The organism is Nannocystis exedens, from assembly GCF_002343915.1.
GTDB classification, from domain to species: Bacteria; Myxococcota_A; Polyangia; order Nannocystales; family Nannocystaceae; genus Nannocystis; species Nannocystis exedens.
In genome coordinates this window covers 7,747,378-7,803,108 of sequence record NZ_NETK01000001.1, presented here as the reverse complement: position 1 = coordinate 7,803,108, position 55,731 = coordinate 7,747,378, and the positions used below count along the sequence as shown (strand labels likewise).

57 protein-coding genes and 2 tRNA genes (1 of these 59 only partly in view) are annotated in these 55,731 nt (G+C 70.9%); 28 read left to right on the top strand and 31 right to left on the bottom strand.

The window, feature by feature from the left end:
- Positions 1-235: 235 nt before the first annotated feature.
- Positions 236-937 carry a Coq4 family protein gene (locus tag NAEX_RS30730; RefSeq protein WP_096333782.1) on the bottom strand — a complete coding sequence of 234 codons (702 nt, stop codon included), beginning with the start codon at positions 935-937 and terminating at the stop codon, positions 236-238.
- 61 nt (positions 938-998) lie between these two features.
- Here NAEX_RS30730 and NAEX_RS30725 point away from each other — a divergent pair, with 61 nt between their 5' ends.
- Positions 999-1,577 carry a TetR/AcrR family transcriptional regulator gene (locus tag NAEX_RS30725; RefSeq protein WP_170136125.1) on the top strand — a complete coding sequence of 193 codons (579 nt, stop codon included), beginning with the start codon at positions 999-1,001 and terminating at the stop codon, positions 1,575-1,577.
- A 205-nt stretch (positions 1,578-1,782) separates the two neighbouring features.
- On the opposite strand, the gene NAEX_RS30720 is transcribed toward NAEX_RS30725, so the two are convergent.
- The 4 genes from NAEX_RS30720 to NAEX_RS30705 all read right to left on the bottom strand — a co-directional run bounded on the left by NAEX_RS30720 (position 1,783) and on the right by NAEX_RS30705 (position 8,800).
- Positions 1,783-3,624 carry a hypothetical protein gene (locus tag NAEX_RS30720; protein ID WP_096331042.1) on the bottom strand — a complete coding sequence of 614 codons (1,842 nt, stop codon included), beginning with the start codon at positions 3,622-3,624 and terminating at the stop codon, positions 1,783-1,785.
- A 7-nt stretch (positions 3,625-3,631) separates the two neighbouring features.
- A complete protein-coding gene (locus NAEX_RS30715; protein WP_096331041.1) occupies positions 3,632-6,532 on the bottom strand; it encodes a hypothetical protein in 2,901 nt (966 codons plus the stop codon).
- A 65-nt stretch (positions 6,533-6,597) separates the two neighbouring features.
- Positions 6,598-8,346: a carboxylesterase/lipase family protein gene (locus tag NAEX_RS30710; RefSeq protein WP_096331040.1), complete on the bottom strand. Its 1,749-nt coding sequence runs from the start codon at positions 8,344-8,346 to the stop codon at positions 6,598-6,600.
- A gap of 145 nt (positions 8,347-8,491) precedes the next feature.
- Positions 8,492-8,800: a hypothetical protein gene (locus NAEX_RS30705; protein ID WP_096331039.1), complete on the bottom strand. Its 309-nt coding sequence runs from the start codon at positions 8,798-8,800 to the stop codon at positions 8,492-8,494.
- Between the two features lie 517 nt (positions 8,801-9,317).
- On the opposite strand from NAEX_RS30705, the gene NAEX_RS30700 reads away from it, so the two are divergent.
- Positions 9,318-10,211: a hypothetical protein gene (locus NAEX_RS30700; protein WP_096331038.1), complete on the top strand. Its 894-nt coding sequence runs from the start codon at positions 9,318-9,320 to the stop codon at positions 10,209-10,211.
- Positions 10,212-10,324: 113 nt separating this feature from the next.
- Here the strand turns inward: NAEX_RS30700 and NAEX_RS50925 are convergent, their stop codons facing one another.
- From NAEX_RS50925 to NAEX_RS30685, 4 genes are read right to left on the bottom strand one after another with little or no spacing between them, the layout of a single operon-like run.
- On the bottom strand, positions 10,325-10,483 hold the full coding sequence (locus tag NAEX_RS50925) for a hypothetical protein (RefSeq protein ID WP_170136124.1): 159 nt from the start codon (positions 10,481-10,483) through the stop codon (positions 10,325-10,327).
- 55 nt (positions 10,484-10,538) lie between these two features.
- On the bottom strand, positions 10,539-11,345 hold the full coding sequence (locus NAEX_RS30695; protein WP_096331037.1) for a DnaJ domain-containing protein: 807 nt from the start codon (positions 11,343-11,345) through the stop codon (positions 10,539-10,541).
- A complete protein-coding gene (locus tag NAEX_RS30690; protein WP_170136123.1) occupies positions 11,345-11,746 on the bottom strand; it encodes a DnaJ domain-containing protein in 402 nt (133 codons plus the stop codon). Before NAEX_RS30690 ends, NAEX_RS30695 begins: the two co-directional genes overlap by 1 nt.
- Entirely contained in the window at positions 11,743-12,063 is a 321-nt protein-coding gene (locus tag NAEX_RS30685) for a helix-turn-helix domain-containing protein (RefSeq protein WP_096331035.1), read from the bottom strand. The genes NAEX_RS30690 and NAEX_RS30685 overlap by 4 nt, the downstream gene beginning before the upstream one ends.
- 85 nt (positions 12,064-12,148) lie before the next feature.
- Here NAEX_RS30685 and NAEX_RS30680 point away from each other — a divergent pair, with 85 nt between their 5' ends.
- From NAEX_RS30680 to NAEX_RS30640, 9 genes are all read left to right on the top strand, one after another.
- The gene (locus NAEX_RS30680) at positions 12,149-12,580 is read left to right on the top strand and encodes a hypothetical protein (protein WP_096331034.1); all 432 of its coding nucleotides are present in this window, start codon (positions 12,149-12,151) and stop codon (positions 12,578-12,580) included.
- Positions 12,581-12,631: 51 nt separating this feature from the next.
- Positions 12,632-13,549, top strand: a complete 918-nt coding sequence (locus tag NAEX_RS30675; RefSeq protein ID WP_096331033.1) for a hypothetical protein — start codon at positions 12,632-12,634, stop codon at positions 13,547-13,549.
- Positions 13,550-13,575: 26 nt separating this feature from the next.
- On the top strand, positions 13,576-15,375 hold the full coding sequence (locus NAEX_RS30670; protein ID WP_096331032.1) for a hypothetical protein: 1,800 nt from the start codon (positions 13,576-13,578) through the stop codon (positions 15,373-15,375).
- 38 nt (positions 15,376-15,413) lie between these two features.
- On the top strand, positions 15,414-16,214 hold the full coding sequence (locus NAEX_RS50920; protein WP_096331031.1) for a hypothetical protein: 801 nt from the start codon (positions 15,414-15,416) through the stop codon (positions 16,212-16,214).
- A 3-nt stretch (positions 16,215-16,217) separates the two neighbouring features.
- Complete coding sequence (locus NAEX_RS30660; protein WP_096331030.1) at positions 16,218-17,084, top strand: peptidoglycan DD-metalloendopeptidase family protein; 867 nt, start codon at positions 16,218-16,220, stop codon at positions 17,082-17,084.
- Complete coding sequence (locus tag NAEX_RS30655; RefSeq protein ID WP_096331029.1) at positions 17,081-17,650, top strand: hypothetical protein; 570 nt, start codon at positions 17,081-17,083, stop codon at positions 17,648-17,650. Before NAEX_RS30660 ends, NAEX_RS30655 begins: the two co-directional genes overlap by 4 nt.
- Positions 17,650-18,132, top strand: a complete 483-nt coding sequence (locus tag NAEX_RS30650; RefSeq protein WP_096331028.1) for a hypothetical protein — start codon at positions 17,650-17,652, stop codon at positions 18,130-18,132. The genes NAEX_RS30655 and NAEX_RS30650 overlap by 1 nt, the downstream gene beginning before the upstream one ends.
- 14 nt (positions 18,133-18,146) lie before the next feature.
- Positions 18,147-18,371, top strand: a complete 225-nt coding sequence (locus tag NAEX_RS30645) for a hypothetical protein (protein WP_143141463.1) — start codon at positions 18,147-18,149, stop codon at positions 18,369-18,371.
- A 416-nt stretch (positions 18,372-18,787) separates the two neighbouring features.
- Positions 18,788-20,806: a hypothetical protein gene (locus NAEX_RS30640; RefSeq protein ID WP_096331026.1), complete on the top strand. Its 2,019-nt coding sequence runs from the start codon at positions 18,788-18,790 to the stop codon at positions 20,804-20,806.
- Between the two features lie 58 nt (positions 20,807-20,864).
- Here NAEX_RS30640 and NAEX_RS30635 read toward each other — a convergent pair whose 3' ends face one another.
- Positions 20,865-21,425 carry a hypothetical protein gene (locus tag NAEX_RS30635; RefSeq protein ID WP_096331025.1) on the bottom strand — a complete coding sequence of 187 codons (561 nt, stop codon included), beginning with the start codon at positions 21,423-21,425 and terminating at the stop codon, positions 20,865-20,867.
- 248 nt (positions 21,426-21,673) lie between these two features.
- Between NAEX_RS30635 and NAEX_RS30630 the strand changes: the two genes are divergently transcribed.
- Positions 21,674-22,465 carry a hypothetical protein gene (locus tag NAEX_RS30630; RefSeq protein WP_096331024.1) on the top strand — a complete coding sequence of 264 codons (792 nt, stop codon included), beginning with the start codon at positions 21,674-21,676 and terminating at the stop codon, positions 22,463-22,465.
- 244 nt (positions 22,466-22,709) lie between these two features.
- Here the strand turns inward: NAEX_RS30630 and NAEX_RS30625 are convergent, their stop codons facing one another.
- Positions 22,710-24,152 carry an IS1380 family transposase gene (locus NAEX_RS30625; RefSeq protein WP_143825753.1) on the bottom strand — a complete coding sequence of 481 codons (1,443 nt, stop codon included), beginning with the start codon at positions 24,150-24,152 and terminating at the stop codon, positions 22,710-22,712.
- 69 nt (positions 24,153-24,221) lie between these two features.
- A complete protein-coding gene (locus tag NAEX_RS30620; RefSeq protein ID WP_096331023.1) occupies positions 24,222-24,482 on the bottom strand; it encodes a hypothetical protein in 261 nt (86 codons plus the stop codon).
- A gap of 83 nt (positions 24,483-24,565) precedes the next feature.
- Here NAEX_RS30620 and NAEX_RS30615 point away from each other — a divergent pair, with 83 nt between their 5' ends.
- The gene (locus tag NAEX_RS30615; protein ID WP_096331022.1) at positions 24,566-25,354 is read left to right on the top strand and encodes an alpha/beta hydrolase; all 789 of its coding nucleotides are present in this window, start codon (positions 24,566-24,568) and stop codon (positions 25,352-25,354) included.
- A gap of 187 nt (positions 25,355-25,541) precedes the next feature.
- On the opposite strand, the gene NAEX_RS30610 is transcribed toward NAEX_RS30615, so the two are convergent.
- Positions 25,542-26,570, bottom strand: coding sequence for a hypothetical protein (locus NAEX_RS30610; protein ID WP_143141488.1), 1,029 nt, complete (start codon positions 26,568-26,570; stop codon positions 25,542-25,544).
- Positions 26,571-26,853: 283 nt separating this feature from the next.
- On the opposite strand from NAEX_RS30610, the gene NAEX_RS30605 reads away from it, so the two are divergent.
- Together NAEX_RS30605 and NAEX_RS30600 are read left to right on the top strand one after the other, a co-directional pair.
- On the top strand, positions 26,854-27,267 hold the full coding sequence (locus NAEX_RS30605; RefSeq protein ID WP_143141489.1) for a hypothetical protein: 414 nt from the start codon (positions 26,854-26,856) through the stop codon (positions 27,265-27,267).
- Between the two features lie 489 nt (positions 27,268-27,756).
- Positions 27,757-28,746 carry a beta family protein gene (locus NAEX_RS30600; protein ID WP_245913833.1) on the top strand — a complete coding sequence of 330 codons (990 nt, stop codon included), beginning with the start codon at positions 27,757-27,759 and terminating at the stop codon, positions 28,744-28,746.
- Here NAEX_RS30600 and NAEX_RS30595 read toward each other — a convergent pair.
- From NAEX_RS30595 to NAEX_RS30525, 15 genes are all read right to left on the bottom strand, one after another.
- A complete protein-coding gene (locus NAEX_RS30595) occupies positions 28,703-29,284 on the bottom strand; it encodes a sce7726 family protein (protein WP_096331018.1) in 582 nt (193 codons plus the stop codon). The two genes, NAEX_RS30600 and NAEX_RS30595, sit on opposite strands and share 44 nt — an antisense overlap.
- 246 nt (positions 29,285-29,530) lie before the next feature.
- Complete coding sequence (locus tag NAEX_RS30590; RefSeq protein WP_170136122.1) at positions 29,531-30,253, bottom strand: recombinase family protein; 723 nt, start codon at positions 30,251-30,253, stop codon at positions 29,531-29,533.
- Positions 30,254-30,269: 16 nt separating this feature from the next.
- On the bottom strand, positions 30,270-30,602 hold the full coding sequence (locus NAEX_RS30585) for a hypothetical protein (protein WP_143141490.1): 333 nt from the start codon (positions 30,600-30,602) through the stop codon (positions 30,270-30,272).
- A gap of 17 nt (positions 30,603-30,619) precedes the next feature.
- A complete protein-coding gene (locus NAEX_RS30580; RefSeq protein ID WP_096331015.1) occupies positions 30,620-31,162 on the bottom strand; it encodes an MT-A70 family methyltransferase in 543 nt (180 codons plus the stop codon).
- A gap of 16 nt (positions 31,163-31,178) precedes the next feature.
- Positions 31,179-32,468, bottom strand: coding sequence for a replicative DNA helicase (locus NAEX_RS30575; protein WP_096331014.1), 1,290 nt, complete (start codon positions 32,466-32,468; stop codon positions 31,179-31,181).
- On the bottom strand, positions 32,465-32,905 hold the full coding sequence (locus NAEX_RS30570; RefSeq protein WP_096331013.1) for a sigma-70 family RNA polymerase sigma factor: 441 nt from the start codon (positions 32,903-32,905) through the stop codon (positions 32,465-32,467). The genes NAEX_RS30575 and NAEX_RS30570 overlap by 4 nt, the downstream gene beginning before the upstream one ends.
- Positions 32,902-33,516 carry a hypothetical protein gene (locus NAEX_RS30565; protein WP_143141491.1) on the bottom strand — a complete coding sequence of 205 codons (615 nt, stop codon included), beginning with the start codon at positions 33,514-33,516 and terminating at the stop codon, positions 32,902-32,904. The genes NAEX_RS30570 and NAEX_RS30565 overlap by 4 nt, the downstream gene beginning before the upstream one ends.
- Before the next feature lie 77 nt (positions 33,517-33,593).
- Complete coding sequence (locus NAEX_RS30560; protein WP_096331011.1) at positions 33,594-33,788, bottom strand: hypothetical protein; 195 nt, start codon at positions 33,786-33,788, stop codon at positions 33,594-33,596.
- A 151-nt stretch (positions 33,789-33,939) separates the two neighbouring features.
- Positions 33,940-34,320 (bottom strand): hypothetical protein, encoded by a 381-nt coding sequence (locus NAEX_RS30555; protein WP_143141492.1) that lies wholly within the window; start codon positions 34,318-34,320, stop codon positions 33,940-33,942.
- Entirely contained in the window at positions 34,317-34,712 is a 396-nt protein-coding gene (locus NAEX_RS30550) for a hypothetical protein (RefSeq protein ID WP_096331009.1), read from the bottom strand. The genes NAEX_RS30555 and NAEX_RS30550 overlap by 4 nt, the downstream gene beginning before the upstream one ends.
- Entirely contained in the window at positions 34,712-35,734 is a 1,023-nt protein-coding gene (locus tag NAEX_RS30545) for a tyrosine-type recombinase/integrase (protein ID WP_170136121.1), read from the bottom strand. Before NAEX_RS30545 ends, NAEX_RS30550 begins: the two co-directional genes overlap by 1 nt.
- Before the next feature lie 287 nt (positions 35,735-36,021).
- Entirely contained in the window at positions 36,022-37,083 is a 1,062-nt protein-coding gene (locus NAEX_RS30540; protein WP_143141493.1) for a hypothetical protein, read from the bottom strand.
- Positions 37,084-37,502: 419 nt separating this feature from the next.
- A complete protein-coding gene (locus NAEX_RS30535; RefSeq protein ID WP_143825654.1) occupies positions 37,503-38,954 on the bottom strand; it encodes an alginate O-acetyltransferase AlgX-related protein in 1,452 nt (483 codons plus the stop codon).
- The gene (locus NAEX_RS30530; protein WP_096331005.1) at positions 38,858-39,664 is read right to left on the bottom strand and encodes an SGNH/GDSL hydrolase family protein; all 807 of its coding nucleotides are present in this window, start codon (positions 39,662-39,664) and stop codon (positions 38,858-38,860) included. The genes NAEX_RS30535 and NAEX_RS30530 overlap by 97 nt, the downstream gene beginning before the upstream one ends.
- A gap of 146 nt (positions 39,665-39,810) precedes the next feature.
- The gene (locus NAEX_RS30525) at positions 39,811-40,827 is read right to left on the bottom strand and encodes a M23 family metallopeptidase (RefSeq protein WP_096331004.1); all 1,017 of its coding nucleotides are present in this window, start codon (positions 40,825-40,827) and stop codon (positions 39,811-39,813) included.
- Positions 40,828-40,970: 143 nt separating this feature from the next.
- Between NAEX_RS30525 and NAEX_RS30520 the strand changes: the two genes are divergently transcribed.
- Together NAEX_RS30520 and NAEX_RS30515 are read left to right on the top strand one after the other, a co-directional pair.
- On the top strand, positions 40,971-41,795 hold the full coding sequence (locus tag NAEX_RS30520) for an SDR family oxidoreductase (protein WP_096331003.1): 825 nt from the start codon (positions 40,971-40,973) through the stop codon (positions 41,793-41,795).
- A 135-nt stretch (positions 41,796-41,930) separates the two neighbouring features.
- Positions 41,931-42,416 (top strand): cupin domain-containing protein, encoded by a 486-nt coding sequence (locus tag NAEX_RS30515; RefSeq protein ID WP_096331002.1) that lies wholly within the window; start codon positions 41,931-41,933, stop codon positions 42,414-42,416.
- 333 nt (positions 42,417-42,749) lie between these two features.
- Here NAEX_RS30515 and NAEX_RS30510 read toward each other — a convergent pair.
- Positions 42,750-42,839, bottom strand: a tRNA-Ser gene (locus NAEX_RS30510).
- A gap of 169 nt (positions 42,840-43,008) precedes the next feature.
- Between NAEX_RS30510 and NAEX_RS30505 the strand changes: the two genes are divergently transcribed.
- The 7 genes from NAEX_RS30505 (at position 43,009) to NAEX_RS30475 (ending at position 49,158) form a co-directional block, all read left to right on the top strand.
- Positions 43,009-43,770, top strand: a complete 762-nt coding sequence (locus NAEX_RS30505; RefSeq protein WP_096331001.1) for a CPBP family intramembrane glutamic endopeptidase — start codon at positions 43,009-43,011, stop codon at positions 43,768-43,770.
- Between the two features lie 103 nt (positions 43,771-43,873).
- A tRNA-Arg gene (locus tag NAEX_RS30500) sits at positions 43,874-43,947 on the top strand.
- 339 nt (positions 43,948-44,286) lie between these two features.
- Positions 44,287-45,795 carry a single stranded DNA-binding domain-containing protein gene (locus tag NAEX_RS50915; RefSeq protein ID WP_096331000.1) on the top strand — a complete coding sequence of 503 codons (1,509 nt, stop codon included), beginning with the start codon at positions 44,287-44,289 and terminating at the stop codon, positions 45,793-45,795.
- A gap of 13 nt (positions 45,796-45,808) precedes the next feature.
- The gene (gene tadA, locus NAEX_RS30490) at positions 45,809-46,315 is read left to right on the top strand and encodes a tRNA adenosine(34) deaminase TadA (protein WP_275937612.1); all 507 of its coding nucleotides are present in this window, start codon (positions 45,809-45,811) and stop codon (positions 46,313-46,315) included.
- A complete protein-coding gene (locus NAEX_RS30485) occupies positions 46,308-47,291 on the top strand; it encodes a hypothetical protein (protein WP_096330999.1) in 984 nt (327 codons plus the stop codon). The genes tadA and NAEX_RS30485 overlap by 8 nt, the downstream gene beginning before the upstream one ends.
- A gap of 286 nt (positions 47,292-47,577) precedes the next feature.
- On the top strand, positions 47,578-47,934 hold the full coding sequence (locus tag NAEX_RS30480) for an IS110 family transposase (protein WP_096330998.1): 357 nt from the start codon (positions 47,578-47,580) through the stop codon (positions 47,932-47,934).
- A 243-nt stretch (positions 47,935-48,177) separates the two neighbouring features.
- Complete coding sequence (locus NAEX_RS30475) at positions 48,178-49,158, top strand: IS110 family RNA-guided transposase (RefSeq protein WP_096330997.1); 981 nt, start codon at positions 48,178-48,180, stop codon at positions 49,156-49,158.
- Between the two features lie 99 nt (positions 49,159-49,257).
- Here NAEX_RS30475 and NAEX_RS30470 read toward each other — a convergent pair whose 3' ends face one another.
- Together NAEX_RS30470 and NAEX_RS30465 are read right to left on the bottom strand one after the other, a co-directional pair.
- Positions 49,258-49,713, bottom strand: a complete 456-nt coding sequence (locus NAEX_RS30470; protein WP_096330996.1) for a hypothetical protein — start codon at positions 49,711-49,713, stop codon at positions 49,258-49,260.
- A 139-nt stretch (positions 49,714-49,852) separates the two neighbouring features.
- Positions 49,853-50,320 (bottom strand): hypothetical protein, encoded by a 468-nt coding sequence (locus NAEX_RS30465; protein ID WP_096330995.1) that lies wholly within the window; start codon positions 50,318-50,320, stop codon positions 49,853-49,855.
- A gap of 139 nt (positions 50,321-50,459) precedes the next feature.
- Here NAEX_RS30465 and NAEX_RS30460 point away from each other — a divergent pair, with 139 nt between their 5' ends.
- The 4 genes from NAEX_RS30460 to NAEX_RS30445 all read left to right on the top strand — a co-directional run.
- Complete coding sequence (locus tag NAEX_RS30460; RefSeq protein WP_096330994.1) at positions 50,460-52,544, top strand: methyl-accepting chemotaxis protein; 2,085 nt, start codon at positions 50,460-50,462, stop codon at positions 52,542-52,544.
- 554 nt (positions 52,545-53,098) lie between these two features.
- Complete coding sequence (locus NAEX_RS50910) at positions 53,099-53,779, top strand: Sec-independent protein translocase subunit TatA/TatB (RefSeq protein ID WP_170136119.1); 681 nt, start codon at positions 53,099-53,101, stop codon at positions 53,777-53,779.
- Positions 53,776-54,693, top strand: coding sequence for a twin-arginine translocase subunit TatC (gene tatC, locus NAEX_RS30450; protein WP_096330993.1), 918 nt, complete (start codon positions 53,776-53,778; stop codon positions 54,691-54,693). Before NAEX_RS50910 ends, tatC begins: the two co-directional genes overlap by 4 nt.
- 169 nt (positions 54,694-54,862) lie before the next feature.
- Positions 54,863-55,731, top strand: partial view of a hypothetical protein gene (locus NAEX_RS30445; protein WP_096330992.1) — the 5' portion only. Its footprint extends 109 nt past the window's final position; the window shows 869 of its 978 coding nt (coding positions 1-869); it begins with the start codon at positions 54,863-54,865; its stop codon lies off the right edge, out of view.

Here is a 55,731-nt window from a genome sequence, read left to right as displayed (position 1 = left end):
TGTCACTCGCCCGGCGACGAGGCCGCGCTGCTCCCCGCGGCATCGAGCGGACCGGGTACGAACACCACGCCGACGCTTTCCTCGCGGCGCGCTGCTGCCCGCGGCTTCGCGGAGACCTGTCCCAAGAACCAGCTCTCCCGCGCCGCCGCGCTCCCCGCCGCTTCGCGTCGACCTGTCCCGAAGACCATGTTCTTGCGCCGTCCCGCGATCGGTGCTCCGCCGCGCGCTCCGCCGTTCACCCCGGCGCGCACAGGTGCCCGGCGAGCACCGCGACCGGCTGCTCCCACAGCCGCTCGTAGGCCACGCTGAGCAGCTCCCGCGAGCGGCGGCCGCGACCGTAGGCCGCGCGCAGGCGGGCGAAGTAAGCGCCGAGCCCGCGGACGCCCTCGCGGCGGACGCGGAGCGCGGTCGAGAACACCAGCACCAGCGCGGCCGAAGGCAGGCCGAGGTTGCCGAGCACGAACGCCTGCAGCTCCATCTCGCCGAGCTCGTCGGTCGCGTAGCCGGTGATCACGTGGAACAGGTCGTGGGTCTCGCGGTAGCGCTTGCCGAGGTAGTCGAGGTCGTTCTCGACCGGGAAGGCGGTGACGAACGGCTGGAGGCCGTTGGCGCGGAAGTAGCGGACGAACTCGTGCCCGAGCGTGCCCTCGGGCAGGCGCGCGAGCGCCTCGAGGTCGAGCTCGCGCCCCTGCAGGCTCGGCCGCTCGCGCAAGAGCCGGCGCCCCGCCTCGCTGCTGCGCCAGGCCCGGACCAGCCCGCGGTACACGTCGCTGTCCATGCACACGTTGAGCAGCGGCCCGTAGATCGGGTGGCCGGCGTCGTCCTTGAGCACGTTCAGCGCCTGCAGGCCGAGGCGGATCCGCGTCGCCAGCGACGCCCCCTCCGGCACGCTCGGGCTCGCGGCGGGCTCCTGCGGGCGCGGGGACGGCTGCGGCATGGCTTTGGCGTAGCACAAGTGGACAGTGGTGTCCACTTACGGATCGGCTTACAGTCCGGCCGTGGCCGCCGACGCCCACGACGACTCCCCCCGCCGCCGCCGCGACGCCCAGGACAACCGCGAGCGCCTGATCGCCGCCGCCCGCGAGGTGTTCGCCGAGTCCGGCTTCGACGTCCCGCTCGACGCGATCGCCCGCCGGGCCGGTGTCGGCCGGGCCACGCTCTACCGCAACTTCCCCGACCGCTACGCCCTCGGCTCGGCGATCTTCGAGCACAACCTCGCCGCCCTCGAGGCGCTCGCCCGCGCCCACGCCGGCCGCCCCGACGCCTTCACGACCCTGCTGTCCGCCATCATCGAGCAGCAGATCGCCAGCCACGCGCTCGTGCCCGCGCTGATGACCGGGCCCACCGCCTCCGACCTCGAGGCGCTCCGCCGTCGCATGACCCGCCTGCTCGCCGCCCCGCTGCGCCAGGCCCAGGCGGCCGGGCAGATCCGCCACGACCTGGTCACCGCCGACGTCCTCGCCGTGATCGCCATGGTCTCCGCCGTGGTCATCCACGCCCCCTCGATCGCCGCCCGCCGCCGCCGCGCCACCCGGGCCCTCCAGCTCGTCCTCGACGGCCTGGTCCCGCGCACCTGAGGCGCGTCATTGTTCCTCGACCTGTCCGCCAGGACAGGCCGGAGCGTGACGCTCCATGCGGCCTGGCCGCCTGCCCGACCTCTCCCACGTCGCCTGGCGGTGCGCGAACCGGAGCGCCCCGCTGGCCTCGCGCGATCGATCGCCCGCTCGGCGGCCGTCCTCATCGGACATGCCTTTTTTAAAGACATGTCCTGAGAGACATGCATCAGCCCTTCTTGAGCCCGCGGTACTTGAAGCCGATCGTCAGCTCCTCGTCGAGCGCCAGCAATTTTTCGAAGTGGACCTCGCGGCCCTGGAGCGGCAGGCTGACCGGCACCGGCATCGCCCCGTCGCCGAGCGAACCGCCCGGGGCCGCCTGCACCTGCGCGCCCTCCATCACCTGGGGCGTGGCCGTCTGCACGTAGTTCATGTCCTCCGCCGGGATCGGGTTCGACAGGTAGCGGACCTTGCGGAGGTTGCCGTCGATCGACCAGCGCTTGAGCTTCGCGTCGTCGGGCGCGTACACCGTCCAGGCCACGTACGTGCAGGGCGCGTCGGCGCGGGGCAGCGTCGCGTTGAACTGCCCGCGGCCGTTGTCGGACGGCGGCGCCCCGTTCTCGACGTACACGATCTCCACCTCGAACGCCGCCAGCTCGCCGCCGGCCGCCTGCGAGCGGACCAGCGGGATCATCACCCGCTTGTCGGCCGCCAGCGCCGGCTGGACCGCGCGTCCGCCGACCGAGGCGCTCCACAGCTCGCCGCCCTTCGGCAGGGCCAGGCGCAGGAACTGGCGCCGGTTGTTGCGGATCCGGTACTTCACCGAAGTGAGGCGCCGGCCCTCGCGGGTCCACATCGTGCGCGCGCGGGTCTCGTCGAGCAGCGTCACCAGCACGTCGGCGTCGACGTGCTGCCACGCGCTCAGCGGGATGCTGACGTCGGTGCCGAGGTACTTGTAGCCGAGCAGCACCGGCTGCCCGGTGATGCCGAGGATCGCCGCCGGCAGCGCGCGCACGTCGACCGGCGTCGCGCCCTTGACGTCGCCGGCGTCGACCTCGAGGTTGCCGCGCGACTCGACGCCGACGAACCCGCGCGCGCGCTCGACCCCGACCGGCACCGGCACCGGCGCCGCGACGTCCTTGATGTCGCCGCGCACCACCTTCTCCATCTCGATGCGCAGCGCGTAGGCGCCCTTGGCCGCGTAGTTGAGCTGCACGCCCAGGTTGCCGTCGCCGTCGACCTTCCACTCGCGCACGCCGGCGCCGACCACGTCGAGCACCGTCATGTCTTTGGGCAGCTTCAGCGCCAGCTTGTCGACGCCGGTGAACAAAATCGTGTACTGCGCGGTCGTGGTCGCCCGCATCAGCCCCTCGCCGAGGCTGACCAGCGTGTACACCTCGCTCAGCACCCGGCTGGCCTGCTGCGCCGCTTTCGGCAGCTCGCGCTGCCACTTGACCTCGAGCGCCCCGGTCGACGGCAGCACCGCCTCGACCACCCGCTTGTCGCCGACCACCTTGTCCGACTGCAGCTTGGCCCCCGCGACCGTGAAGTCGAGGTCTTCGCGCGCCGGCACCGACAGCACCGCCGACGTCGCCCCCGCCGGCGACAGTTGGAACGACACCCCCGACGAGCCCTCCGCCGTCGTCACCGCCGCCGCGAACGTCACGTCGAGGTTGATCGCCCCGCGCTGCTGCGTCACCAGCACGTAGTGCCCGTCCTCGATGACCACCGCCGCCTCGGCGTTGCCGATCTTCGCCGACTCGAGCGCCACCGTCGCCGGCAAAAACGGCACCTTGGCGAAGCCCTTGGCGCGCAGCACCTCGACCCTGAACCGGGCCTTGAAGACAGCCGCGTACGGCTCGCCGTCCTTGAGCTGGACCTCGCCCTCGTAGCGGGCCGACGACAGCGCGTAGTCGAGCGGCGCCGTCGTCTCCTCGGCGCGGGTCTTCTCGTACAGCTTGAGGAACTCGTCGAGCTTCATCACCACCCGCTCGGGGTCGTCGGGCGCGGCCGCGGCGGTGACGGGCGACAGGGACAACAGGGTGACGAGGGTGATCGCTGCGCTGCGCATGACTGGTTCATTCCTTGGCGATGAGCGGCTCCTTGGCCGAGATCTCGACCGCGTACGCGGCCCCGGCGGGGAGCAGGAGTCTTTGATAACGGACGGCCTCGCCGACCGCGGGCACGACCACCGACAGCGCCGAAGCGTGGACCTCCGGCGTCGGCATGCCGGCCGTGACGGAGCTGTCCTTGGAGCCAGGCGCCTCGCGCCTCGGCTGCTCGGCCTTGAATTTGGTGTCGAGCGCTCGCTTCGCGCGACGAGCCGCGAGCCGACCGCCGATCCGCCGCCTGACAACCACGACCTCGGCCGCCGTCGCGGCCCGGGCCACCCGCGGCTCATCCGGCGGCGCAGGACTGACTGTCCCCGGCGTGGCCGCCACCTCGCGGCTCTTGGCGGCCGGCGGCGCCGCCCCGACTGTTTCAAGAAAGGCGCTGAGCGGCTCGCCGTCGACGACGTACAGCCCCTCGGCCGAGGTCGGGGCCGGGGGCGTCGGCTCCGGCGCGGTCTCCTGCGGCGTCGCGGCCTCGGCGCCTCCGCTCGCGTCCCTCCGCGGCTCGTCGGCGGCCAGACCGTCCACCACGATGGTGCCGCCCGCAACTCTTCCCGCCACGCCCCCGTCCGCCTCGCCCTCGTCGGCCGGTGCTTCGGTCGGCGACATGTCGACCACGGCCGTGAAGTCGCGGCTGGTCCCGCCGACCGGGATGTTGCGCGCCTGGTCCATCTCGACCTTGCGGACCTGCGCGGCGTCGTTGCGCGGCGCCCCGGCCTCGCCGCCGGCCGGCACCTTCGCCACCGGCTGGTTCGGCAGCCCTGCGCTGCCGCTCGGCGTCGTCATCGCCCCCGACAGCGCGTCGTCCTCGAAGTCGTAGACCGCGCTCGACTGGGCCTTGCCCTGCTTGCCCCGCCGCTTCCGCCGCCCCTCCGACGACTTGGTCTGGACCTGGCGATACTCCTCGACCAGCGCCGCGTTGGTCGACTTTTGCTCGACCGACTCGGTCTGCTCGAGCTGCGCCAGCTTGTCGCCGACGGCGATCGCCTGCTGATAGCTCGACGCCGACGCCGCGTAGTCGCCGCGCGCCCGCTCCTCCTCGGCCTTCTTCTTCAGCTCCGCCTGCGCCTGCACGTCCGCGTACGCGCGAGCCTTCGCCTGCTCGCGCACGCGACGTTGAAGGGACATGTCCTGAGAGACAGCCGTTTTCCCCGCCACCACGTCGAGGTTGCTCTGCAGCCGGGCGATGTTCTCGTTCCTGGCCCCCATCCCGCGCAGCGCGTCGAGCTTGTCCTGGGCCGCGCGGAAGTCGTTGCGCATCCACGCCTGGACCGCGTCCTGGAACATCATGTCGGCCTGGGCCGCCCCGACCTCGCCGACCCCGAGCCCGTACGTGATGCCCTCGCCGCGGGTGAACGCCGCCACCACGTCGCCGTCGCCGGCCCGCTTGCGCGAGCGGTAGCCGGGCGGGAGGTGCAGCGTCAGCCGCGACACCGCGATCGGGGCGTCGAGCGTCGGCAGCCGGAGCTCCCGCGTCTCGCGGCGCCGCCATGCGTTCGACTCGCCGAGCAGGATCACCTCGACCGGGAACGACAACAGCCCCGTGACCGTCTCGACCGAGCGCAACAGCGGCACGATCCAGCTGCCGTCCTTGGCCCGGGCCGGCGCCGCCGTCTGCCCGCCGACGCGCACCCCGATCACCTTGAATCCCGCGGGCGGCGTGACTCGCAGGTGCGCCGCCCGCTCGTTGCGGACCTCGTAGTGGGCCCGCACCAGCGCCCGGCCCTCGCGGCTGGTGGCGATCGTGTACGCCGCGACGTCGACCACCACCGGCGGCCCCTCGAGCGGCACGAAGCGGAGCAGGCTCAGGCTGCCCGACCCGGCCCCGCCCTGCTGCAGCAGCGCCGTCGTGGCTGTCCCTTCGACCAGGCCCTGGGCCCACCCCGGCAGCGCCGCCGAGGCCACGAAGCTCCAGCCCGGCGCCTCGGGCACCGCCTCGACCTCGCCGTCGCGCGCCAGCTGCAGCGCGACCTCGCTGTGGAACACGTCGACCGGCGCGATCTTCGGCAGGCTCACCCGCGACTCGGCCGCCTTGCCGATCGGCTGCGACCAGCGCAGCTCGAGCTCGACGCGGTCGCGCACCGGCGCCTGCAGCTCGACGCGCACGCGCTCGCCCTCGCGGGTGAACCCGCGGACGTTGGCGCCGACCACCTCGAGATCGGCGCCGAGCCCCGCCGTCTCGAGCGCGAGCGTCGACACCTCGCCCTGCCGCACCTCCCACACCGCGCGGGCCCGGCCGCGCAGCTCGGCGTCGCCCACGGTCAGCCCGATCGCCACCTTCGCCACCACCACCGGCGGGCGCTCGGCCGCCGGCGCCGGCGGGGTCACGAACGTCAGCTCGACGTCTCGCGCCCCGCTCCACTGTTTCTCGCGCACCGCCAGCGCCGCCGCGCCGTCGACCCGCAGCGCCGCCGCCAGCCCCGTCGGCGCCGTCGCGACGATCGTCCCGCGCACCGCCGGCATCAGCTTCAGCGCCACCGCCTCGCGCGTCGGGTCGCCGGGCACGAACGCCTCGACCGTCAGCTCGACGCTGCCCGCCACCTTGCCCGTCACCGTCGTCACGCCCTCGGCGTCGACCTTCAGCGTCGCCGGGGCCGCGCCCCAGCGCGCCGACACCACCCGCAGGCCCGGCGTCTCGGCGAACAGCTGGCCGCTGAACCAACCTGTCCCGAAGGACCGGATCGTCCAGCGCCCGCGGAGCTGCAGCCCGCCCTCGACTGGCTGAAAGGACAGCTCGCGCCGCTCGACCCAGGGCGCCGGCGCGGCGGCCTCGACCGGCGACCGCGTCCATTCACGGTAGCGCTCGCCGGCGATCTCCGCCGCCCCCGAGGCCGGGGCCACCAGTGCGAGCACGAGCGCGAGCAACACGACGCGGCGACGCTACCCGGGGCATCGGGGCCCGGCAACCGGCCGAACATCGGACGTCGCGGCCTTCACCCCGGCGCGTACATGTCCCAAAAATCACACTGCTCCGTGCGCACCCCGTTGAATAGATCCGGCGGCTCGTCGAGCAGCGCGCCGTTGTCCTCCGCGGCCACATACGCCGGCCAGGTCAGGTCCGCGCCGGCCGGGTCGCCCGTCGCCGCGAAGCGGGCCCACGCCCCCTGCAGTCGCTGCGAGATCGCCAGGTCGGCCGCGTTCGGCTCGTACTGCAGCGGCTCGGGCAGCACCGCGTCCCAGGCGGCGAAGATGTAGACCAGCTCGAGCCCGTGGAACGCCGCTTTCGTGGCGTTGGGCTGCGCGTCGTAGCCGTCGTAGGCGAAGTGGTAGCGGTACACCGGCGCGTCCTGGCCGGCGTCGGCCGCCCGCGCGGCCCGGCGGGCCCCGCAGATGAACTTCAGATCCGAGGTGAGCGCGACGTAGGCCGCCTGCCCGTCGTCGCCGTACTCGGCCGCCGGGTACTGCGCCAGCACCATCGCCGCCAGCGGCCCGAAGGTCGCCTGCACCAGCCCCTCGTACTGCGCCACCGTCAGCGGCGGCACCCCCTTGGCCGTCTCGTCGGCGTTGGCCCCGAACATCAGCGGCGCGGCGTTATGCGTCCCTTCGGACATGGCCTCGAGGGCTGGCTTCGGGATCACCGCCCCGTCGACGTGCGGCCCCCAGCCCTGACCGAGCGCCGCCACGTCGGGGTAGCCGTCGGGCTGCAGCGTCAGGATGTCGGCGATCGCCATGCCGCGCAGGCACGCCGCCGGATCGGGCGCCTCGCCGCAGCCCGACGCCTGCAGCCACGGCGCGGCGATGTCGGCCTCGTACTTCGCCAGGGTCCGCTCGTTGCACGACCCGCTCTGCACGATCGCCCGCTGGAACAGCCCCGCCGCGCGCGGCGAGCCGATCAGGCTGCACGTGTTCACCGCCCCGGCCGACTCGCCGAACAGCAGCACGCGCTGCGGATCGCCGCCGAAATTGGCGATGTTGTCCTGCACCCACCGCAGCGCCAGCACCTGATCGAGCAGCCCGTAGTTGCCCGACACCTGCTCCGGCGACTCGGCCGCCAGCGCGTCGGCCGTCAAGAAGCCGAGCGCGCCGAGCCGGTAGTTGAGCGTCACCACCACCACGTCCTGCGCGGCCGCCAGCGCCGCCCCGTCGTACAGCGGGTCGTCGCTGCCGCCGGTCGCGTTGCCGCCGCCGTGGATGAACACGAGGACAGGTCGCGCCCCGTCGCCGGTCGCCGGCGTCCACACGTTGAGCGTCAGGCAATCCTCGTCGCCGAGCATCGCCACCACCTGCCCCTGCGCGTCCTTCTCGACCTGCGGGCAGCGCGGTCCGAGCTCGGTCGCCGGCGTCAGCCCCGGCACGCACATGCGCGGCTCCGGCGGGCGCAGGCGCAGGTCGCCGAGCGGCGGCTCGGCGTAGCGGATCCCGCGGAACGCGACGACGTCGGCCAGCGGCTGGCCCTCCAGCGCCCCGCCCGTCGTCTGCACGATCGTCGGCCCCGGCGCCACGTCGGCCCCGCACCCGCTCGGACCGACGCTCGTCGGCGCATCCCCGGTGGAGTCCGGATCGGTCAGCCCCGTGGTCGATCCGTACGTCGTCGGCTCGGCGGCCGACGGATCGCCGGTCCCGCTCGCCGCCGTCGTCATCGGCTCGACCGCCGACGAGTCCTCGGTCCCGCTGCTCGACGCCGCCGTGCTGCAACCGAGCATCGCCGCCGTCGTCCACCCCCACCCGACGCGCTTCGCCATCGGCGGCAGGATGGCCGGCCGCCTCTCCCTGCACAAGCGCGGCGGCCTCGCCCCGCGCCGGCGAGGCGCACGACCTCGTCGCGCGCCCGAGCCTGCGCGCGGACCTGTCCTCACGCGCGACGGGCTCGCCCGCGCGGCGACCTGCTCACATCAACGAGCCCGAGCGCGCCGTGCACGACCACGCGCCGAAGAACGTGTACTCGCGCTTGCACTCCGCCAGATACGACCCGCCCTTGGTCTGGAACTGGTAGGTCCGCCCGGTGACGCCGGTCGAGTGCCCGTTCGGCTCGGCGTTCCCCGCCAGCTCGCACGCCTCCGGCGTCTGGTTCAGCGCCTTGCACACCGCGTTGCGGGCCTCGCCCTGCGTCTCGCGGAAGTTCTGCGCATTCACGTACCCCTGGTAGCCGATGAACAGCGAGAGCGCGAAGATGAGGTACCAGAGGAACTGCCGCATGGGAGTATCGTACCATGTCGGCTCCAGGTTTTTGGCCGGTAGGACGGCCGTTGTCGGCAACGTACGCGCGGCGCGCGATCGAAGTCAACCGCGATTTTATGGTTGACTTCGGAACCAGGCTCGCGTAGCCGGGCTCCGAAGGCTTGGGCTTTTCCAGGGACCCGTGTCTTCCGCTCGCGGGGGTAGGAGCCCGCGAGCCGACGCCCGCGCAAGCGGGCGTTCGTGTTTGGTCGCCTCGCCTCGACGAGGTCGACGCGGGTGCCCTCGATGCGGTTCGAGGGCGTACCGCTCGTGGGGCTGCGGCTGTACACGGACCGTCTCCCTACGCGCGGGCCTGACGTCGGTATTCCGCCCGCGACACTTGTGACTCTCTGTCAGTTTGCTTTGCCCCGGCGCCTGGACAGACCAGCGAATCGGCCCAGCTCTACCTCTTCCGTTAATTAATTCGCGAGCGAGCATGGACCACGGGTCGACGCCGGTGACAAGGACACCTCGACACGTCAGTAAGCCCGGCAAGATGACCGACGACGCGGCGACGACACCTGACGTTGAGGAACTCGAGCTCTGGACCATCACCATCCCCCGCACCGGCGGCTCCCGCGGCGACGGTCTGGGCATCCAGGGGACTCCGACCCACCGCTTCTACATCACCACGCACGAAGGCAACCGCCTCGCGCAGACACTCCGGCGCCTGAACGTCTCGGATGCCCGCCGTGGGCGGCCCCGGTTTTGGCGCGGCGACCGGGAGGTCGTGGGCCTGCTGGCGGACGGCGAGGAGCGGGCCGAGGTTACTGCGCTCGCCGAGGAGCTGCCGGGACCTGGCGCGATGCCGACGAGCGACACAAAGTCGCTCGAGGCGCTACGGCTTTCGCTCGAGCGCGAGATCCGGACGCTCCAGGACAGGCGCGACAACCTGCTCGGTGACCATGACGCCAAAGTCCGGGAGCAGCTGAAGGCTCAAACGCAGCACCTGGTGGACCAGTCGGCCAAGCTCCGCGAGGCGGAAAGCATGATGGTGGACGGGTTCAAGACCGACGTCGAGCGTTTCGTCGGCGCCCGCAAGCTCCTCGGCGAGCTGCAGCCGCGCGACGCGGTCGCCGAGGCGATCCGCGAGGGCCGACTGCTGGTCGAGGCGGCCGCGGGCAGCACGGTCGGCCAGCTCGGCGCGCTGTGGGTGTCCGGCTTCTCGGCGCAGAAGCTCGCGCAGCGGATGGGGAAGGACGTGAAACCCGAGCAGGTGCTCGACGCGGCCATCTTCAACGGCCAGGCGTTCAAACTGCGGTGCAACACCCTCCGCAACTGGGCCACCACGCAGAAGGACCCGCGAGCCGCCGCGATGGTGACCGCGATCGATTTCGTGCTCGGCGACGTTCCGCCCGAGGCGCTCAAGCGGCACATCGCGGAGGACTGAGCTGCTCGAGCAGGCAGTGCCCGCTCGAGTAGGAAGTCTAGTAGAGCCGCTCCGAAATTCTCCAAGACACCGCGTCGAGCCTGCGCGGGCGCGACGCGGGCTCCGTCAACGTCTTACGGCTCCAGTTCGAGGCAGAGGCCAACTTGGTGTCCACCGGACCTCGGCTGCGGCTTCACCTCGGTGTCCGCCGGGGGAATCTCGGTCGTCTCCGCCTGCGTATCGCTCGGAGCGGGGGTCTTCTTCTCGGTCTCGTCGATCGTCGGGTCGCTCATGGTTTGATCGGTAGCACAGCCTGGCTCACCCTTGGAGAACTTCGGAGCGGCTGTACTAGTACCTCGCGTTGCGGAGCATCGCCTCGAGCATCGGGTCCGGCCGAGGCCATCGCAGCACGAGCTCGAGGACGAGATCGCCGGTCGTCTGCCCGCGGGGATCTCGCCAGCCGTGGCCGGGCACCCGGACAGGGTCGAGAGAGCGCGGCGGCAGAGCGACGCTCAGGGGGCCCCATGGCGCATGCTCGACGAGCACCGAGCCGCCGCTGTAGACGGCGCCGAGTGGCACGTCGAGGCGACCGACGAGGTCGCGGCGCAGACGCGGCGGCCGGTCGGGCAGCTCCTCGCGGACCTCGACCAGGCGCCAGCGCGGGTCAGGAAGGAGCCCGCGGATCGTGAGCCAGAGGTCCCCCGCCGGCGAGCCCGGACGGCCGAGCCCGCCCAACCGGAGACGTTGGCCAGCGCTGCAGCCCGCGGGGACCGTGAGCTTAACGCGCGCAGGCAGCTGCGGCGAGCGGTCCACGACCTGCTCGAACGAGCCGCCGCGGAGCGCGACAAGGAGGGGGAGGTCGATTTCCACGCCCAGGTCGGCGCCCCGCTCCGGCCCCCGTCGGGCCGCGCGCGCGAGCTTCGGATCGAAGCCTCGGCTCAGGCTGACGTCGCCGAACTCGTCGTACAGCTTCCGCCGCGAGGGATCGCCGAGCACCTCGTACGCGCCCGTCACCAGCTTGAACCGTTCCTCGGCCTCGCGGTCGCCCGGGTTCTTGTCCGGGTGCAGCTGCTGCGTCAGCTTCCGGTACGCCGCCTTGATCTCGGCGGCGACGGCGGTCCGGGCCACGCCGAGCGTGTCGTAGAGCGTGGTCATCAACGGCCTCGTTCGTGCCGGCGACGCTTGAGCGCGAGCAGGCCCTGGAGGAGCGGCGCGGCGAAGGCCCGCAGACCCGCAGGCGCGCCGTCCAGCATCTCGTCGCAGACCGCCTCGGTCTCCTCGAGCGACAGCTTGCGCGGGTCCCGGACCCGGAACGCCGCCGCCTGACGGGCGAGCGGCGACGACGGCGCTTCGGGAGCCGGCGCCTCCAGCTGGCGGTCGTAGGCGGCCCGCTTGGCGTCGTCGATCAAAACGTCGCGGGCGAGCTTCACCGCCGCGAAGGTCGCAGCGTCGCCGCCCCGGTCAGGGTGGTGCTCGGGGACGAGTCGCAGGTAGGCCCGCTGAATTTCCTCGCGGGTCGCCGTCGTCGACACCCGCAACAGCTCGTAGTGGGTCACGTCCGCACCGCCTTCCCCAGCACGCGGGCGAACCATTGCTCGTGCCCCTCGACGAGGCCGCGTTGCAGCGCCCGGCGCTGCGGCGGTGGGGTCGCGGCAGCGACCTTTTTGAGCGTGCGCAAGCAGAGGCGCGCCAGGGCGCTGACCTGCTTGCGGTTGTGCTCGATGGCCTGGATGTAGCGGTCGTCCGGCAGCGCGAGGAATTCCGCGAGCGTCGCCTGGGTCCAGCTGAGCTGTCGCCGCAGCGCGCGCACCTGCTCGCCGGGGAATGGCGGGACGCGCTCAAGCGCTCGCTCGCCGATGGAGTCGGTCGTCATGCAAGCAATTGCCGTCCACTGGACGTGTTGTCACACGTCCATAGGACGGGCCATCCAGGCCCGCTTTCTGCTGTCGTCTCTCGGCATGGCCACCGCACTCACCAAGACCGAGCAGCTCGAGAGGGACCTGAAGAACGCCGAGAAACGCAACTCGCAACTTCAACAGAAGGTCAGCGAGGGCGACCAGATCATCGAGAAGCACAAAAAGCAGGTGGCCGACCTCGTGACGCGGTACCAGAGCACGGCGGCCTACGGCGTCGGCGGCTTCGCCATCGGCGGCGGCGCGGCCTACCTGTTCCACGACGACGTCGTCGAGTACTTCGGGGCTGACTCGTGGATGGGCTACCTCTGCCTGCCCGCGCTCGGCGCCCTCGCGCTCTACGCGACCACGAAGATCAAGGACCCGCCGAGCAAGCCGGGGGCGCGGCTCGACGACCGGGTCGGGCTGCTCGGCCTCGGCCTCGGCCTGCTCCTGGGCGGCGGGTACATGTCGTACACGACCTGGCCCGAGTCCTAACCCGCGACCCCACCACGCACCGACGCACGCACCGACACGACCAGGACGCACATGCAGATCGTCATCGACACCAACAAGTGGGCCGAATTTCTCCGGGCGAAGGAGATGCCCTACATGGCCGCCGCGCTCGAGCAGGGCGAGGGCTTGGCCCAACAGTTCTGCGGCTGGCTCGCGCAGCAGCAGCAGCAACAGCAGGGCAACCAGGTTGCGTTCGCCCGCGAGCTGCCGCCGGGCAAGGACCACCAGTGCAACGGCAAGTGCGGAGGCGCTTGCGGCGGCGCGTGCGGTGGCGCGTGCGGCCTGAAGCCCGGTGGCAGCGGTGCCCAACCGCCCATGATCCCCCAGACGCCGGGCGCGGCGCCGCTGCAGGTCCTGCCGCAGTGCTACCTGGACTGCGACTGCATCGACGCCTGCCTGTACGAGTTCCTCAAGCACGCCCGCCTCGACTTCGACGAGTGGAGCTGGCTCGAGCTCAACAAGAACGAGAGCGACATCGTCCACCTCAACGTCCCCGCGGGCGGCGTCGGCTACCAGGCCGCTCTCCCGCTGGCGGCGAGCCAGAAAATCATCTTTCAGCAGGAGCTGGGCCAGCAGCTGCCGTACCAGCCCGGGGCCATCAAGATCGATCCGAAGTGGACCGGCAACCCGGTCCCGGACCAGGTCACCGTCACGCTCTACGCGGGCGACCGCGGCCTCACCGGTATCACGAACCCGAGCGCGGCGGGACTCATCATCGTCGGGCGCCCGTTCACGCTGCAGGACTTCGAGTGCAAGGACGACTGCTACGTCGTCCCCTGGCCGAGGCTGTTCGGCTGCCGTACGTCGGCGATCCCGCACCGCCGCGCGATCTACATCGAGTTCGCCGCGTCATCGCAGCTCGGCCAGGCGACCGTCACGTCGTTGAACCCGACGATCCTCAAGAAGGGGTCCCGGCTCTACGGCAAGTACTGCGGCAACGGCAAGGCTTGAGCGAGCGAGAAGCGGAGGACTGCGTCATGAACGAGAACCCGCGCTTTTACGTGCTGTCGGCCGAACGCTTCGACGGCACCACCCCGCTCTCGATGGGCTGGCTCCCCAACAACAACCAGAACACGCCGCGACACGTCGTGGAGCAGGACCTCGTCGGACGCCTCAGCTTCGCCGACCTCGCGCGTCCTGGCACCTCCGGCTGCGTGGTGCTGGCTCGTCGTTGGTCGAGCGAGGCCGAGGGCGACCAGGTCGAGGTGCGGTCCGTCAGCGCGACCGAGACGAAAGACGACCCCCCCACGACCGTTCTCGACTCCTTGCTCGAGGTCTCCACGCTCCTCTCCACGTGGTCGAGGCCGCTCTTCCTCGGTCCCACGGACGCGCTGGCGATCCACCACCTGCCCGAGGGGGGCGGGACCGTCGAGCTGCTCGTCGCCGACGAGTACGGCGACCTTCTAAAGGCGCACATCCAGGCGGCGGAGGCCGAGGCCCTCGCCGGCAATTCAGTGACGCCGCTCGGCACGCAGACCCTGCTCGCGGCGGGCCAGGTGGAACCGGTCAAGAATCGCGACCTGCTCGTCCTCTTGACCTTCGAAACAGACGGTGACGTGAGCCTCCCTGCGCTGGAGGACGCCGGCCAGGGCGTGCGAGTCACGTTCTTGCGGGTGGACGGCGACGGCGTCCCCCGGATCGTCCTCAAGACGCCGGCGACGGACACCGTGAACTCGGTCACCGACGACCCGGGCTTTACCCCCTACGTGATGCGCTCGCTGCAGGACGTGGTGACGTACCGCCGCGTTCCCGGGGGCTGGATCCGCGAGCAGGGCACGCCGGCTCACGTGCTGGTCAACGAGACGACGTCGCCGATCGCCGTCCCCCCCGGTGTTGAGGGGACGCTCTACGTCGTGTCCCGCGTCGCCGGCGCGGCCGTGGCGACCCTCCCGAGCTGCGCGGACTGCCGCGTCGGCTACCGCATCTTCTTCGTCAACGCCGGCAGCGCCTGGCTCACCCCCACGCCGGACGGCACCGACAGGATCAACCGTTCGCTCGCCCCCTATTCGCTGCCGGCCGGCGCGTCCGCGCTCTTCGAGGTGATGACCCTCATCGACTGGTGCGCGGTGGCGCAGGACGAGACGCCCATCCCGATCGAATCCGCGGACGCCAGCGTCGACGTCCCGGCCTGGCGCGGATTCGGGCGACAAATTGTGCGCGTCAGCAACGCCGCCGGCGTCGTCAACCTGCCTTCGACGGAGGACGTCAACGTCGGCGCGTCGTGCCTCGTCGAGAACACCGGGACCGGCGTGGTGACCATCGACGGCGACGGAGCCGACCTGATCAACGGCCACCTGACCCGCGCAGTGCCACCAGGCGCAGCGACGCTGCTCGTGATGAACGGCTTCAGCTGGACGGCGACGGGCGGCGACTTCGGCCCCCAGCGCGAGCAAGCCGTCGTCGGCGTGACGGTGCTGCCGAGCGGGACGGCGGATCTCGTCCTCGCGTCGCGCAGCTTCACGACGTACGGCCCGAACACGAAGGCCAAGGTCTCGTTCACCGCCTCCGGCCGGCTGACGCCCGACGAGAACGGCGATGTCAGCGTGGTGTACCGCCTTCGGGTCGATGGCACCTTCGTCCCCGGTTCCCATCGCGTCGCGCAGCTGACGAGCGTGCCGATGGTCGATGGCTATTTCTCGTACGCGACCGAGGGCCTCGTCTCGAACCTGGCGGCCGGTTCACACACGGCCGAGATCGTGATCCTGTCCGCCACGTCGACGCAGCCGAGCGGCGTCATCAACATCACGCCCGAGGGCAGCCTCCTGGTCGAATGGTAAGACCATGCTGACCTTCCCTGCCACTGCCTGAGGTCCTGATGCTCGTCGCTGTCAGCGCCACCGTCGTCGCCCTCCTCGCCCTCTTCGGCAAGAAGAAGAACTCCAGCCCGAGCTCGTCCGAGCCGGCGGACGAGGCGGGGAACGGGACCTTTCCCGGCACCGGGTTGCCGCCTCAGAACGAGACGAGCAAGGAGACCCAGGCGTGCTTCGCGGTGGTCGAGATGAAGCCGCAGGAGTTCCAGGGACGCACGCGGCCGGCCACGATGACGGTCGCCGAATGGCTCGCTCGCGTCGCGCTTTGGACCGTCTACCCGGACGCGCCGCCGGAGCCGTCGCCGCAGGACCCTGTTTACGGGCCGGCGCTCGTGCGCCTCCGACAATGCATCAGCAGCAAGCTGCCGAAGGGCGGCATCGTCATCCCCGGCGAGCCGGAGATCCAGCAAGGCCCGCCCCCGACCCCGCCGCCCCCACCGCCCCCGCCCCCGCTGAAGCTGCCGCCGGTGCAGCAGCCGCCCGCGAACGACCTGCCGGAGAGCCGACCCACGCCCACGCCGGGCTTCTGGTACCAGGTGAAGGCAGGCGACATCCCCTACGGCGTGAGCGCGGCTGCGTACGGCACCCACCAGGGCACGCCGGCGAACCACCAGGCGTTCAAGCGCATCAACGACGCGCCGCAGAACAAGCGGTTCTGGCGGCCCGGCATCGAGCCGCACCTGTGGGGTCCAGCCGGCCGGATCTCGTTCATGCCGATCTTCGGCACGGTGGCCGAGCAGCAGGCGAACGCGGCCACCGGCGGCAGCGGCAACAACTTCCCGATGATCTTCATCCCCCCGGCGTGAACCATGGCAACCGCTCCGCTCACCCCGACTGCTGCCGATCTGGCAGCCGAAGCCGCCGCCGCCCTGGTCGTCGTCCAGGAACGGCCGAGCACGCACGGCGACGCGACGCGCAAGCCCGGCCAGGCGCTCGAGGACTGGCTGACCAACGTCGCCTACTGGCGGCTCTACAGCGACTGTCCCCGCCAGCTGCCGGCGACGGGCGAGGCGGCCTGCCGAGCGGCGTGGGTCCGGCTCCGCAGCCTCGTGGGCGTGGCCATCGCGCAGCAGCCGGTCGCTCCGCCCGCCGCCGGCGCGTGGGTATGGCCCGTCGCGCAGACGCCGATGTACTGGACAGCGGGCGGCAAGTTCGGCGCCAAGCGCCCGTGGAAGGGCCCACAGACCCGATATCACGTCGGGGTCGACCTCCGCGCGGGCCTCGGGACCGCCGTGCGTGCGCCGGAGCCGGGGATCATCTTGTCTGGCACGCACGGGTGGGAGTCGACTGTGAAGGCGGTCGTGATGCTCACCGACTCCGGCCGCACCGTCCTGATCGGGGGCATCGCCGCGGGCACCGGCGCGGCGAAGAACACGCTCGTGAAGGCCGGCGACACGATCGGCAAGATCGGCGCCTACCCGAAGGGCGACACCATGGCGCACGTCACCGTGTGGGACCGGCCGCTGACGCTCGGCCAGGTCGTCGCGCGCCAGGTCTGGCGCCTCGGCCAGCCGAAGCCCGAGGGCCTCATCGATCCAGCGAACCTGCTCCGGTCGGCGATGGGCCAGAACGTGCCCCAGGCGGCGATCGGCGACGACGACAACGGCGAGGAGCAGGAGGGCGTGCTGCAGGTCCCGGTCGGCGAGCTGCTGGGCCTGTTCCTGGGGGTCGCATGAGCGACGAGTGCCAACCCCTCAACCTCGGCGGCCGGACGAAAGAGGACCCGTGCAAGGGCGCGTTCGGGTACTGCACGCCCTACGACTACTTCGAGATGCGGAAGATGCTGCAGGTCGTGCGGAACGGCCTCGTCACGCGCCTCACGTCCTACGACACGATGCTCTGGGAGCGGCAGCGCAAGGGCGAGAAAGTCAGCTACACGCCAGCCACGCAGGCAGCTCTAGATCTGTGCAACGGGGACTCCTGGAACGTGCTGGCCGAGCACGGCGACAGCAACTGGAACTATCTGAAGATGGGCGAAGAGCTGGCCGGGCCGATTCGCACGTTCATCGAGATGGCGACGCGCTGCCACGCCGCCAGCTGCGACGTCGACGCAGCGATACGCGCCCTCGGCGGGGTCACGCCGAGCGCACCAGCGCAACCGGTGCCGACCCAGACGATCATCGATCAGATCTTCAAGCGGGCCGGCGAGGCGGCGGGGGGCGTGGCGAAGTTCGCGGCTATCGGCCTCGCGCTCTGGGGCGGCGCGCAGTTCATCAAGGCGCGTGAGAAGGGAGATTCCTGATGGGTTGGCTCGTCCCCGCGGCGATCGCCGGCGCGGCTGCTCTGGCGTTCAGCAAGAAGAAAAAGTCCGGCGACGCCGGCGGCACCGGCGGAGCGCCGGCGCCGGCTCCCTCGGAGCGCGGCTTCCGGTTCATCAACGGCTGCCGCGACCTCGAGGTCACCGACGAGAACCGGGCGCTCGAGTGGGTGCGCAAGCTCGTCGCCGGCCTGCCGAACGTGCCCGGCTGGCAGCAGCGCGTGCTCGCCGAGGCCTTCGGCGCCTGCGTGCTGCCCTTGTCGCAGGACCTCGAAGCGGCCAAGGCCATCACCCAGAAGCACGTCGCGTTCCTCTGGCGCCTCACCCTCTACGCGAACCGCGGGGCCGTCGACGGCGGGAAGCTGAGCGAGGCGGCAGCCAACCAGTACCTGCAGCAGGTCATCGTCCAGGCCACCGAGCTCGGCATCGACCCCGCCCTACTCACCCCGCAAACCCTCCCTCCGTGAGCAGCTTGGTGGCCATGAACGACGTTGCGAAGGCAATCCTCCTCGGGCTTGTCGGCGGCGCGGCGGCCGAGCTCGGGCACTACCTCGCCGGCGGCGTGATGCGGCGGCGCCGACGAGCGGCCCGCTGCCTGCAGGAGCGGCTCGACGAGCTCGAGCAGCTGCTCGACGAGGTGACCCTCGAACTCGCGGTCGCCCAGGCGGAGCTCGACCGGTTGACGGCGGGGCCGCCGGCGCCGTAGGAGTTGGGCATGCTCCGACGTCTCGTCCTCGCTCTGGTCGTCGTTCTCATCCCGAGCTGCAAAGAAAGCGAGGAGCGACCCGCCGCGTGGGGTGAACCATGCGACGACCACCAGCAAATTCCGGAAAGAACGTGCGACCGGGCGCTCGAGTGCTACGACTGGGACGACATGGCTGCGATGGGCCCGACGACCGTAACTGCCGGCGTCTGCGTTCAAACCTGTGAGGAGCCTGGCGATTGCAACACGTTGGACTCCAGCCGCTTCGTCGAGCTGTGCCTCTACGGTGAGTGTGCAGTGCTCTGCGGTGCAGACGCCGATTGCCCAGCAGACGAGTTCGCCTTTCCTATGGTCTGTGGCCTGCGTGGGCAGTTGCCAGACAATTATGGCTACTGTGTCATTCACCGAGAGACTAACTGATGCGCCTTTCGGAGTCCGACGAGATCTTCGCGCAGGTGCCCGACGCGTTCCACTCGCTCTGGCCCTCCGACGACTCGCTCCTCGACAAGAAAATTCAGGCGCTGCGTGGGTCGGAGCTGGGAGTCCGACACCTCCTCGAGAACGCCAGCACGTCGGCCTACAACGCGATGCGGATCGCCTTGAAGCGCAAGGCCACCAGGGTCGGCGACTTCCTGACGTCGCAGATCAAGGCCGCGGCGACGTGGAAGAAAACACCGACCGGACGGGCGCTACAGGGCGTGTTCGCGGACGTCGGGTTCTCGAACCTGACTGACGTCCGCAACCTGCTCGCGGTAACCGAGGGCGAGTTCAAGCTTGGCGCCGAACAAGTGGAGCACGCGTTGACCCAGGTCGCGGTGCCGGCGGCGCTCGCAGCGATCGTCGGCACCTCCGTGCCGCTCGTCAAGCAGCTCGCGCAGGCGTACTTCGCAGCAGGCCTACAGCTCGCTCGGATGTTCAATGAGCCCACCGCCATCGTCATGCCGTGGGCCAAGTACAGCCGCGAGGCGGACGAGGACTTAACCAACCTCGTGCTGGACACGTTTGGTGGTGGCGTTGACCGTACGAGGCTGTTCCGGCCGCCGTGGACCAACCCGAGCACGCCCTGGCGGTTCGGCGTCGGCGGCAGCAAGAGGGACCCACTCGGCTTCGTGTGGGCCCCGCTCGAGGGCAAGGACAACCTGATCCCCTGGTCGACGAGCGGCGACATCGGCGCCCTGCCCGGCACGCAGAGGATGTTCGGCCCGGTACAGGTGACCCGGCCCGGCCCGCCGCCCGACCCGCGCCTGAACCGCGTGATCCGCCGACCGCAGGGCTTCACACCCCGCGAGGCGACGCTGCCCTGGCCGCCTACCGTGACGAACAACGGCGATTTCTACCCGTCGGCGACGAACGCGGCGGCCGTCCTGTGGAACATGTCCGAGAAGTCAGGTTACCCGGACATGTACACCGTGCGCGCCGAGGAGCTGATCGAGGCGTGGGGCCGCGCCTTCGAGGCGCTTGAGCAGTCGTTCGCCGACCTCTGGAACAACCCGCTCCGGTTGATGCAGGACATCTACGCGAAGACGATCTCCGAGGCGCGCATGTCCCTCGGCGCAGCGATGGAGCCGTGGATCGCGGTGCGCCTCCGCGACGATCCGCGCGGTTGGCTCCTCGGTTCGCCCTTCAAGGTCCCGCACGGCTTCGCGCTGATCACCCCGAACGTCTACAAGGGCCTCGCGCCCGGCGACCCGGCGGGGCGGACGACGTCGCTGTGGATCGAGGAGGACCTTCCCCGTCGCGTCGGTGCGCTGACCTGGCCGTACGGGTCGTTCCCGAAGCAGCACGCGTGCTCGAAACGCAGGGCCTGCGATGCCGACCTCGCCGCGGTCGTCGACGCCGAGCGCGTCGTCTCGCCGGCGAAGTGGAAGCACGCGACCGGCCCGGCGCCGGCAGGGTACCGCAAGATGCCGTGGCCACCGCCCGAGGCGGACGCCGCCGAGTTCGCCTCGCCCTTCGACGCGATCATCCACCCGACGCTCGACCGCCTGCGGCTGCAGCAGGAGCGCTCGCTGCAGACCACGCTCGTGTGCGCCTACGTGCGCCACCAGAAAGTCGGCCCCCTGGAGCCCTACGGGGCGTTCAAGGGGGCGTCGGGGACGAAGCTGGCCCAGCTCTGCCAGGAGATGCGGGCGCGCCTCCTGACGCACCCGCTGCGCTTCCGCGTCGACCTGGCGGACGTCCAGGACATCGACCCGGCCTTCGCCGACCAGCTGCGGGCGTCCGGCGTCACCGGGACCTGGCGCGACTTCGGCAAGAGCCTCGGCCTCGCCGCCGACGCCCAGCTGGTCGAGGGCGCCGTGCGCCCGCCAGCTGGTCAACCCCCGCAGGGGGGCGTGCCCTTCCGTGGGGAGCTCGTGAAGGCCGCTCAGGGCGGCGGCGGCAAGCTGGCGGTCGCGGCGGCGGCCCTCCTGGGCGCGGTCGCGTTGACCCGGTCGTGAAGTAGCCCAGGTACGTCATCGGGCAGCGACGATGTGCGTAGCGTGCGATGCACGCCAGCTAAAAGCGGAGGACCAGAGTGCATCCGGAGGATGAGCATTGGACGCGCCGCGGCGTCATCCTTCGCGGGGCAAGGATGCCCGCCACGATCAGGCCGAGCCCGCCGAGCACAAGCGAGGTGCCGGCGATCCAGCCGGCGCGAGTCACCGGACCGAGGTTGCCGTCCTCATGGCATTCGTACTCCTGCGCGATGCACGAGTTGCCGCAGCGCTTGCCGACGGTGCAGACCGGCCCGCCGTCGGGCTCGGGCGACTCGCGGGCGAGCAGGAAAACGATGCCGCCCGCGAGCGCCAGGGCGGCGCCCGGGAACACGAGCCCGGCCGTCAGCCGCCACTTGCGGCGCTCGAAGTCCATGCGGTCCTCCTCACAGCCGTCTGGCTTGCGTGACTGCTCGCTCTTGTGGCGCGGCGCAGCCTCCTCGTCAAGCGCCGGTGCAGGTTCGGGTGCCGGCTCGACCGCGAGTTCGGCGGACGGCTGGGAGATGAGAGCGGCGGAAAGCAGGGCGTGCAGAAGCATCAGCACCACTTTCGCCGGCCGGCGCATCTGCTGCAAACTGAACACGGCTCAGGATCTACCGCCCCGGGAAAACCTCCCCGCCACGTCGACGCATCTTGAGGCCGCACGCATGCTCGAAGCGCAGGGCCTGCTCGGCCGACCTCGCCGCGGCCGTCGACGCCGAGCGGGTGGTGAAGGCTGGCGGTCGCGTTGACCCGGTCTTAAAGTCGCCCAGGCTCGAGCGGACAACGCCGTCGCTGGCGACACGTCCTTAGGACGGGTTGCGGGCGGCGGCGGTCGCGTAGCGTGGAGACGTGGCCAGCCCGAAGAACAAGACGACAACGAAGGAACCCCGATGCGCCGCGATCGCCAGGCGCCTCGCCGCGGCGCGCAAGCTCGTGAGCCGGTTGGAGGAGCAGCTGGCGAAGGTCCAGGCCGCCGAGGAGGCGCGGGCGAAAGCCAAGGCCGACAAGCTGCGTGCCAGGCACGAACGGGAGCTCGAGCGGACGCGCAAGCGTCAAGAGCGCGAGCGGACGAAGGCCGGCGTCGCCCACCGCTGCACCGTCCGTTCGTCGGCGCCTCGCGCCCGGCGTCGCGCGGGCGCCAGCAAGTCCACCGCGTCGGCCCCGAACCCTGGCGCTGCGAAACCCGCCTATCTCATCCTCCACGCCTCGGTCAACGGCCCACCGACGTGGTCGTGGCGCCCCATGGGAGCGAAGCGCAGCAAGGGCACGGGGTTCACCTCGCGCGACGCCGCCGCAGCGTCGCTCAAAGCTGCCGGGTACGTGCTGGTCGACCCCCCGGCCGGGCCCCCGCGGCCTGCTCCGAAGGCCAGGACCTCGGGGGCCGTCCCGAAGGCCGGCGGCGGTGAGCTCGACGAACTCCTCCGCGCGAAGAGCACGGCCGAGATGGAGGACTTCATCCAGGGCATCCACGCGCAAGCGCGCGACCTGCAACGCGCGGGGAAGGATGCCGAGTACGAGCGACTCATGCGGCAGGCGCGGCCCTTCCTGGACCACTACGAGCAGCTGGTGATGCAGCAGACGTCAGGTCGCTCTCGGCGCCGGCGCCAGGACACGTCCACCGGCCCGCTGTTCGGTAACTAGCCCGGATTTCTCACCACGGATGGGTGGGGGCCCGCCAAGCACCTGTCAGGGGGCTTGGTGGAAGGGTGTTGGACGCCGTCGACGTGAGCCGGGAGGCGCGCTCGTTACGCCCACTGCTGGCGCGAGATCGAGCTGTTAGATGGATTACAAAGCCGGCTGCGCGTTTGGGGTGACCTGCGCATAAGGACAGACGAGCCCCGGCGCGCAGCGCGGCGCGCCCTTTGAGTGACGGATGTCGAGGCCGTCAGCGTCTCATGACGTGATGACGGTAAAGGTTCTCGAGGACGCGCCACCACACGTGCTGGAGCGGGAAGACCGAGCTTAGGGAGACGCGGAGCCTGCGGACCGAGGCGGTGACGATGGCGCCGATCTTGAGCAGCCGCGTGCGGATCGTGGAGACCTGGGCGTGGGCGAGCTCGGTGCCGGCGAGGGCGAGTCGGCGGAGCTCGTTGAGGATCATGTAGGCGACGGACGAGAGCCACAGGCGGAGCTGGTTGGCGCGCAGCGTGTGGGCGCTGGTGCGGTCGGCGAAGAGGCCGAGTTGCTGCTCCTTGATCCTGTTCTCCATGTCTCCGCGAGCGCAGTAGAGGTCCTCGTAGAGCGAGCGCGCGTCGTACTCGTCATGCGAGAGGTTGGTGGCGACGAAGCGCGGATTCTCCTTGTCCGTCGTGTACTCGGCCTTGCCGACCACCCGGCGCTCTCGCGACCACGTCCGGTTGGTCTCGTAGCGAAAGTCCTTGAAGACGCGTGCTTCCTTGCCGGTCTGCTCGGAGGTGGTGCGGGCCTGCGTCATCTCGTCCTCGATCTCGGCGATCAGGCGCGAGTTCTTCTGCAGGCCGAGGACGAAGAAGAGGCCGTTGTCCTCGCACCAGCGCATGACCTCGTCGCGGCAGAAGCCGGAATCGCCGCGCACGATGATCCGGACGGCCGGCCAGCGAGCGAGGATCTGACTGACGATCCTCTCGAGCTCCTCGACCGCGCCGCTGACTGGCTGCTTGTCGGCGGTGTTCAGCGCGGCGCCGAGGAGGAAGTCGCCGCAGAAGACGTACAGCGGCAGGTAGCAGTAGCTGTCGTAGAAGCCATGGAAGAAGCGACCCTCCTGCTTGCCGTGTACGGGGTCGTCCGTCGCGTCGAGATCGAGGACGATCTCGGCGGGCGGCCGATCGTGCGCGGCCAGGAAGGTGTCGACGAAGAGGCGCTGAATCCCGTGGTCGTCGTAGCTGATCTTCTTGTAGCGCTCGTCGCCGGCCACCGTGGGCTTCGCCAGCTCCAGGCGGTTCAGCGTGCTCTTGCCCGCCAGCGCATGGCCCCGGTCGCGCACCCGCTTGCGCTGCTCGCCGGTCGGATCGGCCTTGCCTATCGCCAGCGCGAGCAAGGCATCGTCGCGGAGCACGTCGTGGTCGTTCAGGTCCTCGTAACCACACAGCAGGCCCAGCACGCGCTGCGCGAGCAGTTCCTCGACGGTGTGCTCGACCCGGCTCGGGTCGCGGTGGTCCCGAAAGCAGGCCGCGAAGTCCCGAAACACACCTGAACTCTTGGTCAGCTCGCGCAGCAACAGCAGGCCGCCGTCCGAGCTGACCCGCCCGGCGTCGAAGGCGGCCTCGACACGCCTCCGCCCGGCCGGTTGAAAATCGAACTCGGTGCGGATACACCTTGTCGTGTTCCGGCCGTACCCCTGGGTGGTCAGCAATCGTTTCACACCCGCTCGAACTCGGGAAGTGCGGCCGGAATTCCTTCCCGTGGTGAGAAATCCGGACTAGGAGCGGACGGGCCGCGGCCCGCTCGCCCGCAACGACAGGCGGGCCGGCGTCGGTGCGTCAGGCTGCGCCTCCTCGAGGCGGGTCAATCGTTCGTCGGAGTGGCGCTGGTGCTCCGCGAGCGCTACGCGGACGAGCCCCAGCTGGCGCACGAGCTCGCGCAGCTCCTGCAGGATCAGCACCATCCCCGCCCCGCACAGGGCGATCTGGACGAGCGAGAGGATGAGGTAGGTCGTGCTGGGCGACGCTGCCGCGGACATATTCGCACCCTACGACGCGCGCGAACCCGCGAACACGTCCACTGGACGGGGCGGGCGCTCAACCCGTGCCGTAGCGTCGGAGCGTGTTCTGGGCCGTCGTCACCACCGTCATCACCACCGCGCTCTTCGCCAAAAACCGGAAGTCGGGCGCGCCCGCGCCGTCGGGGCCGCCGGCGCTGAGCCCGGGCGCGCCCGCGGGACAGGAGCTGCAGCAGCTGGCGCTCCACCAGGCCCTCGTCGGTCGCCTCGACGGCGCCACGTACACGCCCGGTCCGGGGGCTGAGCTGCTGCCGATGGTCGTGCTCCTGCACGGCGAGGGCGACGACCCGGCCGCGCTGAGGTCGGTTCTTCCGCCATCGCGCCCGCTCCGCGTGGTGACGTTGCTCGGGCGCCTCGATGACGGCAACGGCCGCCGGCGCTACCTCGACCCGCTGCTGCAGGGCACCGCCCTCCGCACCGCGCAGCTGCGCGAGACGGACGACATCGGCCTGGCGGTGATCGCCGCGACCCAGCGCTTCCCCGTCGACGGCGCCCTCGTGATCGTGGGGGTGGGCGGCGCGGGCGCGATGGCCCTCGCGGAAGCGATGCGCGGCCCGGCCTGGTTCCGCGCCGCGTTCGGTGCCGGCGGGGTGCTCACGGCCGACTGGGTGCCCGACGGCAAGGCCCCCGCGAGCCCGCCGCGCCTCTTCAAGCTCAGCTACGGCGACGCCGTCGGCTTCGACCAGCTGGCCGCGCAGAAGGCCGCCGGCCTCGGTTGGCCCCTCGTCGTCGACCAGGGCGACGTCGACGTCATCGGCGCGTCGCCAGACGCAGCGACAGTGCGCGCGTGGCTGGCGACGCGCTGGTCGGAAGAAGGCCTCGGCGCAGGCTGAGGCCCGCGCTGAGCGCCCAGGTCGTGGGCACGTTCATGTCGGCTCTGGGGTCACGGCTCGGTGCGCGGCGTTGCTGCACCTTGTGGTCTTGCGGCGTTCGAGGCCGCAGAGCTGACACAGCGGCCCGCCGCCGACCGGCTCGACGAGTGGCCCGCGCCGCGGAAGCTTGAAGTCGCCCCAGAGCCCCTCAGAGTTGCTCGATCTGCAGGCTGAGCTCGGTAGGCTCGTCGACCCGGCGGCCGAACTCGACGTAGTAGCGGCCTGGCGTGAGCTCGTGAGCTTCGGACATGCCGGGGACCATCGGCAACTCGAAGCTGTCCCAGCACGAGCCGCACTTGGCGACGCGAAGGAAGAACCACTCTGTCGAGGCCGGCGCGGACAGCCGGTAGCTACCGGCCTCGGCGATCTCGAACGCGCGGCTCGTGCGCATCAGACCGATCTTGTCGGGCCCGAGGACGTCGTCCCGCTCGCACGAGACGTCCGCGCCGAGGGTGAGGGTCGCGCCGTCCCACGGCTGCGGCGGCAGGTTGCACTCGAGCAGCGCCATGCGGTTGCTCCCGCTGCTGCAGTTCGGGTAGTCGGCGAAGTCGGCCATCGCCGCCTCGATCGGCTCACCGAACACCTCGGCGAAGATCGGCGCGAACTCGTCGAATTCGGCGGTGCGCCAGGTCGAGCGCATGAACTCAACGAACAGCGCGAGATCGTGGCGCTCGATCAGGAAGCGGACGAACCGCCCCGCCGTGTGATAGTCCATCACGTCGTCGACGTCGCCGTGGAGGACCTGCGCGAGCGGGGTCCCCGCGTTGATGGACGCGGAGCTGTCCTGGAAGACCTCCGCGAGCCCCTCGTTGAACGCGGTCGGTCCCGAGAGACCGCCGAGGTTGGCGACCACGTGGGTGATCTCGTGGAAGTTGTAGCTGCTCTCGGCCATGAAGGCGTAGGGCTCCTCGTCCCACGCGCAGCCCCGAGCTCGTCGGCCGCAGTACTTGCGGATCTGGCGGGACTTGATGCGGGTGAAGCGGATGATGTCGGGCAATTCGAAGCCCATCATCCGCGCGAGCTCCACCGCGTGACGCTCCTGGAGGACGAACGAGCCGCGACACACTGGAGCGTCGGTGGTCGTGCCGTAGTGCAGGTATTCGCCCTCCCAGATCGGCTCGGGGATGGCGGGCTGGCACGCGACGAGGACGGCGCCGAGGAGCGAGGGTCGAGACACGCGCGGTCGCATGGGCGTATTCGAGGTTACAAGGTTCAGGCCGTCCGTGCGCGGCGCTGACGCACGAAGTCTTCGCCGGGTCTCGACCGGGCCGAGAGAATTGGTCGCAGGGAGGCGCCGCCAGGATGCCCCAGACGCCGGGCGGCGGCATGAACAGCCGGACGTCGTCCGGGAGGTCGACCACCTGCACGCGGTAGCCTGCGTTCCGGTATGGCGCCGACCAACTGCCCGACCCGCCGCAGAGGTCGAGGATCAGGCGCTCGGGGTGAGCTAAGCTGCCGCGATGGTGTCGTCCCCCGCCGCTTCGCTGGTTGGTACGGTGTACTCCCTGACGCGGCGGCCGCGGATGTACACGTCGATGGGCACGCTCCAGGAGGTCGTGGCGTACTTCTCCGGCTGCTGCGACACATTTCGCCTCACGGAGGACGATACGCCGGAGATCCCGCTTTCGTGGCGATTCGCGCGATGGCTGTGCGAGCGGCACGGCGAGCCGGTGACGATCCAGCCGGCCGAGTTCTGCGCGGTGCTGTCACGCCTATCGCCCGCGCCCCTCGAGGCGCTGTGGCACGAGTTCGAGCTATTCGCGGACGAACATCTGGGGGTGCCGCGCGGGGCCTATCCGCTGAAGATCACGGTGACGTGCGGCTACGTGACCGCGGGCGAGCGCCGGCGACCGCGGAAGTCGCGGGGGCGTTGAGGCTCAAGGACCGCGGCCCCCTCCGCCACCAGCTGGCCCCGCGCTTCGAACCGGAGCGGGGCGCGCGCTCCGAGCACCGGACAGCGGCGCGACGCCGACGACATGGCCTGGCGGTGCTCGCGGGTTGAGGTTCTCGTTGAGCGCCCAGGCTCGGGCGATCGAGCGGCTCCGGCCTCGTCGGCTTCGGCTCGCGCTCGCGTTCGAGCCGACGGACAGCAATTGCGGGCCGCAACGCCCGAGCGCGAGGCGGCCGGTTCATTCGTGAATACGGCTTCGCACGGCCGTGTCATAACACACGATGAGCATGAACTCGCAGTCATCGGGGCCACGTCAAACCGCGTTCGATGTCGCCGAAACATTGGTCCTGCCATGGCTCATTCCGAGTTATGCGTCTTGACGATGCAATAGCGTAACGGCAGATTGGTGTGGATGAATGCCCAATTTCGATACACGCCAATCCTTCGATGGAAACGCGGAGAACAACAGGCCTTGCAGAACCTGCCGGTCGGGGACAAGCACTTCGCACGCCCGATGATCGAATTTCTACCGGGGTCGGAGGAAGAAGACGAGCCGGGAGCCTCCTACGACAAGTTCGTCAAGCAGATAGACAAATCCTGGGGGAAGGAGAGTCCGATTTGCGTAGAGCTGGGTCTCGACGAGGACAACAATCCGGTTGAAGCTGTGTTCGAACGTCTCCGAGCGCTCGAACTGCTCGGTATTCCTGTCACTGGGGTTGCTCGCGACGAGTCTTTCCAGCGCGCCGTCGCTGCGGTCGCTAAGGCGGACGGCCGAGGTGCGCTCATCCGCATCACTCCTGACGAGATTGCAGAAGTAGGCTTCGCGGACGACATGAGTAGCCTGATGAAGCTACTGGCGTTGGACCCCGGGGAGGTTGACGTCGTGGTCGATGCTGGCTTCATCCAAGTGACGCCGCAATCGAATGTGACTAGCCAGTCTTTCACCATGATGGGTTTCCTTGCCAACCTGCCCCATTTCGCGCAGTGGCGGACGGTTACTTACGCAGCTTCGGCGTTTCCCGAGAACCTGGCTTCCATCACCGGCGAGGACACCATCCCACGCATCGAGTGGAACGTGTGGAAGAACGTTGCCGCACGTCTCGCCGCAACGAGGGAAGTTCTCTTCGGCGATTACACGGCCGCGCACGCGATCTACAGCCACGTCCCGTACGCGGGTGCGGCGAACATCCGGTACACGCTCGATGACGCGTGGTTGATCAAGCGGGGCCGCAAGGTCACCGGCCCTCAGTACGGCGGCTTCGGACAGTACGTAAAGCTCTCGCAGAGCCTTATCGCGGATCCTCGATACTGCGGGGCAGACTTCAGTTGGGGGGACCGGTACATCCATGAGTGCGCCAACGGTGAGGTCGGGACGGGGAACATGACCACCTGGCGCTCAGTAGGGACGAACCATCACATCAGGTACGTGCTGAAGCAACTCGCCAGTTTGAGCGCTCCTTGAGGCGCATCCTGACGACTGCACGCAATTCATCCTGCGGGAGCAGGTCGGCGAGCGCTCGCGTCAGGCGGTCACGCGACTTGCCCCGCAGCCCTCGCGCTGCCCCCAGGCTTGCCAGCAACTCTATGAGCTCGTCACACCACAACAGCGCAGCTACAGCAACGGGATCGATCGCCGGATTTGTTCCTGGGGCTCTTTCTTCGCGAAAATGAATAGCTTTGCGAGGCCCAGCGAACGCTACCTTGACACCCCACCAAGGGGGCACGATCTTGATCGCCTTCTCAAGGTGCGTCTCCCCTACCACGAGCGTGACGCGATCAAGGACATTGTTGTAAACTTGCGCCTGAGCGGGGAGGCGCTCGAGAGTGTCGCGGTCACTCTTTATTTCGTATCCGTGCAACCGTCCGTTCACGACGGCGATATCCACCCGCGCGGTGCCGTACCACAAGCCGAGCTCATCGAGCACCAGAGTATCAGCCTGCCCATGGTGGTCCCGAAGAACCTTCTGGTGAAGAGCTGCACGTAGATCAGCGTCTCGCATGGCCTGTTTTAGGTAACACACGCGCAACGGGCGGTCCTAGGATCTGGCTCACGCGAACTCCGCGCCACCAGCCCCTTCGCCTGAAATAGGCACCCAAAAACCCTGTTTGGTGGAATTTCGTTGGGTTTGCTGTTCGGACGAGATCGCTGCGCTGCTTGACGGAGGTAGGCGCGCCAGACCACGGCGAGCGTCCACAGCCGCGTTGTGCGCCGGGCCGAAGGCCAGCCGTCAAGAGGGTCCTGGTCACTAACGCACATTTTCTGGACACGGACCGTCCGGTCGGTGTCCGGTTGGACCTCGCCGCGCGAGGCGCGCGAGGGTGGTCTTGTGCCAGCGCCCATCCGGCGCGCGGGAACGACAGCCGCGGGCGGTCAACGCCGCCGCGATCTGGCGCAGGCTCAGGCCGCGCTCGAGCAGTTGCTCGAGCTGCTGCAGCACCAGCTGCTCGCGCTCATCGGCGACGAGGCGGCCCGCCTCATGTCGGAAGCCGTACGGGGGCTGTCCGCTGACGCGCTCGCCCCGGGCGCGCTTGGCCGCCAGAGCCGCGCGGGTGCGGTCGCGGATCACTGCCCGCTCGTGCTCCGCGAACACGTCGACCATCCGCATCAAGAGCCGGCCGTCGGTCGTATGCTTGTCGCTGGTGCCGTCCGCGGTGGCGACGCGAGCGCCGAGCCGGCGCACACGGACCTCGAGTGCGCCGGCCAGCTCGACGTCGCGGGCGAGTCGATCGCGCTTGGCGGCGACCAGAGTCGCAGCCCGGGAGGCGCGCAGGGACGCCAGCGCGGCCATCAGCCCGGGTCGCTGCTCGAGCGCCTGGGCGCCGCCGACGTTCTTGTCCTCGTGCCACGCGACGACGTGGATCCCTCGCGCACGCGCCCACGACTCGATCGCCGCTCGCTGCGCTTCGGGCCCGAGGTGCTGCTCGTCGGTGCTCACTCGGAGGTACGCGACCGCGAGCGAGGAGTCCACGCCACGCCGCATCGCGTCACCCCCCGCTGAAGAGCGCGGTCCTGCTGTTGTCGTAGGTCCAGCCCGACGCGACGCGGGGATACGTCAGCCCCCGGTACACGCGGGCGACGCCGTCCTTGGCCCGGGCGTCTTTGACGTCCGGCGGCCCGCCCGCCCAGCTCGTGATGTCGCCCAGCTGTTTGACGACCCAGCGCGCCGCGTCGGCGTCGTCGGCGAGCAGGGGCAGAACGCGCTCGCCCGACTTCGCCAGCACGATGGCCCACTTCGGCTGCTCCGGCGAGGTCTCCAGCGCGAGCCCTGGCACTTCAGTGTCAACGACGTTCGATTGTCTCTTTCTCGACTGACTCATTGTTCATGTCCTTTCCGTCATGCGGCGAGCTCGTTCCCCCACGGTTCCCAGCCGGACCGCCGCTCCCGCGCGAACATCTCGAGGCGAGGCCCGGGGCTCACAGCCTCGAACCGCTCGAAGGCCTCAGGGGGCTTCTGGCTATGCGCCCGGCGGGGGGCGACGAGAAGGCTCGGCACGGGCGCCTGCGCCGGCAGCTGGCCGCGCACGCCGAAGAGCACGAGCTCGTGCTGGCCTCGGAGGTACTGGCCGAGGCCGACCTTGTCCTTCGCCCAGGCCATGTTGCTGACGTAGCGGAAGCCGAGCGCCTGCATCACGTGCAAGCCGTCCGGGAGAAAGTTGTTGGTCACCCAGAGCCAGAGGTGACAGCTGGGTGCCGGCGTCCAACACGGCGCCCGCAACATCGTCTCGATGATCGCCGGCGTCGACAGCAGCGGGTAGTGCTCCTGCGCGCCTCGCCCGCCGCCCCCCTGCTCGAGCCACGGCGGATCCGCGGCGATGCAGCGAAAACCGCCTGCGTCCTTCACGGTCGGGCCGGGCACCGCGCCGATCACCAGCTGCATCTACTCGCTCCTTGGGTCAGGGGTTGAAGAACGCCGCCAGCGCCTTACGGAACGCGACGGTGACCTCGCCGGTAGGCCCGTTACGGTGCTTCCCGACGATGATTTCAGCCTTCCCGGCGTTCTGCGTCGTCGGCTTGTAGTGCTCCTCGCGGAAGGGAAACAGGACGATGTCCGCGTCCTGCTCGACGCTGCCGGACTCGCGGAGGTCGGCCAGGTGCGGCTTGTGATCCGCGCGAGCCTCGACCGCTCGATTGAGCTGCGCCGCGGCGACCACCGGGATGTTCGCGTCCTTGGCCAGCCGCTTCAGGCCGCGAGAGAGGCCGCTGATCTCCTGCTCGCGGTTGTCGGCGCGGCCCTCGTACTCGAGCAGCTGAAGGTAGTCGACCGCGACCCAGGCGTTTGCGTCGCTGCTGGTCGCCGCGGTGCGACGGACCCACTGACGGACGCGCGCGCGCAGCTGACCCAGCGAGCGCACGTCATCGTCGATCACGAGCGGCGCGCCCTTCACCGCCTCGGCCGCGTCGCTGAGCCGCTGCGCTTCCGCATGGCTCAGGCGGCCGGCGATCACCGCCTGGACGTCGACGAGCGCCAGAAGCGCGAGCATGCGCTGCACCACCTCGACGGCGGACATCTCGAGCGTGGCGATGTAGACCGGTCGCCGCGCGCGCGCCGACGCTGCCGCCCACGTGATGAGGAGGCCGGTCTTCCCCATCGATGGCCGCGCGCCGATCACGACCAGCTGCTGGGGGCGGATGCCGCCCCCCAGCCTGTCGTCCAGCACCCTAAGCCCCGTGGGCACGACCGGCGCCTGGCCCATGCCGGCGCGGGCGATCGCATCCAGGCTGTCCCGAACGACCTGTCCGATCGGCGGGGCGGCGGTCGCAACACCATCGAGCAGCGGGGGCAACTCCTCGCGCGCCCGCGTCACGAGTTCATCCGGATGCGCCTCGAGGAGATCGCGCATGCCCTGGCGGAGCATCCGCCCGACGGCGAGCTCGCGGACGCGACGTCCGTGCCAGCCGGCGTTGCGCGCCGTCGCGTACTTGTCGACGAGCTTGCTCAGGGCCGGCAGGCCGCCGACCAGCTTCAGGTTTCCGCGGCGCTCCAGCTCCGCCTGCAGGCCGACGATGTCGCCCACCGGCTCGCCGCGCTCCGCGATCGACACCAGCGCGTCGAGGATCGTGCGGGCGACCGGGTCGCCGAAGTGGGCCGGCTGGACGTCGGCTTCGTCGAGGGCGATCTGCCCTCGGAGCAGCACGGCCCCGAGGATCGCGTACTCGTGTTCGCGTTCGACGAAGTCACTCATGCCTGCGCGCCTCCGAGGGCCGCGAGCACTCGCCGCTCGCGCCGCATGACCTGCGTCCGGCTGCACCCGAGTCGCTCGCCCGCTGCCCGAAGGGTCAGCCCCGCGAGGCGGGCCTGCACGACCTCGCGGTCGAGCTGGGCGGCCTGTCGCAGGCGCGCGAAGGCGTCGAAGACGCCTTCGTCGAGCTGTTCGCCGGCCTCGTCGGGCGCCGCCGGTTCGATGAGCCGCAGCTCGAGCGACCGACGCTCCAGGTAGCGCACGACGGCGCCTCTGGCCCAGATACGGGCCCAGGCTCGCCACTCGCCGCGCTCCGGCTCGTACCGGCGCCAGGCGTTGGTGATAGCCAGGAGCGCCACGCCGAGGGCCTCGTCGCGCTCGTGCGACGGCGCGAGACGGGCGACGGCTCGCGCGATCGGCAGGATGTCGCTCACGTTCATGGGGCGGTACCTCCCTGGTGCCGCCACCGCATGAGGAGCGCGGTGACGGCTTCGGGTTCTGTCTCCGGTTTCGGCCTCAGCGACTCGAGGTGGCGATGAACGCGAGCCCGGTGACGTTGAGCGGCGTCCTCGGCCAGGACCGCGGCCCGGGACCACACGCCCGGACGCCAGAGAAGCGGCCACCAGCGCCACTGCCGCGGATCATCGAGCGTCGCCGCGTGGTAGCCCCGCAACACCTGCATGACCGCCTGCCAGCCCTCCCGGCGCAGCAGCTTGCCGAGGTCGCGGGTCAGCGAGAGCGGAATACGGCGCGGCCAGAGCGGCCGCTTCACGACGCGGGCCCCGGCTTCGCGGGCGTCGTCGGCCTGCTGCGGGGTCGCGACGACCAGCTGGCCGGCGACGTCGACGAGCTCGAGCTGTTCGGCCTGCAGCTGCGCCGCGAATTGTGAGGCGAGGAGGTCGCGCGCCCGGGCACCGAGCGCCCAGCACGTGCGCAGCCGGCCGGCGACCCGCCGCCGCTCGCGCATCAGCAGCCCGGCCAGGTGAAGGGCGCCGAGCTGCCGGTAGATCGTCCGCTCGCACTGACCTGTCTCCCAGGCCAGGGTAGGCACGGACGCGTGGCTCCACCCATCTTCGCCCGCGGTCTGGCGAAGCGTGGTCAGCAGGAGCCGCGGGCCGGGACGGCACGTCATCGACGCGCGATCTCCTTGGCGAGGACGCGACCGGCCGCGGAGAGCTGCCAGGTGGCGGTGTCCTCCCTCTGCTCGATGAGACCGCGTTCCTCGAGGGCCTTCGCCCGTCGGCTCAGAAATGGGTTGTGCCGCCGCCGCTCGAGCAGCAGGAGCAGCGCCTGCCGACACCCGGGCGACAGCGGCTTCGTCATCGCGGCCTCCGGGGGTAGAAGCCGCAGTTAGCGGCCCCGCGGGGCGCGCGGACGGTGACGCTGCAGAGGGCCGCCGCTCGCACCGACGAGCCCGCTCTTCGGAGTGCGAGCCGCAGCAGGACGGCGACCAGGTCGACGAGGTCAGCCTTCGTCACGGGTTCACCTCGCCTCCGAACAACCGACGACGGATGCGCTCCTTGCTCTCGCTCGCGTCCGGCAGCGTCGGCTGGAGGTCGTCGATCGCCACGTCAAGACCGAGCACTCGCAGCGAGCTTTCGAGTTCCGCCACGAGGTGGCCGTGTTCCGGCTCCGGCGGAGCCAGCGCGGCGACCACCTTCTCGAACTCCTGGACGTCGCGCTCGAGCTGCCGCACGCGCGTCTCGCTGGCGAGTCGCGCGGCTCGCTCTCGGCGTGCCCAGGCCCATGCCTCGTTCAAGGAGGGCTGCGAGCGCCCGCGCTGGAACCGGGCGCCCAGCAAGATGCCGAGGAGCAGACCGCCGGACAGGGTGAGGATGAAGGCGAGGAGCATCACGCCGCACCTCCCGCCTTTCTGGGGAGCGCCAGCACCTTCCGGCGCGGCGACGCGGACTCCACCACCCCTTGCAGCACCCCGACCACCGTGCCGCACCGGTCGCGGATCTCGACAGCTTCCAGGTCGCAGTCCGGGCAGGCGGCCACGTCGCCGCACGCGCAGGGCCCCTTGCAGTTCCGATAGTAGTCGCCGCACGCGCAGCAGACGAGGCGCGCGCCGCACCTGCTGCAGTACAGGCGCACGCGCGGGGCCACGAGCTGCGCCTGCACCCTCGGCGCGACGATAGCTTCCTCGCGGCTGAAGGTTCGGCCGACCGTGCCGAGGACGTCGGCTTCCGGCGGACCGACGAGGCCGTCGACGTCATCCGCGAGGTCTTCGTGTCGCTTCCGCATCACGCACCTCCTTCGGTCGGCCGAGGGACCGCGACTTCCTGGGCCTCCCGCTTCACGCCGTTGTTCCTCACCGCGCGGCGCGCCGTCTCGTCGTTGGCACGGGCGTAGCGTGATGTGGAGGCGATGTTCCGGTGCCCCAGGACCTTCTGGCACACACGAAGGTCCGTGCCGCCATTTAGCAATTTCGTGGCCAGATCGCGCCGAAGGGCATGCGGCGACAGGCCACGCGTCCGCACCATCTCAGCGCGGCGGCATGCCTCGTGAAAGGCCGCGTCGATGTTCTCCACGTGACCGCTCGCGCTCTTCTTCGGGCTCGGGAAGAGCCACGGGTTGCCGGTCTTGTCGCAGATGTCGCAACGCCTCCGGATGACGTCCATGCAGTTGGTGAGCTGCAGCGTCCGAACGTCTTCGTCGTCGTCGGTCTTGTGCTCGTCGAGGTACGCGAGCTCAGCGCGCAGATCGATCTGCTCTCGTCGCAACGAGAGCACCTCCGAACGCCGCCCGCCGGTGCCCCGCACGCACCAGATCGCGTCCGCGACAACCTCGGTGCATTTCGGGCGCTTTCCTCTTCCCTTGGGCCTGAGCATGCCCTCGAGGGCCGTCGCGAATCGAGCGCGCTCATCCTCGCTGAAGACGCGCGTGCGCTGGCGGATCGGGTAGAGCGGGATGTCGGCGAACGGGTTCAACTCCCCTGGCCGCAACGCGCGCCACACCTGACGGCCGAGCTTGATCGCTCGGTTCGCCATGGAGGGCACCCTCCTGTGCTCTGCCTTCTGGTGCCAGCGCAGCAGCTCGTCGCGGCTTAGGGCATTGACCGGCCTGGCCCCAAAGGCAGGTCGCAGGTAGAGACGGAGCGTCCGCTCGACACCCTCCGCGTCGTCGAGGTGCTGCCAGTGCAGGTCCCAGAACTCGTCCAGGATGCTGTTCAGGGTTGCCGCATCCGCCGTGGCGACCGGCGATTCCGAGATCGTGTTTTTGTTGACGATGGAGGGGATGAACCGGCGAAGGAGTGAAGTCAGCATCCCGTGGTTGCTGGGACCCTCCTTCGCAGACCTCAAAATTCTGGGGTTTCTAGCCCCAGGGGGCTCATCGTCCTCGCTGCCACGCTCGACTCGTGGTGTGCGATTCCGAGAGGTCTGGCGAGCGCCGCCGCGCTCGGTAACGCTCAAGTTGTGGGCTTCGAGCGGCAATTCCAGAGGAATTGGCGCATGGCGGGCATGGTCGCACATCGCCGGCGCCCGCGACAGCCCCCCGAACCGCGTTCGATCCGCCCGCGGCCGCAGCGCGGCCGCAGATCGGCCCAGCGGACTCAGAAGCGCACCGTCAGCCGCACCGTCCCGAGCAGATACCCCGGCGTGAGGTTCAACGACTTCAGCTCGGCGAAGCGGACGTTGTAGCGGAACTGGGCGCCGAAGCTCAGGTGGCGCCGCACCAGCAGATCGACGGCCAGCCCGAGGTACATCTCGCCGATCGTCGTGACCTCGCAGATCCGCGCGCTGTTGCACTTCAGCCCGACGTCGCACGCACCGTTGGCCATACACGCTTCGCCGCGCTGACCCGTCCCCCCGCCGGTGGGCGTCACCACTCGCAGGCCCGCCACCCCGACCTCGATCAGCGGCAGGAAGCGCCCCAGGTCGAGCGCGAACACCGGGCCGACGCCGTAGGTCATCACGTGAATCGTGCCCGGCGGCGCCGTGCGCACGACCTCCATCTCCATCTGCGCCCGCTCCTCGCCGACCGGGTGTCCCGAATAGACCCCCATCGCGCGGACCCAGATCCAGCGCCAGGCCTGCACGTCGAACTCGGCGTTGACGCCCGCCCCGTGCAGCCGCGGCGCCTGATTGTTGGCCGTCAAGCGGCCCTGGAACGGCAGCCGCAACATCGCGTACGCCGGCGCGATCGTCAGCGCGAACCGCCGCCGCGCCGACCACCCCTGGCGAATGTCGGGCCGCGTGCGCGGCGGCGCGGTCCCGATCTGATTGTTCGGCGGTCGCATGAATGGCGCGTCGTTCGGATCGATCGGCGGCGGCGGCAGCGCATCGCCGGCCAGCCGCGCTGAACTCTGCACATTCGCGGTCCCACCATTCGCGCTGGTCGCAGCCTCGCTGCTTCGCGGACCGACCTCCCCGCTCGCGGGCTTCGGCTCCGTCCCCGACGGCTTCACCTCGCCCTGCGGCTCGGCCCCGGCGGCACTCGCCCCGCGCTGCGGCTCGGCCGGTTTCGCCTCGCCCTTCGGCGGCTCCGAAGCAGCCGCCTTCGAGCCCGGGTCACCCGGCGCCTCGGCCTCGACCTCCGTCGTCGGCGGCTCCCACGGCGGCAGCCCGGCCGCCTGCGCCGCCCCCGACGTCCCGAGCGCCAAGACCAGCGCCACGAGCCGCATCCGCCCGGATCCCTGTGTTCGCGCGCCGGGCAATCCTGCCCCAGGCTACCACGCCGCCGCTCCGCGCGTGAACCGCTCACCGATCGCCATGTAGGCCAAACACCCACCCGACTCTCCGAACGCCTCTGCGACCCCGCCCACGCCCATCACGCCCACCGGCAAGATCGCCGCCCCCCGCGCGCCGGGTCGCGCTGGACATGACCGGCAGCGGCGGAGCGCTCGCGACAATCGTCGGGGCCGCGAGACACACGTCGGTCGCGGCCACCGACGAAGCCCGGGCGCGACGCGGATGTCCTCGAGGCCATTATTCCAATCCCATGTTCTAAAGAGCATGCTCTTTCGAGCATGCCCTTCGAGCCATGGTGCATCGTCGCCGCCGCGACCGGAGGTCCTTTTAGGCAGGTAAACTCTCACGCCCCGCCGACACACACCGCGGCCCCGTGCCACGGCGTGCAGCGCCCTTTTTCGCACGGGTTGTCGTCGTCGCACGGCGTGAAGCAGGCGTTGCTGGCGAACGCATGCACCTGTCCCTCGGGACAGTCGGGCGCGAACAGCGGGTCGTGGCGCACGCAGCCGAGCAGCGCCTCGCAGCCGTCGCCCTTCGCCTCGGTCTGCCCCGCCTTGCACGCCGGAACCAGCGCAGGGTCGCCCCACATCTCGTCGCACGTGTCGCAGCGGCACAGCGCGTCGGGCGGCCGCGTGAACACGAGCGATCGCCCGGGAGCCTCCGCCAGCCCGACCACCTCGACCCGCGGCTGCGCCGCCTCCCAGCCGATCCGCAGCTCCCCGACACCGTCGAGGCGATACAGCCGCGCCGTCAGCGGCGACCCCACGGAGAGCGGCGTCACCAGCGTCATCCCGGTCGCCGTCGTCATGCGCATCGCCGCCGGCGAGCCGCCCTCCAGCACCTCGATCTCGCGGATCGGCTCGACCGCGTCGGCCGCCGACAGCCGCAGCTTGAGCCACCCGCCGAGGTGCTGCACCGTGCCCGTCGCCCACCCTGCGAACGGCACCGCCTCCACCGCGTCCCACGCCGGCTTCGCCGGCGCGTAACGTGTCCCTTGGGGCAGGCCCGGCCCCGGCACCCGCGGCGGCAGCGGTCGCGCCAGCCGCTCAGCCAGCGCCTCGGCGAGGGCCGCGTGGCCGCGCGCCGTCAGGTGGATGTCGCCGTCGAGGAACGCCCCCGGCTGGGCCGCGCGCAGCGCCGCGGTCGCGTCGAAGCTGCGGATCCGCAGCTCCTCCGCGCTGGCCACCACGTCGGTCAGCAAGATCTGCGACGGCCGCATGTCCGGCCCCTGCTCGACCCCGTACTTGGCCCACTCGCCGGCGTCGACCTGCACGTCGATCGGCAGCGCCACCACCACCAGCTCCGCCCCGTGCAGGTCGCACAGCGCCTTGAACTCCGCCAGGTAGGCGTCGAACACCGACTGCGGCCGCGGCCGGGGCGCGCTGCGGGCCAGCTCCGCGAGCACCGCCTCGCGCGAGTCGGTCAACGTCGCCGCGGCCGCCTGCAGCGCGCGCAACTCCGCCGCCTGCTGCTTGGCGAGCTTGCGCTGCTGCTTCCTGTAGTCCTCGCGGATCGCCACCGCCTGGCGGATCAGCTCGGCCGTCAGCACGATCGACCGCCCGCTCTCCGCCAGCCGACTGTCGACGATGTCGCCCGGCCGGCCCGCCGCCACCTCCGCCCAGAACTGCGCCGGATCGCCGTACCGCAGCTCCTCCTCGAGCGCGCGCAGCCGGTCCTGCTCTGCCCGCAGCGGCCGGCTCAGCGCCTCGATCTGCGCGCGCGAGGCCCCGCGGCGCTGCTCGTGCTGCGCCGCCGCCTCCGCCCGCTGCGCCTGCGCCCGCAAGCTCGCGTGCACGAGGTCCTCCCAGCCGCCCTCCGACGGCGTCCCCGGGTCGAGCGGCCGCCCGCCCGCGTCGTCGCGGTCCGGCCCCCCGCCGAGGCGCCCGCGTGCAGCCACCGGCGCAACGCGTACACCGCGTGCGACCGCGAGAACAGCCACGCCCGCCCCGGGAACTGCGTCACCGCGGCGGGCGCCGTCTCGCGGCGGACCGCCCAGCCGTCCCACACCGCGTGGCGCTCGGTGTTCGGCCGCTCGAGCTCGAACGGGTCGTTGACGAAGTTGAGCACCACCACCACCGTCGCGGGCCTGCGCTGCACCAGCAGTTCGCGGGCCACCTCGAGGTACTCGCGCGGCCCGTAGGTCGGCACCCCCGCGTTGAGCACCGGCCGACCTGTCCTTTCAGCCAGCCTGGCCGAAAACGTCTCCGCGTCCTCGACCCCGAGCCCGAACACCTGCGAATCGCCGACCACCACGATCTCGCGCGCCTGCGGCGGCTCGGGCCAGTCGGTCCCGCGATAACCGCTCGCGTTGACCCGAATCGTGGTCCGCGGATTGCGGCCCAGCTTGAACCCCATCGACGCGCCCGGCTGCAGGCGCACCCCGAGCTGCGGATCGGCCACGTAGAAATTCACGTGCGGGAATGCCCCCTCGTCGCGCACGCGGAATGCGTACTCCGTGGCCGCCAGCCCGAGCCCCAGCCCCACCGCGATCTGGGCCGCGATCACGCCCCGGCGCGACCATCGCCGGCGAGGAGCGGGAGCGGGGCTCGGTGCGCGCGGATCTTGAGGCATGAGCGGAGGCGCGGCGGTCCGCACCGTAGCACCGACCCCGCCGATCCGCGAGGCGGGCCCGCGCCCTGCCCTCGATCTCGCTACGGGCAGTTCATCGACGTGACCGTCTGTCCCTGCGTCGGCACCCCGCACTCGACGAAGCTGAGCGGGATCGATTGGCACTTGCTCTGCCCGCAGTTCTCCTGCCGCATCACGTGCGCGTGCGGCCCCGTCGAATAGCCGGTCGAGCCCGACAGCCCGATCGTCTGCCCGCGCGTCACCGCCTGCCCGAGCGTCACGTGGACCTCGTTGAGGTGCTTGTAATAGCTCGACGTATTGTCGCCGTGCAGGATCACCACCAGGTTGCCGTACGGCCCGCACTCCGGCCCGCCGCCGTCGTAGCAGGGGTCGCCCGGGCCGGTCTCGGCGAAGACGTGGTGGACCGTCCCGTCGGCCATCGCCACCAGCGGCGTGTTCAAGCCGAGCCCGAAGTCGAACGCGTAGAAGTCCTTGCCCTGGTGGCTGACCCCGCCGTCGTTGCCTTGCGTGATCTTGGCCGACATCCCGCAGGTCAGCGGCAAGTAGTAGCCTGCGGGCGGGGCCGGCGGTTCGTCGAGCGTGCAGGAGACGAAGCCGGAGAACACGAACCCGGCGGGCGACGCGATCTGGTACCACAGCGAATTGCCGTCGATCGTCTCGCCGGCGACCGCCGCCACCGTCTCGACCAATTGTCCATTCGCCAGCGTCGCCACCGGCTCCTCGGCCGTCGACGGCGACGGGCGCACGTTGAGCACCTCGCCGGCCGGCACCATCACCCGCAGCCGCGGGCAATCGGCCAGCGGATCGCCCGTCGTCGTCGTCGTCGTCGTCGTCTCGAGGCCGCCGTCGCTCGTCGTCGTCACCTCGCCGGTCGTGCTCGTGGTCGGACCGCCGGTCATCCACGCCTCGGTGATCGGCCCCGGGCCCGCGCCGCTCGTCGTCGTCGTCGGCGGCTCCTCGGCCGTCGTCCCGAGCGGGCCGGGGAACGTCGTCACCGGGCCGGCGCTGGTGAGCAGCGGCCCGGAATCGCCGCAGGCGGCGATCATGAATGCGAGCAACCAGCGGCGTTCGAAGCGCATGCTCTCGGATTACCGGATCGCCCGCGCGTTTTCAAGCGTCGATGCATCCGCATCGACCTCGCAGCCGGGTCGGCGGAGCCTCGCTGAGGACCTCACCGACGCGGGGTCCCCGGGCCCCGTGTTAGGCTCCGCGGCCAGACGGGATGCTCGCACCACAGCGATTTTTCATCACCGGATGTGCCAGCGGCATCGGTCGTCACGCCGCCGACGTCCTCCTCGCGGCCGGCCACACCGTATTCGCCACCGACGTCCGGCTGGAGCCGCTGCAGGACTTCGCCGCCGCGCGCGGCTGGCCGGGCGAGCGAGCCCACTGTCGCGGCCTCGACGTGCGCGACCCGGTCGCCTGGGAGGCCGTGTTCGCCGAGGCCACGCGGGTGATGGGCGGCGTCGACGTCCTGCTCAACGTCGCCGGCTACCTCAAGCCCGGCTACACCCTCGAGTGTGACCCGCTCGAGGTCGACCGTCACCTCGACATCAACACCAAGGGCGTCGTCCACGGCACCCGCACCGCCGCCCGGCACATGGTCGCCCGGGGTCGCGGCCACATCATCAACATCGCCTCGCTCGCCAGCCTCGCGCCGGTCCCGGGGATCGCCCTCTACAGCGCCTCGAAGTACGCCGTGCGGGCCTTCTCGCTGGCGGCCGCCCAGGAGCTGCGCCCGCGCGGCGTCGCCCTCACCGTCGTCTGTCCCGACGCCGTGCGCACCCCCATGCTCGACCTCCAGCTCCACTACGGCGAGGCCGAGCTGACCTTCTCCGGCTCGCGCCTGCTCACCCCCGACGACGTCGTCCGCGCCATCGTCGACGAGGTCCTGCCGCGCCGCCCGCTCCTGCTGGCCCTGCCGCGCTCGCGGGCCCTGCTCGCGCGGATCGCCGACCTGTTCCCGCGGACGTCGCACTGGATCGAGCCGCTGCTGCGCAAGATCGGCCGCGCCCGCCAGCGACGCATGCGCGGCGAGCCCGCCTGAGCAGCGCCGCCCGACAGGTCCCGAGCGCCATCCCATGAACGTGTCCTTCGGGACATGTCCTTCGCGCCTCCGGCCGCCGCCCTTCGATCGTCACCTGCCCCATGAGCCAGCTCTCTCGCACCCCGTGAGCCCGTCATGAGCACCGATCAGCCCCCGCGAAAGACCCCGATCGTCGCCGCCGAAGCCCCGCCCCGCGCGCGGCCCAGCGTGTATCCGCCCGAGTTCGCCCGCCGCGTCGAGGGCCGGCTCAAGCGGCCGCTCGGCGATCTGTTCGGGCTCGTCAACTTCGGCGTCAACCACACCCGCCTGGCGCCGGGCTCGTGCAGCGCGCTGCGCCACGCCCACACCCGCCAGGACGAGTTCGTCTACGTCCTCGAGGGCCGCCCGACCCTCGTCACCGACGCCGGCGAGTTCGAGCTCGAGCCCGGCATGTGCATCGGCTTCCCGGCGGGCTCCGGCGAGGCGCACCACGTCCTCAACCTCACCGACAGCGACGTCGCCCTGCTCGAGGTCGGCGACCGCACCCCCGGCGACGCCGTCACCTACCCGGCCGACGACCTCGTCGGGGTGTTCGAGAACGGCCGCTGGCACTTCACCCGCAAGGACGGCTCGGCCTACTGAGCTCGACACCCGGGGCCCGGCCGCGCTCGCGGGGCGCCGAAGCACCGCGCGCCCCGGTCCGCCGGCTCGCTCCGCCGACCCGGCTCGTCGCAGCGTTCGGCGCCGCTGCGACCGGCCGGGAGCGCGACGACCGCACCGGTCCCCGAGGACATGTCTTTTTGCCCATGTCTTCCGGGCCATCCTCGGCGCGCCCCTCGCTCGGAGATCGCGCGAGCGCCGACACGAGATCGACGCTGTCTCGAGCACGCGCGGCTGCAGGCGCAGCGGCCGCGATGCGCGCGCCGAAAGCTCGAAGGCCGTCCGACCCAGGGAGCGGGAGGACGGCCTCGAACGTGGCGGAATGGGAGGGATTCGAACCCTCGGTAGAGTTTCCCCTACACAGGTTTAGCAAACCTGCGCCTTCAGCCTCTCGGCCACCATTCCGTGCGCAGTCAGGTTGTCGGACGCCGCGTGCCGGGGGCCCGCGGGGTCTCGGAACCTAGCCGCATCGCTCGCCGGTTGCAAGGGTCCGGGCACGGGCCAAGGTCACACCCCGACCGACAGCACAGCGGCTCCTTGTAGGATCTGGCGCCCCCCGCCACACTGAGCGCGAGTGTCCGCCGCCGTCAGAGATCGGATCGCCGTCGTCACCAGCGAGATCGTCATGGCGATCGGCTGCTTCGCCGCCGGCCTGCTCGTGATCCTGGGGATCCCCGGGGTCGCGGACGGCCTGCGCGCCGCGATCCAGGCGCTGTTCGGCCGCCCGGTGCTGCCGCCGGACCAGGCCAAGGTCGCCCTCTCCCTGGCGCTGACGCCGATCGCCACCCTCGTCGGCGCCCTCCTTTACGACCGCTTCACCCGCGCGCTCGACCCCGGCCCGCTGCCGCCGCTCGTGCCGGCCGCGCAGCAGCCCCGCCTGCCCCGGGCCGCGACGATCTCCCTCGTCTACCTCGGCGCCGCCGTGGTCGGCAGCTACGCCCTCGGCTTCCTCATGCAGCTGCTCGGCGCGCCGATCGCCGAGCAGCCGCTGGTCTTGGAGCTCGTGGCCGCCGGCGGCTCGGCCCTCAGCAGCCTGGTGTTCTCGGCCCTCCTGCTGGCCCCGCTCGGCGAGGAGCTGTTCTTCCGCGGCCTCGTGTTCCGGCGGATCGCCCACCGCGCCGGCATGTGGCCGGGGCTCGTCACCTCGGCCCTGCTGTTCGCCGTCTTCCACGGCAACATCCACGGCCTGGTCGTCTATCTGTGGCTGGGGCTGGTGTTCGCCGGGGTCTACGTCGCCACCGGGCGGCTTGTGTGCGCCGTCGCCGTCCACTTCGGCAACAACGCCATCACCCTCCTCACCCTGATGACCGAGCGGGCGACCGGCGGGGCCGGCTGAGCTTCTGTGATGTAGCGCTCGTTTTTGTCGCGCAGAAGCCTCTTGCTCCCCCCCTCGGACCCTGATAGGTTTCGCCGCCCCTGCACCTCCCCTGCAGGGTTTTGCATCCGTAGCTCAGCTGGATAGAGCGTCGGTCTACGGAACCGAAAGTCGGAGGTTCGAATCCTTCCGGATGCGCAGCGAGAGAGGCCCCGCCCACGCGGGGCCTCTCTCGCTTTCTGACTTCGCTTTCCTCGGCCCGCAGATCTCCCCCCGCCTGACCTGCCCGTCAGGACAGGTGCTCGCCGGTCGATCGTCCGCCGGCCTCGTCCGCGCGCGCCGCCTCCGCGACCGCCGCGTCGCTCCGGTGCATGGCTCTTCGGACATGTTCCGAAAAACATGCTCGAACGACCATCACGCTTCGCTCCAGCACGCGTCGCGACGATGTCACCGGCTGGCGAGCCGCGCGCGGCGCGTGGGGCCGCTTGCCCACTGGCGCGCGTCGCCGCCCCGGTGGTAGATTTTCGCGCACCACCTATGCTTCGTCCTCGCGCGCTCATCCCCAGTGTCACCGTCGGCCTCGCGCTCGCGGCCGTCGCTTGCAACCTCACCCCGGACGCGATGACCACCGACTCGGGCGGCACCGACACCGGGACGGGCACCGACACCACGAGCACGAGCGACGAGCCGACCACCGGCGGCCCGACCACCGAGGAGCCGCCGACCACCAGCAGCCCGGCCACCACCGACGAGCCCGGGACGACCACCGACACCACCAGCGTCGACACCGACCCCACCGCGGGCCCGACCACCGAGACCGGCACCACCGGCCCCGACCTCGACGACGTCACGATCTACGACATCCAGGGCGGCGAGGTCCCCGAGGGCAGCGTCGTCACCGTCAAGGGCGTCGTCATCACCTCGCCGGTCCACATCGACGGCGACGGCAAGGGCACGATCTTCGTCCAGGACCCGATGGGCGGCGAGCTGTCGGGCATCGCCGTGTTCCTCTACGAAGAGGTGGCGATGAGCTTCGGCGTCAAGCCGGGCGTCGTCGTCGACATCACCGGCGAGTACACCGAGTTCTTCGGCGAGAGCCAGCTCCAGGTCACCAGCGTCGACGCGATCGTCGAGGTCGGCCAGGGCGAGCCGCCGGCGCCGGCGGTGGTCGCCGCCGCCGACGTCGCCACCGGCGGCGCCAAGGCCGAGGCCTACGAGGGCGTGCTGGTCCAGGTCGAGAACGTCACCGTCACCAACCCCGCCGTCGACATGAGCGACTTCGAGGTCGAGGGCGCGCTGCGGATCAACGACTTCTTCCTGTTCCCGCAGATGGAGGAGCCCACGGTCGTCAACGGGCAGGTGTTCACGAGCATCGCCGGGCCGCTGCGCTTCAGCTACGACAACCACAAGATCGCCCCGCGCGCCGCCGCCGACCTCGTCTCGGGCATGGTGCCGCAGGCCGAGGAGCACACGATCTACGAGATCCAGGAGGGCGCGCTGCCGGTGCAGACGCCGGTGCTGGTCAAGGGCGCGATCGTCACCTCGCCGCTCACCTTCAAGAAGGACGGCTTCTTCATTCAGGACCCGATGGGCGGCGAGCACTCGGGCATCTACGTCTACATCGGCGCCCAGGCCGTCACCGTCGAGCCGGGCGACGTGGTCGACGTCGAGGGCGTGTACGACGAGTACTACGAGAACTCGCAGATCGAGGTCAGCGACGCGGCCAAGATCGTCGTCACCGGCAACGGGGCCGTCCCGACCCCCGAGGTCGTGTCCGCCGCCGACGTCGCCACCGGCGGCCCGCTGCAGGAGAACTACGAGGGCGTGCTCGTCACCGTCGAGAACGTCCAGGTCGCCGCGGCCAACATGATGTTCAGCGACTTCGAGCTCACCGACGGCCTGTTCGTCGACGACGTGTTCTTCGCCAAGGCCGACTGGATGCTGCCGATGGCCGGCGACACCTTCATGTCGCTGACCGGCCCGCTGACGTTCGGCTTCGACGAGGCCCGGCTGCTGCCGCGCACGCCCGCCGACATCAAGCCCTGAGCCGGAGATCGCCTTGGACGACAGCGCGCAGCACGCGCTCGACCTCCGTTACATGCGCGCCGCCCTGGCGATCGCCGAAGCGGCCGCGGCCGCCGGCGACGTCCCGGTCGGCGCGCTGGTCGTGCTGGACGGCGTCGTCCTCGGCACCGGCGGCAACACCCGCGAGCAGGGCGCCGACCCGACCGGCCACGCCGAGATCGTCGCCCTGCGCGAGGCGTGCGCCGCTCGCCGGCGCTGGCGCGTCGACGGCGCCACGCTCTACGTGACCCTGGAGCCGTGCCCGATGTGCGCCGGCGCGATCGTCAACGCCCGCGTCGCCCGCCTCGTGTACGGCGCCGCCGATCCGAAGGCCGGGGCCGTCCGCTCGCTCTACAACCTGTGCGACGACCCGCGGCTCAACCACCGCCTCACGATCGTCCCCGGCGTCCTCGCCGACCCGTCCGCCGCGCTCTTGCAAGCTTTCTTCCGCCGCGCCCGCGCCCGCGATAAAACCGGGCGAGGATCGAAGCCGCGTGTCTGACCTCGCCGCCGTCCAGCAGCTCCTGGCGCACGGACGCCTCAGCATCGACCGCTGCGAGCGCGGCCGCACCACCTTCCTCTCGCACCTCGGCGCCGCGCCCAAGCTGGTCCCCGGCGCCTGGCTCGGCCACCGCGACCTGCTCTACGCCCTCGCGCTCGCCAACCTCAGCCCGAGCCAGCGCCAGAGCCTGGCCCGCGCCGTCCTGGTCGATCACGGCCGCGAGTTCGGCGTCGGTCGCCTGTCCCTCGTGACATGTCCTTCGGGGCTCCCGCACGGCGGCAGCTCGCTCCTGCTGCGCCCGCGCGGCGGCGGCCCGACCTGCCTCTACACCTGGGCGCTCGGCCCCGGCGCGGGCCTGCCCGCGTGCGAGTGGCTGCTCCTCCGCGCCCTCCCGAGCTGGGCCCTGGACGTCCCGCCGGCCCCGCTCGCCCACGCCGGCCTCGCCACCTTGCACGCGCTCGGCATGCACGTCGAGATCTTGTGCGCCACCGCCACCTGCGCCCGCCAGGTCCAGGAGCACGCGCTCGGCGATCTGCCGTTCACCGCCCACCCGCGCTTCGCCCCCCACCTCGACGGCGTGGTCCGCCCCGGCGGCGACGAGCCGGCCGCCATCCGCCTGAGCCCGCACGACGCCTTCGACCCGCGTACCTTCGGACAGGTCGCAAAGAACAGGTCCCAAGAGCCAGCCTCGCCGCTCGCCCTGGTCCTGGTCGACGCCCCCCCGAGCGTGCGCGCCGCCGTCGACACCTGGCTCGCGGGACAGACCGCGCGCCGCACCATCGAGGTCGTCGCCGCCGGCTGCCCCGGCCGCCTCGGCCGCGACGCCCTCGCCACCCTGTGGCGCAGCGGCGGCCAGCCCAAGGTGCTCCTCCGCGGCGACCCGACCTGGACCGCCCCGGCGCTCGCGTGGCTGCAGGACCTGGGCGCCACGGTCGCCGCCCAGCACGACGACGGCACTCAGCTCGGCCTGTTCTGAGTTACCCACCGGCTGGCGCCGACCCGCGGGGATGAAACGGCCCTGGAACCCTCGCGGGAGGCCGATGGCGGGCTTGGCGCGGATTCGCACACTGGGTTAGCTTTGCCGCGAATGCCGGCAAAGAGGTCGTTCACGCACTGGCGCAGGGTGAGCCCGTTTCTGAGTTGGACCGGAGGGCCCGTGAGCACCCTTGTTTGCGAGCAGCGGGTCCTGGGACTCGCTGGAGCGCGTTTGAGAGACTTCGAGTTAGGGGCCCTCGCGCCGGCGTTCTTCACGGAGGAACGTCATGGAAGTGATGTACGGGACGTGCGCGGGCATGGATGTCCACAAGGACAGCATCGTCGCCTGCGTGCGGTGCATGAAGGGCAACAAGGTCGACCGGGAGGTTCGAACCTTCGGCACGAGCACTTCGGAGTTGATCGGGCTGGGCGATTGGCTCGAGGACCGCGGCTGCGTCATCGCAGTGATGGAGGCGACGGGCGTGTACTGGAAGCCCGTCTGGGCCGTGCTCACGGGCCGTGTCGAGCTGGTTGTTGTCGCCGGTCAGGATCCGCGTGAATCCGCCGGCGAGATGCGCGTTCTCGGGACGAAATGGCCGTCAATGCCTGAATTCGGCCTGGATAACCCCGGCCGTTGCCCTTGAGTGACGCATCAGGGTTACAGGTGTTCAGCAGACGGAACACCTGATTTCGGGGAGAGGCCATTGGTGCCACTGGCCGGAGCGCGCAGGAGGGGTCAAGGGCGGCCGTAGGCCGGCGACCGAAGGGAGCGCACCCTTGACCCCTCCGAGCACTCCGGCACGCTGGCGGGCCGCCTACGCGTTCGCGCATCTCACCGGCGAATTCCGTCGGCGGATTCACGCGGATCCTGACCGGCGACAACACTGGTGCTGGCGAACGCGCACGAAGTCCGCAACGTGCCCGGGCGCAAGACCGACATGAACGACGCGATGTGGCTCGCGGACTTGATCGCACACGGGCTCGTGCGCGCGAGCTTCGTGCCACCCGAGCCGATCGCGGATCTGCGGGACTTGACCCGGACGCGGAAGCAGCTCTCGCGCGAGGTCGTCGAGCACACGCAGCGGATCCAGAAGGTGCTGGAGACCTGCAACATCAAGCTCGCGTCGGTCGCCTCCAACATCCTCGGGAAGAGCGGGCGGGCGATGCTCGAGGCGATGGTCGCCGGCGAGAGCGACCCGGAGGAGCTCGCGGGGCTTGCTCGTGGGACGCTGAAGGCCAAGCGCGGCAAGCTCATGGAGGCGCTCCACGGCCGCGTGCGCGACCATCACCGGATGCTCATCTCGACGCATCTCCGGCTCATCGACGCCCTGCAGGCGTCGATCGCCGATGTCGAGAAGCGGATCGAGGCCGAGCTCCGCCCTTTTTCTGAAGCCGTCGAACTGCTCCAGACGATCCCTGGAGTCGGAACGACGGCCGCGCAGGCCATCATCGCGGAGGTCGGCGTCGATATGAACCGCTTCCGCTCGGCCGGTCACCTGCGCTCCTGGGCAGGTCTGTGTCCACGCATGGACGAGAGCGCCGGCAAGCGCCGCTCCAACCGCATGCGCAAGGGCAACGCGTGGCTCAAGACGATGCTTATCCAGTGTGCCTGGTCGAGCATCCGCGGGGAGGGCTATCTCCGGGCGCTCTTCCTCCGCGTCCGAGCGCGGCAAGGCAAGAAGAAGGCGATCGGAGCCGTTGCCGCGGCGATCCTCACCGCAGTCCACGGGATCCTCCGCGACCATGAGCCCTACCGCGACCTCGGTGCCGAGCACTTCAACCGCAACGACCGCCAGCGCACCGCATCACGACTCGCGCGCCGCATCCGCAGCCTCGGCTACGAAGTCGAGATGCGCCCGGCGGCCTGATCGTCCGCGCCCCGCAGGCCTGGGCCCCGCGACGAGAAGACGTCCCGCGAACCAGGCCCGGGCCGCGCGGAGAGGGCCGTTTCTTGAGAGCGCACGTGGCTATGGCGCGCGGGCGTTCGGCCAGGCGAGCCCGCTCTTGAACCCCCGATGGAACTTGCACTTCCCCAGCGCCCGCTTGATATCCGGGGTTTCAAAGTCGTTTTTGTTCCGGTTCAAGAAGCAGCTCTCTATAGCGAGCCTCGGCAAGTCGAGCAGCACCGACGCCAGCATCACGGCGTCGAAATCCTCCAGGCCGAAGCTCAGAGTGATGCTCTTGGCCTTCCGAAGCGTGGCCGGGTCCAACGGCAACACGGTCGCAGAAGCGAGCAGACGGTCGCGAACCTGATCGAAGCGGTCCGACTCCGCCTTCTCGCACCGGTCGAAGAGAGTCTTCATTTCCCGCTCGATCCGGAGGCCCTCACCGTTGAAGTTCGCGCTCCGCTGGATCTCTCTGAACACCCCCTGCAGCGCCTGTCGCTCCTCGTTGCGGACATCGCTCCGCCGCGGCAAGGCCAAACGGGCTCCATCAGGGCGAAGGCCGGAACGGCGAGCTCGATCTCGTGCGCCTCCGCGAGCGCGAGTAGCTCTTCGCAAGAGCTCGCCTCTTCTTGTTCGTATGCGACTTCGAGCAGAAAGCTCGACTCGACGTAGACGGCTACCACCGCGCCGAACCTTCCTCGACGAGGAGGGCGTCCTCGAGAGCCGCCAAGAGGCCCGCCTCCTGCAGCTCGCGCCGAAGCGCTGGTGAAAGCTCGCGCACCCGGTGTGGGTTCGTGAGGACCTCGAGCCAGCGCGACACCACCCGCTCGAACTGTCGCGGCGAGATGGACGCCGGAGCCAGACCGACACGGTCAAAGTACGGCTGCAGATGAGCCATCGTGTCGAGCACGAACGATGGAGGTGCATCCAGAGCAGCCCCGACTGGCCACACGAAGATCCGGGCGAGCGTGACGAGAGCCAGCAGGACGTCCTCGAGTCCTTGCGGTTGGTACTCGAAGAGATTCTGCCGCCATTCTCGGGCCCACTCTGGCTTGGCCTGGTCGACCCGCTTGGCCTCGACGAGCAGGCCTGGCGTCCCGGGCCGGCCATACGTCGCAAAATCGAGGCGGGCGGGCACGGACATGAGGAAACCTCAGCACCGGACCGATCCTCGCCCCAGCCGCGCTTCGCGCCGCCCGGAAGAGCGTTTACGCGCATACCGTCGCCGCGACCCGGCCTGGAGGCTCGCCCGGCCTTTCTTTACAATCGCCGCCAACGCGCGAATGGACAACCGACTTCCGCTGCCGCCCTGGTTGCCGCTGATCCTCGGGCTTCTCGCCGGCATCGCCGTCCTCGGCGGCCTCGAGCCCATCTATCCCGGCGCCATCGCCTTGCTGACCGGCGCGGCCGGCTACGTCCTCGGCGCCCACGCCGAGAAGCTGGGCGCGCGGGCCGGCGACGAGCGGCAGGCCCTGCGCGAGGTCGAGGCGCGCAGTCATCAGTCCGAGCGCGCCTTGCACGACGCCACCGCCCACGCGCAGGGTCTCCAGGCCCAGGTGCAGGACCTGGCCGCGCGGCTGCAGAACTGCCAGGCGCACGGCCAGGAGCTGGCCGCGCGGCTGCAGGCCGAGGCGCACCAGCTGCGCAACGCCGAGCTCGAGCAGCGCAGCCTGACCGCGCGCCTGCAGGAGGTCACCGCCCGGGCGCAGGAGCAGGCCGGTCGGGCCCAGGCCGCCGAGGTCCGGATCGCCGACCTCGAGACCCGCCTGCACGACGCGCAGACCGAGTCGCGCGCGCTGCAGCAGAGCGTGCGGGGCGGCGTGCCCGAGCTCGACGTCCTGCGCAGCGAGCTCGAGACCGTGCGCCGCGGCGCCAACGAGACCCGCCACCGCCTCACCAGCGAGCTCGAGGCGGCGCGGCGCGAGCAGGAGGCCACCGCCGCCGACCTCCAGCGGATCCAGGCCCGCCTGGCCGAGGCCCTCAACCAGCGCGACGGCGCCCTCCGTGACGCCGAGGAGCTGCGGCGCATGCTCGACGAGGGCGGCGTGAGCACGCGGGGCATCGACGCCGAGGCGGCCGCGCTGATGCAGGAGCTCGCGGAGGGCCTCGGCACCACCGCCGGCGCGCTCGAGGAGACCTCGCAGGCGCTCAACAACGTCAACGGCGGCCTCAAGGGCATCGCCGACAACGTCGAGCTGCTGGCCAGCAACGCCGAGGAGAGCGCCAGCTCGATCCTCGAGATGGCGGCCGCCAACGACGAGGTCGCCGAGAGCATGCTGAACCTCGCCGCCAGCGTGCAGGAGACCGCCACCTCGATCGAGGAGATGACCTACTCGGTCAAGGAGGTCGCCAAGAACATCGAGGCGCTGAGCTCCACCGCCGAGGAGACCTCGCTGGCGATGACGGCGATGGACACCTCGATCCAGCAGGTCGAGAACAACGCCAACGAGACCGCCGGTCTGTCCGAGGAGGTGGTGTGGGCCGCCGAGGGCGGCGTGGACGCCATCAACCAGACCATCGAGGTCATCAACCTGATCAAGACCTACTCGGCCGACGGCGTGGCCGTCATCAGCCGCCTGGGCGAGCGGATCAGCGAGATCGGCAAGATCCTCAGCGTCATCGACGACGTGTCGGAGCAGACCAACCTGCTCGCGCTCAACGCCGCCATCATCGCCGCCCAGGCCGGCGAGCACGGCAAGGGCTTCGCGGTGGTCGCCGACGAGATCAAGGACCTCGCCGAGCGCTCCGCCAGCAGCACCAAGGAGATCGCCGACATCATCAAGGCGGTCCAGCGCGAGAGCCGGAACGCCGTCGAGGCGGTGCAGCGCTCGAGCAAGTCGGTCGACGACGGCGTGCGCGTCAGCCACCAGGCCGAGGACGCGCTCAAGCGGATCTCCGACGCCGCCCGCCGCTCCACCGGCATGGTCCGCGAGATCGCCCGCGTCGCCGTCCAGCAGACCCAGAACTCCAAGCAGGTCACCGACGCGATCAACGTCGTCGCCACCACCGTGCAGCAGGTCGCCACCGCCACCAGCGAGCAGGCCCGCGGCGCCGAGCAGATCATGCGCTCGGCCGAGAAGATGAAGACGATCACCCGCCACGTCGAGCGCTCGACCCAGGAGCAGACCCGCGGCTCGCGGCAGATCACCCGCGCGATCGAGACGATCAGCGAGATGGTCAGCCAGCTCAGCAAGGCCCACCGGGCCCAGACCCAGGGCGCCGACCAGATCGTCGAGGGCCTCAAGTCGGTCAAGGAAGGCATGAACTACCAGCGCAGCCTCTACGAGCAGCTCAGCGCCAGCGTCGGCGTCACCCCGCCGCGCCGCCAGCCCCCGCGCACCAGCAAGCCCGGGCCTGCGCGCATGTGAACCATCGGGCATGTCCGTCAGGGCATGTCCGACGGCGCCTTGCTTCGAGCGCATGCTCGAAGAGACAGCCAGCTCGGCACCGCCCCGCCCTGCCCAGCGCCCGCCGCCTCGCGCCTCGTCGCCCCGGCTCGCCTCCTCGCGGCACCTGTCTCCCCGGACAGCCTCCCCCACGGCTCGCCCCCCGCCCGCGCGCCTCTCCGCTGCGACCGCCCGGCCCGCGCCTCGCTCGCCGCCTCGCCGCACCTGTCCCCCCGGACAGCCGCTTCCCCGCTCGACCCTCGCCTGCGCGGCTCCCTCTGCGCCCCCAGCCCGCGGCCGCCCGCCCTCGTGCGCACCTGTCCCTTCGAACAGCCCCGCTCACCGCGCGCGCCCGCCTGCCTGCAGCGGCCGGCGATCGCACGTCGGTCCGGGCGTCGCCGCGCCGGCGCGTGCGGGACGTCCTGGCAAGCGCGTGCGCGGCCGCGGAGGCCCCCGAGGCGGCCCGTCCGCGCGCTCGCGCGGACTGCGCCGCCGGCCCGCTCGCCCGCGCGGCGGGACACTGCTATGGTCTGCCCGTGTTCGGCATCGGCCTCACCGAGATGATCCTGGTCGGGCTCGTCGCCTTGATGCTCTTCTCGCCGCGCGAGCTGCCCAGCCTGGTCAAGACGCTGGCGGGCATCTACGGCAGCATCCGCCGCACCGCCGAGCAGTTCCGGGCCCAGGTCATGGAGGCCGAGGAGCTGCGCGAGCCGATCGAGGAGATCCGGGCCGCCTACCACGGCACCAAGGCCGAGCTCGACGGGGCCCGCGACATCGCCCGCCGCGAGCTCCAGCGCGCGCGCATGGAGGTCGTCAAGGCCCAGCAGAAGATGAACGAGATCGCCCGCGAGGAGGCCCGCAGAGCGCCTGCCCTGGGGGACAGGCCCGCTGCGACAGGTCCTTCGGGGCAGGTCTCTTCGGCCAGCCAGCCGGCGCCCGCGGCGACCGCCGCGACGGTCTCGACCGTCGCCGCCGAGGCCGCCCCGCGCGCCGTCCCGGTCGCCGGCACCGAGGCCGCGCCCCGCCCCGCGGCGACCGTCTCGACCGTCGCCGCCGAGGCCGCCCCGCGCGCCGTCCCGGTCGCCGGCGCGGTGTCCTCCGCCCCGCCCGAGGCGGTCCCGCGCCCCGTCCCGGCGCCGGGCGCCGTCCCGGCCGAACCCGCCTCGCGCGCCGGCGCCTCGTCGGCCCGAGCCGCAAGCGAGCGTGACGTCGCATGAGCGCCGGCAACACCCCGTCCGTCCCCGCGCCGGCGCCCGTGCCGGCGGTCGTGCCTCCGCCCGCCACCAACGGCCTCGACGGCCTCGCCGAGGGCCCCGAGGGCGACACGCCGATGTCGTTCTGGGACCACCTGGGCGAGCTGCGCAACCGCCTCGTCAAGGCGTTCCTCGGCCTCGTCGTCGCGTGCATCCTCTGCTTCGTCTACGCCACCGAGCTGCGCGAGTTCCTGGCCGCGCCGCTGCACACCGCCTGGGCGGCCGCCGGCATGGGCGGCAAGCCCGAGCTGCAGGTGCTGGCGATGATGGACGCCTTCATGACCGACATGCGGGTGGCGGTCGCGGCCGGCATCTTCCTCGCCGCGCCGATCGGCTTCTACCAGCTGTGGATGTTCATCGCCCCCGGCCTGTACGCCCAGGAGAAGCGCTACGTCGTCCCGTTCGTGGTCACCTCGGTGCTCATGTTCCTCGCCGGCGCCGCCTTCTGCTACGAGGTCGTGCTGCCGTGGACGATCCAGTGGCTGCTCTCGTACACCCAGAGCACCAGCGGCGCCGAGACGACTGTCGCGTACCACCTCACGCTCAACGACTACATCCGCGACGCCACCAAGATCCTGGTCGCCTTCGGCGCCGTGTTCGAGTTCCCGCTGCTGATCGCCTTCCTCAGCTTCGCCGGCGTGGTCACCCACCGCGGCCTGCTGCGGTTCTGGAAGATCTCGGTCATCGCCATCTTCGTCCTCGCCGCCGTGCTCACTCCGCCCGAGCCGGTCTCGCAGCTGATGATGGCCTTCCCGATGGTCGCCCTGTTCTTCCTCAGCGTCGGGGTCTCGTACCTCATCACCCGCAGCCGCGAGCGCGCCGCCGGCCTCACCCCGCTCGAGCCCGTCCCGCCCGCGCCCGACGACCCCGCGGCGTAGCGCCGCCCGTGTGCGCGCCCGCCTCGCCGAGCGCCGCCGTCGCCGCGGCAGCGCCGACCGGCGAGGTCGCGCCCGGGGTCGGCGAGGCGAGTTTGCGCAATTTTTCGCGGCCGGCGGCCCCGGTCGAAACCTTCCCCGCGGCGCGCAACTCGCCTATTCTTTGCGCCCCATGTTCCAGCTTCGCCTCTCGCGGCTCCTGGCCGTGTTCCTCGCCGTACCTGTGCTCCAGTCCGCCTGCGTGTGCGGCCCCGGGCCCAACGTGGGCGGTTACGACGACCCCTCCGGCAAAGACCCGCCGCGCTCGCTCCAGGGCGTGAAGTTCATCGAGAGCGAGAAGGGCGAGCCCGAGGTCATCGGCTGCGCCGACGGCCAGCGCGAGGGCTTCGCCGACCTCACCCGGCACAAGCGGATCGCCGGCTGCCTCGCCACGTGGGAGGGCACCAAGAGCCTGCGCGACAAGCCGACCGGCAAGGCCTGCGGCGACGACAAGGGCGTCTGCACCTCGCCCGCCGACGTGTGCGCCAAGGGCTGGCACGTGTGCGGCTACCAGGGCAAGCACGAGGACCTCAAGCGGCACACCACCGCCAACGCCTGCAACAAGGAGGCGGGCCCGGGCAAGTTCGTCGCCGCCATGAGCCACGGCCAGACCGAGGACCTGTGCCCGCCGCCGCCGACCGCCGAGACCGTGTTCCCGTGCATGGACTCCGGCATCTGCTCCGAGCCGGTCTGCTGCGGCGACGGCTGCGCGTTCGGCAAGTGCCGCGACGCCATCTGGCGCGGCCAGACCAAGATCTCGCTCGGCAAGGCCGAGGGCTGCGGCTCGGTCACCTCCGAGCGCAACGGCGGCATCCTGTGCTGCTACGACGGCGACGGCGACCCCGCCGCGGCCGCCGGCGGCGACGCCAAGGCCGAGACCCCGCCCGCGACCACCGACCCGACGGCCACCGCCACCCCGCCGGCCGGCACCCCGTCGACCGCCACCGCGCCGACCGGCGCCCCGTCGACCGCCGCCCCCAACCCTGCCACCGGCCCGGTCGA

Excerpts from the sequence above, each read along its gene's own strand:
- NAEX_RS30730 (WP_096333782.1), bottom strand. The coding sequence starts at position 937 with ATGCCGCAGCCGTCCCCGCGCCCGCAGGAGCCCGCCGCGAGCCCGAGC.
- NAEX_RS30720 (WP_096331042.1), bottom strand. The coding sequence starts at position 3,624 with ATGCGCAGCGCAGCGATCACCCTCGTCACCCTGTTGTCCCTGTCGCCC.
- NAEX_RS30710 (WP_096331040.1), bottom strand. The coding sequence starts at position 8,346 with ATGGCGAAGCGCGTCGGGTGGGGGTGGACGACGGCGGCGATGCTCGGT.
- NAEX_RS30705 (WP_096331039.1), bottom strand. The coding sequence starts at position 8,800 with ATGCGGCAGTTCCTCTGGTACCTCATCTTCGCGCTCTCGCTGTTCATC.
- NAEX_RS30700 (WP_096331038.1), top strand. The coding sequence starts at position 9,318 with ATGACCGACGACGCGGCGACGACACCTGACGTTGAGGAACTCGAGCTC.
- NAEX_RS50925 (WP_170136124.1), bottom strand. The coding sequence starts at position 10,483 with ATGAGCGACCCGACGATCGACGAGACCGAGAAGAAGACCCCCGCTCCG.
- NAEX_RS30695 (WP_096331037.1), bottom strand. The coding sequence starts at position 11,345 with ATGACCACGCTCTACGACACGCTCGGCGTGGCCCGGACCGCCGTCGCC.
- NAEX_RS30685 (WP_096331035.1), bottom strand. The coding sequence starts at position 12,063 with ATGACGACCGACTCCATCGGCGAGCGAGCGCTTGAGCGCGTCCCGCCA.
- NAEX_RS30680 (WP_096331034.1), top strand. The coding sequence starts at position 12,149 with ATGGCCACCGCACTCACCAAGACCGAGCAGCTCGAGAGGGACCTGAAG.
- NAEX_RS30675 (WP_096331033.1), top strand. The coding sequence starts at position 12,632 with ATGCAGATCGTCATCGACACCAACAAGTGGGCCGAATTTCTCCGGGCG.
- NAEX_RS30670 (WP_096331032.1), top strand. The coding sequence starts at position 13,576 with ATGAACGAGAACCCGCGCTTTTACGTGCTGTCGGCCGAACGCTTCGAC.
- NAEX_RS50920 (WP_096331031.1), top strand. The coding sequence starts at position 15,414 with ATGCTCGTCGCTGTCAGCGCCACCGTCGTCGCCCTCCTCGCCCTCTTC.
- NAEX_RS30660 (WP_096331030.1), top strand. The coding sequence starts at position 16,218 with ATGGCAACCGCTCCGCTCACCCCGACTGCTGCCGATCTGGCAGCCGAA.
- NAEX_RS30655 (WP_096331029.1), top strand. The coding sequence starts at position 17,081 with ATGAGCGACGAGTGCCAACCCCTCAACCTCGGCGGCCGGACGAAAGAG.
- NAEX_RS30650 (WP_096331028.1), top strand. The coding sequence starts at position 17,650 with ATGGGTTGGCTCGTCCCCGCGGCGATCGCCGGCGCGGCTGCTCTGGCG.
- NAEX_RS30645 (WP_143141463.1), top strand. The coding sequence starts at position 18,147 with ATGAACGACGTTGCGAAGGCAATCCTCCTCGGGCTTGTCGGCGGCGCG.
- NAEX_RS30640 (WP_096331026.1), top strand. The coding sequence starts at position 18,788 with ATGCGCCTTTCGGAGTCCGACGAGATCTTCGCGCAGGTGCCCGACGCG.
- NAEX_RS30620 (WP_096331023.1), bottom strand. The coding sequence starts at position 24,482 with ATGTCCGCGGCAGCGTCGCCCAGCACGACCTACCTCATCCTCTCGCTC.
- NAEX_RS30605 (WP_143141489.1), top strand. The coding sequence starts at position 26,854 with ATGGTGTCGTCCCCCGCCGCTTCGCTGGTTGGTACGGTGTACTCCCTG.
- NAEX_RS30595 (WP_096331018.1), bottom strand. The coding sequence starts at position 29,284 with ATGCGAGACGCTGATCTACGTGCAGCTCTTCACCAGAAGGTTCTTCGG.
- NAEX_RS30585 (WP_143141490.1), bottom strand. The coding sequence starts at position 30,602 with ATGAGTCAGTCGAGAAAGAGACAATCGAACGTCGTTGACACTGAAGTG.
- NAEX_RS30580 (WP_096331015.1), bottom strand. The coding sequence starts at position 31,162 with ATGCAGCTGGTGATCGGCGCGGTGCCCGGCCCGACCGTGAAGGACGCA.
- NAEX_RS30575 (WP_096331014.1), bottom strand. The coding sequence starts at position 32,468 with ATGAGTGACTTCGTCGAACGCGAACACGAGTACGCGATCCTCGGGGCC.
- NAEX_RS30570 (WP_096331013.1), bottom strand. The coding sequence starts at position 32,905 with ATGAACGTGAGCGACATCCTGCCGATCGCGCGAGCCGTCGCCCGTCTC.
- NAEX_RS30560 (WP_096331011.1), bottom strand. The coding sequence starts at position 33,788 with ATGACGAAGCCGCTGTCGCCCGGGTGTCGGCAGGCGCTGCTCCTGCTG.
- NAEX_RS30550 (WP_096331009.1), bottom strand. The coding sequence starts at position 34,712 with ATGCGGAAGCGACACGAAGACCTCGCGGATGACGTCGACGGCCTCGTC.
- NAEX_RS30545 (WP_170136121.1), bottom strand. The coding sequence starts at position 35,734 with ATGCTGACTTCACTCCTTCGCCGGTTCATCCCCTCCATCGTCAACAAA.
- NAEX_RS30525 (WP_096331004.1), bottom strand. The coding sequence starts at position 40,827 with ATGCGCTTCGAACGCCGCTGGTTGCTCGCATTCATGATCGCCGCCTGC.
- NAEX_RS30520 (WP_096331003.1), top strand. The coding sequence starts at position 40,971 with ATGCTCGCACCACAGCGATTTTTCATCACCGGATGTGCCAGCGGCATC.
- NAEX_RS30515 (WP_096331002.1), top strand. The coding sequence starts at position 41,931 with ATGAGCACCGATCAGCCCCCGCGAAAGACCCCGATCGTCGCCGCCGAA.
- NAEX_RS50915 (WP_096331000.1), top strand. The coding sequence starts at position 44,287 with ATGCTTCGTCCTCGCGCGCTCATCCCCAGTGTCACCGTCGGCCTCGCG.
- NAEX_RS30480 (WP_096330998.1), top strand. The coding sequence starts at position 47,578 with ATGGAAGTGATGTACGGGACGTGCGCGGGCATGGATGTCCACAAGGAC.
- NAEX_RS30465 (WP_096330995.1), bottom strand. The coding sequence starts at position 50,320 with ATGTCCGTGCCCGCCCGCCTCGATTTTGCGACGTATGGCCGGCCCGGG.
- NAEX_RS30460 (WP_096330994.1), top strand. The coding sequence starts at position 50,460 with ATGGACAACCGACTTCCGCTGCCGCCCTGGTTGCCGCTGATCCTCGGG.
- tatC (WP_096330993.1), top strand. The coding sequence starts at position 53,776 with ATGAGCGCCGGCAACACCCCGTCCGTCCCCGCGCCGGCGCCCGTGCCG.